Genomic DNA, 57,118 nt, shown 5'->3' on the forward strand with positions numbered 1-57,118 from the left:
TGATCGCAGCCGAAAGGCCGGCAGGACCGCCGCCGACAATCACGACGTCGAATTCCATGCTCTCGCGTTCGGGCAGTTCAGTCGCGTCGGTCATCAGATCGCCTTCTGGAACTCCGGCAGGGCATCGAAAAGATCAGCGACGAGGCCGTAGTCGGCGACCTGGAAGATCGGAGCCTCCTCGTCCTTGTTGATGGCGACGATGACCTTGCTATCCTTCATGCCGGCCAGATGCTGGATCGCGCCCGAAATGCCGCAGGCGATGTAGAGATCGGGCGCGACCACCTTTCCGGTCTGGCCGACCTGCCAGTCGTTCGGCGCGTAGCCGGCATCGACGGCCGCGCGCGAGGCACCCACGGCAGCGCCGAGTTTGTCGGCAACCGGCAAAATGACTTCCTTGAACTTCTCGGACGAACCGAGTGCGCGGCCGCCGGAGATGATGATCTTGGCGGAGGTCAGTTCCGGTCGGTCAGAGGCCGAGATCTCGTTGCTTACGAACATCGAAAGTTGGCCATCGACCGCTGCTGCGACGCTTTCAACAGCAGCGGTCGATCCGCTTCCTTCGGCAGGGGCGAAGGCTGCAGTTCTCACGGTAATAACTCTCTTGGTGTCGATCGACTGCACCGTCTGGATGGCATTGCCGGCATAGATCGGACGCTTGAATGTGTCGCATGACACGACTTCGACAATTTCCGAGATCTGTGCGACGTCGAGCAGGGCGGCTACACGGGGCATGACGTTCTTGCCCGTAACGAGGATGTTGGCGGTATCAGCATTCTCAGTTCATCAGGCGGGGCGGGAGCACTCTTGGCGGACCACGCCGCGGAATTCGATGTTCCAATGGCACGCTTCGGCACGGCGAGATCAATCCCGTATGGACTGCGTGCGATCGCTCGCAACTTGACCAGTTACATAGACAATTCCGTTGTTTACGAGAACGTGACTCAAGCGCTTATCATGCGGCTCGAAGCGTTTGATGGTCATCTTCATCCCTTCTTTTGTTTATCTCGTGCCAATTCTAATGGCTCACCACCGCACCCAAGCAGCCGGCCTCCAACAAAGCGACTTCCTCGGGGGATCGCTTGCGTGCACGATCGTTCCATGGCGGCGGAAAGTGAATGCAAGTTTGCGATCGTCACGTGAGGTCGATGCAGCTTCGGAAGTAGCCAGCATGAAGCCATCATGGGCGGCGGAAAGCGCGGCCGCGGCGGGTTGCTCTGCTCGGTGCGGGCGTCATCGCGATAATGGTGCTCGCGAGCGTCATTGGTCCATGGCTTATCCCCTTCAACCCCTTGCAAATAGATATGCGACACAGATTTGCGGAGCCTCTTTTGGGCGGCCATCTGTTTGGTACCGATCAGTTGGGTCGCGATCTCCTTGTGCGCTTGTTAATGGCAGGCCGCGTCTCGCTGACCATCGGCTTTGCGGCGATGGCCGTTAGTATGGCCTTCGGCACACTGATCGGAGTGGTGGCTGGCTACTATGGCGGAATCGTTCGGGTGGCATTGATGCGATTTGTCGATGCCATGTTGTGCTTTCCGCAGATCTTCCTGCTTCTCGTTCTGGCGGCCTTTACCCAGACGAATGTCGTCATCATCACACTGATCATTGCTGCGGCAAGCTGGATGGAAGTCGCCCGCGTTGTGGAGGGGCAGGTTCGTTCGTTGCGCGAACGTGACTTTATCCAGGCGGCCGAGATGCTTGGCGCGTCGGGGCGCTACGTCATGTTCCGCGAACTACTGCCGAATGCGAACGGGCCGATCATCGTTGCCGCAACACTTACCGTTGCGCGGGCCATTTTGGCAGAAGCTTACGTCAGCTTCCTTGGATATGGCATCCAGCCCCCAAACGCGAGCTGGGGCAACATGCTCAACAATGCGCAGCAGTATCTCGGCTCTGCGCCTTGGCTCGCCATTTTCCCCGGTCTCATGATCACGCTGTCCGTCGCGAGCTTCAATTTCGTCGGCGACGGCTTACGCGATGCGCTCGATGCACGTCTTGAACCCAATTGAGTAGGAGTTAGCGATGCAAGAGACTTTTGCTCCGCTGCGGAGCGCTGGCGCAACGTCGATTAAAGGTAGTGCCGCGGTACCACGCGCCGAAACTGTTCTGGCCGTGGAAAACTTATCTGTCACGTTCGCCACTCAAAACGGTCCGGTCCGGGCCGTGCGCGATGTTTCGTTCAGCTTAGAGGCCGGTGAAACGTTGGCTCTTGTCGGAGAGTCAGGTTCGGGCAAAAGCGTCACCAGCTTGGCACTGATGCAGCTCACCGCGCCGCCGCCAAGGGTTAAGATCGGCGGGAGTGCTCGTTTCACCGGCCGGGACGGGCGTTCGCGAAACTTGCTCGAGCTTGATCCCGAATCGATGCGGAAAGTTCGCGGCAATGAGATCTCTATGGTCTTTCAGGAACCGATGACTTCGCTCAATCCCGTCCACAGGATTGGCGATCAGATTGCCGAAGCTCTGATATTTCACCAGCGGCTAGGCAAGCGGGCCGCACTGGCGCAGGCAGCAGAGCTGCTCAATCAGGTCGGTATTTCGGATGTGCGCAGCCGGCTATCCGCTTATCCTCATCACCTGTCCGGTGGAATGCGGCAGCGAGTGATGATCGCGATGGCGCTCGCCTGCAATCCTCGGGTCCTTATCGCAGACGAACCGACGACGGCACTCGACGTGACCGTCCAGGCGCAGATACTGGAGCTGTTGAAAAGCTTGCAGAAAGCCACTGGCATGGCGGTGATCTTCGTCACGCATAATCTGGGCGTCGTTGCTGAGATCGCGGATCGGGTGATGGTGATGTATGCGGGAGCGATCGTCGAAGAGGGAGATGTGGCTTCGGTTCTGAAGCGACCGCTTATGCCATATACCCGCGGTCTTTTGCGATCCGTACCGACCATCGACCCCGATGCGATGGGCCTTGAACCGCTGGAGGCCATTCCGGGAAGCGTGCCAGATCCTTTGCGGCCGCCGCCAGGCTGTGCCTTCGCCCCTCGCTGTTCGTTCGCGGAGCCGGCTTGTGAGGCCGGTTTCCCGCTCCTCGAAGAGGCTCCCGGCCACCGCCATGTTCGTTGCCGACGCTGGCACATTATCGACGAGGTCTTGTAATGAAGCAGGTATCAACTCCCCCGGCCGGCGAGCGCCCAACTCCTCTGGTCCAAGTGGCAGGGCTGAATCAGTGGTTCCGCACCGGCAGGACACTGTTGCGCAAGGCACAAGTGGTGCATGCCGTCGAAGATGTGTCGTTGTCGATCGAACGCGGCGAAGTCCTGGGGCTGGTCGGCGAATCCGGTTCAGGAAAAAGCACACTTGGTCGGGCCATACTTCGGATGACGGAGCCGACGAACGGACAGATTCTGTTCGACGGCATGGATCTTACCCACCTCGGACGTCGGGCTCTTCGGCCAATGAGGCCTCGAATGCAGCTTGTCTTTCAGGATCCGTTTTCTTCCCTCAATCCGCGAATGACGCTACGCCAAATCGTGGGTGCACCACTTGTGATTCAACGCCCGGACATCGATGCGAAGGAGCGTGAACGTCGGATTCTCGAGGCTTTGCGGACGGTAGGACTTTCTCCCCAACACGCTGACCGGTATCCGCATGAGTTTTCGGGCGGTCAGCGGCAGCGCGTCGGGATTGCGCGGGCATTGATCATGGAGCCAAGCCTACTTGTGGCCGATGAGCCTGTCTCGGCCCTCGACGTTTCGATCCAGGCGCAAATAGTCAATTTGTTGATCGAGGTGAGAAAGAAGCTCGACCTTACCATGCTGTTCATCAGCCATGATCTGGCGGTGGTAGGCCATCTTTGTGATCGCGTTGCGGTGATGTATCTGGGACGCATCGTTGAAATCGCGCCGACGAGGACATTGTATCGCAGCCCACGCCATCCCTACACCGAGGCGCTCTTCTCGGCGGTACCTGGTGTGGATCCCGACGTCCGGCGCGAGCGGATCATTCTACGAGGTGATGTGCCAAGCCCCTTGGCTCCACCTTCCGGCTGTGCATTTCGCGGTCGCTGTCGTTATGCGCTTCCCGAATGCGCAACGGCTGTTCCTCCTTTGCGCGAGATAGGTCACAACCATTCGGTCCGTTGTGTTCGAGACGATCTCGTTCTCAGCCGAGGGGGCTGACAAGGCGGTGCATTGCTCGTCCGGCCACTGCAAATAGATCCAAGCTCAAGGTTATTCGAAGTCGGATCGACCAACCGACGCCAGCCACGCGCAGGCTCGAGGCGGCTGCTTCCCGGTAGCGGCCTCGATTGCTGTTTGAGGCGGCTTCGAGCGGGAGAGTGCTGGAAATCCCGGCTTGATGGCTTTAACTGGCTGATACGAGCTGCTCCAGGCGATTCTGGACGCGATCCGGAACGCCATGGCCGACGAAGACACGCAATCCGATATGCCGACCAGCCGCATGCAAAGCTGGGCGCGAAACTCGACCATCTACCGTCTCGGCCGGCAGATGATGACCGAGAAGCAGCTGGCCGACGCGATCTCGCGCAAGGCCAGACAAAAATTCGAGGACATATCCGAAGCTCAGGTCAAGGCGCTCGCCGATCTCGCGGTCAAGTTCGGCCATGAGCAGGGCGGATTGAACGATGTCGCCTACGCCGAGATCAGCGTGCGATCCGGCGTGCGCAGCGGCCGATCAAAACGGATCATGGCGCAGAAGCTCGCGATCAAGGGTATCGACCGCGAGACCGCCGTCATCGCGCTCGAGGAGAGCGACGACCTCGTGGCCGCGATCAACTTCGCCCGCAAACGCGGCTTCGGCCCCTTCCGGCGCGCGGAGGCCGACGAGAAGCGCTACAACAAGGAAATGTCCGCCTTCGCCCGCAACGGCTTCGGTTTCGAATTGGGACGCTCGGTTCTCGGCATGAGCCGCGATGAAGCCGAGACCGTGCTCGACGAACGGCGGTCTTAGACACAGGCAGTCGGGCTCGAATTTCCGCCGTGTCGCGCCTCACATATGCAGTGCGTGGCCAAGCGCCTTCAGCGCCGCCTCCTGAACCGCCTCGCTGCGTGTCGGATGGGCGTGGATCGTGCCGGCGATATCCTCGAGGCGAACGCACATCTCGATCGCCAGCGCAAACGCCGCCGACAATTCGGAGACACCGCGACCAACTGCCTGCAGGCCGAGCACGAGATTGGTGTCGGCGCGCGCCACCACACGCACGAAGCCATCCTCGGACTGCATGGTCATGGCGCGGCCGTTGGCCGAGAAGGGGAACTGGCCCACCCTGATCTCGTAGCCCTGCGCACGGGCCTCCTCGGGCGACAAGCCGGCGCTGACGATCTCCGGGTCCGTGAAGCAGACGGCGGGAATGCAGCGCTTGTCCCAGCTTCGCGGCCGGCCGGCGATGATCTCGGCGACTATCTCGCCCTGCGCCATCGCCCGGTGCGCGAGCATAGGTTCTCCAGTGATGTCGCCGATGGCGTAAACACCGCGCATCGAGGTGCGGCACCGGTCGTCAATGCGTAGATACGGCCCGGCGCGATCGAGATCGAGCTCCTCCAGTCCCACGCCTGTTGTTCGTGGCCTGCGCCCGACGGTCACGAGTATCCTGTCAGCAGGCAGCTTGATCTCCCGGCCATCGGCCTGCTCGATGATCAAGCTTTCCCCGGCATCCGAAAGCGCCTTTGCCTTGGCCGCCAGATGAAGCTCGATGCCGCGCTCCTTCAGCGCCTTCGCAACAGGCCGGACGAGCTCGGCGTCGTATTGCGGCAGTATCTGGCCCGTCGCCTCGACGATGGTGACCGAAGAGCCAAGCTTGGCGAAGGCCGTCCCGAGTTCCAGGCCAATATAGCCGGCGCCGACGACCACCAGTCTTTCCGGCACGCTCTGCAGCGCCAGCGCTTCCGTGGAGGAGATCACCCGTCCACCGAATGGAAGCCCCGGCAGCTCGACCGGCTCGGAGCCCGTCGCGATCACTATATTCTCCGCGCGGATGAGCTGTGCGCCGGTCTCCGTCTCGACCTCGACTGTCTTCCCATCGCGGAACCGCGCCCGGCCATGGACCTGCTTCACTCTTGCCTTCTGCAACAAGGCAGCAACGCCCCCAGTGAGACGGCCGACAATCCCGTCTTTCCAGGCGATCGTCCTGGCGAGATCGATCGCCACGCCCTCGGCACGAATGCCAAGCGGGTCTCGGCCGCTCGCCATACGGCGCGCGGCGTCGAATTCGTCGGCGGCATGGATGATCGCCTTGGAAGGAATGCAGCCGATATTGAGGCATGTCCCGCCCGGCTTTTCCATTTCGACGATCACGGTGTCGATGCCCAGCTGACCCGCGCGGATTGCGCAGACGTAACCGCCGGGCCCAGCGCCGATGACCAGCAATTTGCAGATGATCTCTTTCATGACCCTCAGCCTTCGATGAAAATCAGCGCCGGCGTTTCAAGCAGCACGCGGATGCGCTGGATGAAGGTCGCCGCATCCCAGCCGTCGATGATGCGATGGTCGAAGCTGGAGGAGAGGTTCATCATCTTGCGCGGCACGAATTGAGCGCCATCCCAAGCGGGGCGGGTGGCGATCTTGTTGACGCCGATGATCGTGACTTCAGGATGGTTGATGACGGGCGTCGAGACGATCCCCCCAAGCCCGCCCAGCGAGCTGATGGTGATGGTCGAGCCCGTCAGTTCGTCACGCGTCGCGGTCCCACTGCGTGCCGCCTCCGCCAAGCGCGCCATCTCGCCGGCGCAGTCCCAGATCGTGCGGGCCTCGGCGTGGCGAACGACCGGCACGACGAGGCCCGCCTGCGTCTGGGCCGCGATACCAATGTGGACGCCACCGGAGCGGGTGAGGATGCCGGCATCGTCGTTGAAGGTGGCGTTTATATCCGGCTGGTCGGCGACGGCCTTGACGATCGCCCGCATCAGGAAGGGAAGGATCGTCAGCTTCGGATGCTCCGGCTTGCGGTCCCGGTTCATCGTCGCCCGCAGATCCTCGAGCGCCGTCATGTCGATTTCCTCGACATAGGTGATATGCGGGATGCGCGAGGTGGACAGCGACATCTTCTCGGCGATCCGCCGCCGCATGCCGGTCAGTTTGACCTCTTCGGTCGTGGTATTCCGGGGGAACGGGGCAGGGGCGGCAAGCGGAGACGCACCGCGCGCGAGATACTGTTCGATATCTTCGCGTAGAATGCGTCCGTCCGGACGGTTTGGTGGCACTTGCCTGAGGTCGACCCCGCTTTCACGAGCGAAGAGGCGGACGGAAGGCGATGCCAGCGGCTTCTCCTGCGGTCCGCTGCTTGTCGGCTGGGACAGCGCTTGCTTGGCTTGCGTTGGTTGCGGCTGAGCAGGCGCTTCGCTTTCGTTGGCTGCGGCGGATGGCTTCTCTGTCGCCAAGGGCGCGGGCCGGGTGGGCGCTGGCGCATGATCCCCGCCCGCTGTCTCAATCCTCACCAGCGGCGCCTTTACGGCCACGGTGTCTCCCACTTCGGCGCCGAGCCAGGTCACCGTGCCGCTCACCGGCGACGGGATCTCGACGGTTGCCTTGTCGGTCATCACAGCCGCGATCACCATGTCCTCGCGAACCGGATCGCCGGCCTTCACATGCCACTCCACCAGCTCTGCCTCGGCCACGCCTTCTCCGACATCAGGCATCTTGATCGTGAACTCTCCCATCGTCACGCCTCCATGACTTCGGCAAGCGCCCGTCCAACGCGCGCGGGGCCGGGGAAATAGTCCCACTCCTGCGCATGCGGATAGGGCGTATCCCAGCCCGCGACCCGCACGATCGGCGCCTCCAGATAGTAGAAGCAATGTTCCTGGATCAGCGCCACGATCTCGGCCCCGAAGCCCGACGTCAGCGTTGCCTCATGAACCACGGCGCAGCGGCCGGTCTTCGACACGGATTGCACGATGGTATCGAGGTCGAGCGGCAGCAGGCTGCGCAGATCGATCACTTCGGCATCGACGCCGGTATCCTCGACGGCTGCGAGCGCCACATGCACCATTGTTCCATAGGCAATGACCGTGACCCCGCTTCCGGCGCGGCGGATTTCAGCCTTGCCGATCGGGATCGCATAGTGGTCTTCGGGCACTTCGCCGAGTTCGTGTTTCGACCATGGCGTGACCGGACGCTCGTGGTGGCCATCGAATGGGCCGTTGTAGAGCCGCTTGGGTTCGAGAAACATCACCGGATCAGGATCCTCGATCGCGGCGATGAGCAGCCCCTTGGCGTCATAGGGGTTGGAGGGAACGACCACCTTGAGGCCGCAGACGTGGGTGAACAGCGCTTCCGGGCTTTGACTATGCGTCTGCCCGCCGAATATCCCACCACCCGTCGGCATCCTGAGCACGATCGGGCATGTGAAATCGCCATTCGAGCGATAGCGAATGCGCGCCGCCTCCTGGGTGATCTGGTCATAGGCCGGATACATGTAATCGGCGAACTGGATCTCGACGCAGGGTTTCAGCCCATAGGCCGCCATGCCGATCGCCGTGCCGACGATACCGGATTCGCTGATCGGCGTGTCGAAACAGCGGGTCTTGCCGTATTTCGACTGAAGCCCCTGCGTGCAGCGGAACACGCCGCCGAAATAGCCGACATCCTCGCCGAACACGACGACGTCCTCGTCCCGAGCCATCGAGATATCCATGGCGCTGCGCACCGCCTCGATCATGGTCATGCGCGCCATATCAATACCCCGCTTTCTGCCGCTGACGGCGGATGTGCGGCGGCATCTCGGCGTAGACGCCCTCGAAAATATCGCGCACCGAAGGCTTGCCGCCGGCATGCAGCGTTCCGTGTTCCTCGGCGCGCTTTTGCGCATCGATGACCTCGTCGAGGATCTCGGCCTCGGCCTGCACGTGGCGCTCCTCGGACCAGACACCCTTGAGGATCAGATGCTTCTTCAGCCGCAGCACGGGATCTCCGAGCGGCCATGCGTCGGATTCGGTTTTCGGCCGATAGGCGCTCGGATCGTCGGAGGTCGAGTGGGCGCCGACGCGATAGGTGACATATTCGATCAGCGTCGGCCCAAGATTGCGCCGCGCCCGTTCCGCTGCCCAGCGCGCCACCGCGTAGACCGCCAGATAGTCGTTGCCATCGACGCGCAGCGCCGGGATTCCGAAGCCTAGCCCGCGAGCGGCAAACGTGCCGGAACCGCCGCGTGCAATGCCCTGGAAGGTGGAGATCGCCCACTGATTGTTGACGATGTTCAAGATCACCGGCGCCCTGTAGGTCGAGGCAAAGACGAGGGCCGAGTGAAAATCGGATTCGGCGGTCGAACCGTCGCCGATCCAGGCGGCGGCGATACGTGTATCGTTCTTGATCGCTGACGCCATCGCCCAGCCGACGGCCTGGACATACTGGGTGGCGAGGTTGCCCGAGATAGTGAAGAAGCCGTGCTCCTTCGAGGAATACATGATCGGCAACTGCCGCCCGCGCAGCGGATCGTTCTCGTTGGAGAAGATCTGGTTCATCATCTCGACCATCGGATAGTCGTCGGCGATCAGGAGGCCGGCCTGCCGATAGGTCGGGAAATTCATGTCCCCCTTGTTCAGCGCCTTGCGCACGGCGCAACTGACCGCCTCTTCGCCAAGATGCTGCATGTAAAAGGATGTCTTGCCCTGGCGCTGCGCCATCAGCATGCGTGCATCGAAGGCGCGCAGCTTCATCATGTTTCGCAGCCCGGTTAGAAGCGCCTCGTCCGAGAGCAAACCCGCCCAGGGTCCGACGGCCTCGCCCTCCTGGTTCAGCACGCGGATGATCGAGTAAGCGAGATCGCGGATGTCTTCGGACGCGACATCCACCGCCGGGCGCGGCACGGCGCCGGCCTTGGCGATCTTGACGTTGGAGAAATCGGGTAAACCGCCAGGGCGGACGGCGGGTTCGGGGACGTAGAGGCTCAGTCGTTGACTGTCTGGCATTTCCTGTGTTCCTCCTCCGCTCGCATCGACCCTCTCCTCAGGATCGACGCGGCGTATTCCCTATAGATTGCGGGCGATCACCATGCGCTGCACGTCACTCGTTCCCTCGTAGATCTGGCAGATACGGACATCCCGATAGATGCGCTCGACGGGATAATCGCTCATGTAGCCGTAGCCGCCGTGGATCTGGATCGCATCGGAACAGACGCGCTCGGCCATTTCCGAGGAAAAGAGCTTGGCCATCGACGCCTCGGAAAGGCATGGCAGACCCGCCTCGCGCAGGCTTGCCGCATGAAACACCAGCTGCCGCGCCGCCTCGATCTGCGTAGCCATGTCGGCGAGCCGGAAGGCGACCGCCTGATGCTCGATGATCGGCTTGCCGAAAGCCGTTCGCTCGCGGGCGTAGTCGCGCGCTGCCTCATAAGCCGCGCGCGCCATGCCGACCGCCTGCGCCGCGATCCCGATCCGGCCGCCTTCCAGATTGGCAAGCGCGATCCTGTAGCCATCGCCTTCCTCGCCGAGGCGAAGATCCGCGGCAACGCGCATGTCGTTAAAGGCGATCTGGCAAGTGTCGGAGGCATGCAGGCCCAACTTGTGCTCGACGCGAATGACTTCGTATCCCGGCGTGTCCGTCGGCACGATGAAGGCGGTTATGCCCTTCTTGCCGGCCGTCGCGTCTGTTACCGCGAAGACGATGATCACCTGTCCGTTCTTGCCCGAGGTGATGAACTGCTTGGCGCCATCAAGCACGTAGTGATCGCCGTCACGTCGCGCACGGGTGCGCAGATTGGATGCATCGGAGCCCGCCTGCGGCTCCGTCAGCGCAAAGCCGCCGATCCATTCGCCGGTGGCGAGCATCGGCAGAAAACGCTGTTTCTGCTCCTCGTTTCCAAATTTGAGGATGGGCACGCAGCCGACGGAGCTATGGACGCTCATGATCGTCGAGCAGGGGCCATCCCCGGCGGCGATCTCTTCGAGTGCCGCAGCGTAAGCGACCGTCCCCGTGTCGGAGCCGCCATAGGCCTCCGGCACTAGCATACCGAGAAGGCCGAGTTCGCCCATTTCCTTCAGTTCGTCGCGTGGGAAGCTGTGGGCGCGGTCCCGCTCGGCGGCGCCCGGCGCCAGTCGTTCGCGTGCGAAATCTCGCGCGAGGTCCCGGATTTGCTGCTGCGTGTCGGACAAGATCATCAGCGCGCCTCCTTTTCCGCTCACTGCCGCTCGATGGCGATGGCGGTCGCTTCGCCGCCACCGATACAGAGCGCTGCCATCCCGCGCTTCAGCCCGTATCGCTCCAGCGCCGCCAGCAGCGTGACGATGACACGGGCACCGGACGCACCGATCGGATGGCCGAGCGCGCAAGCGCCGCCGTGGACGTTGACCTTGTCGTGGGGGATATCGAGGTCGCGCATGGCGGCCATCGGCACGACGGCGAAGGCTTCGTTGATTTCAAACAGGTCAACGCTCGATAGCGGCCATCCCGTGCGCTCGGAGAGCTTTCTCAAGGCGCCAATCGGCGCCGTCGCGAATTCGTTGGGTGTCTGCGAATGCGTGGCATGCCCGACAATTGTCGCGCGGGGTGCCACATCGTGTTGGTCGGCCCGCGAGCGTCGCATCAGCACCAGCGCGGCGGCTCCGTCGGAAATCGAGCTCGCATTGGCGGCCGTCACGGTGCCGCCTTCGCGGAATGCCGGCTTCAGCCTGGGGATCTTGTCGATGCTGGCCTTGCCGGGCTGCTCGTCCTCACGGATGGTCGCTTCGCTTTTGCCTGATATCACCGATACCGGCACGATCTCACGATCGAAATAGCCAGCTTCTATCGTCTTCTGAGCTCGGGTGAGGGATGTGATGGCATAGGCGTCCTGCGCCTCGCGCGTGAATTGGTAGGCTTCGGCACAGTCTTCCGCGAATGTCCCCATCAAGCGCCCCTTGTCATAGGCATCCTCGAGGCCATCGAGGAACATATGATCGACCACGCGCCCATGGCCGAGCCGGTAGCCGCCGCGAGCACGATCAAGCAGATAGGGCGCATTCGTCATGCTTTCCATGCCGCCCGCGATCACCACCGAGGCGCTGCCGGCGGCGAGCAGATCATGGCCGATCATGACGGCCTTCATGCCGGAGCCACACATCTTGTTGACGGTGCTGGCGGCGGCAGAGAAGGGGAGGCCAGCGCCAATCGCGGCCTGTCGGGCCGGAGCTTGACCCTGGCCGGCGGCGAGCACGCAGCCCATGATGGCCTCGTCGACACTCTCAGCTGGGACGTCACTTTGCGAGAGCGCCGCTGCTATCGCCGATGCGCCTAGTTGCGGTGCGGGCAGGGACGAGAAAGCTCCCTGAAAGCCACCGATCGGCGTGCGGGCAGCGCCTGTGATCACAATCAGATCCTGCATCGTCATCGCGACCTCCTCCTCGAAGCCGGCATCGGGATCTACCGTAGGGCATGACAAACTTTCCCCTCCCGCGACCGGGAAGAACAAACATCGTCAAGCTGCACGGTTCTCCTCCCATGCATCATCTCGTGGATTGCACTTCGCCGCATCAACCTCCAGCGGCACTTTAGGCAATCAAGACAATGCAAAGTCTATGCGCGCTCTTCGTTGAAAGCGATGGCAAATTGTTGCGATGTTTATCGGCAGCGGGCAACGAAGTTGCCGCACGCATGGCCGCTTCAGACCAATCGTTGCGGCGCGGCTCAACCGCGGTGCTGGACCCGGGTTGCTACCCGGACCCAGCATTATCGTCCGGCGATTCCGCCCTCTATCGGCCGTAGCGGGCGAGCGACAGGTCGCTGACGTCGATATCCGCCTTTCGGCCACTAACAACATCTGTCAGCACCCGTGCGGAGCCAGTGCTCATGGTCCAGCCGAGTGTGCCGTGGCCGGTGTTGAGGAAGAGATTGCGGATGTTGGTCGCACCGATGACGGGAGTGCCATCCGGCGTCATTGGCCGCAGCCCCGACCAATAATTGGCCGCCTTCAGATCGCCACCGGGGAAGAGATCGCTGACCGAATGCTCCAGGGTTCTGCGGCGCGCGGGGCCGAGGTCGTTCGTGTAGCCGGAAATCTCCGCCATGCCGCCGACGCGGATACGGTCGCCGAGGCGCGTGATGGCGATTTTGTAGGTCTCGTCCATGACCGTGGACTCAGGTGCGCGCGACGCATCGGTGATCGGGATGGTCAGCGAATAGCCCTTTACCGGGTAAACCGGCAGCTTGATGCCTGACGGTTTCAACAGCAGCGGCGAATAGCTGCCGAGCGCGACGACGACGGCATCGGACACAACCTTGCCGGTGTCGGTGACGACGCCCTTGGCCTGTCCAGCCTCGATCACAAGCCCCTTGATCTGGCGTCCGTAGTCGAATGTCACGCCCATCGACGCGCATTTGGCGGCGAGCGCATTGGTGAACTTGAAGCAATCGCCGGTCTCGTCTTTGGGCGTCAGCAGGCCGCCTACGATCTTGTCGCCGACGTGGCGCAACGCCGGCTCCATGCGGATGCAGCCCTCGCGGTCCAGCACTTCGTAAGGAATGCCGTCAGCCGCCAGCGCCTTCACATCCTTGGCCGATGCGTCGAGTTGCGCCTGCGTGCGGAAGAGCTGCAGCGTGCCCTGCATGCGCTCGTCATAGGCGATATCGGTCTCGGCGCGCAGCTCGGCCAGCGACAGGCGGCTGTAATCGGCAAGACGCAGCATGCGCGACTTGTTGATCGCGTAGCGCTCGGAGGTGCAGTTGGAGAGCATCCTGATCATCCAGGAGATCATCGCGTAGTCCACCTTCGGACGGAGGACGAGCGGCGCATGCTCCATGAACAGCCACTTCAGCGCCTTCTGCGGAATACCCGGCGCTGCCCACGGAGAGCAATATCCGAAAGACACCTCGCCGGCATTGGCGAAGCTGGTTTCGAGAGCCGGACCGGACTGGCGGTCGATAACGGTGACCTCGTGTCCCGCCTTGGCCAGATAGTAGGCGCTTGTGACACCGATGACACCGGCGCCGAGAACTGTGACTTTCATGCTTGCCCCTCTTGTGTATGCTTTTTTATCAGATGTATTGGCGATGATAGCGCTGGCCGAGGCCCGTGAGTATCTCATACGAAATGGTGTCTGCATCGCGTGCGATGTCCTCAAGGCTCTGATCGGCGCCGATCAGTTCCACGAGGCTGCCAAGACCGAGCGCATCGGCCGGAAGGGATGAAATATCGATCGTCATGCTATCCATGGACACGCGGCCAACGATCGGCAGGCGCTGGCCGCCGAAATAGGCGGCGCCACGCCCGCTGAGGCTTCTCGGCAAGCCATCGGCATAGCCAGCGGCAAGCGTCGCAAGCCGCATCTCCGACGGGGCCCGGTAAGTACCGGCATAACCCACAAGTGCGCCTTCAGGCACGGTGTGCGTCTGGACAACGCGGACACTGAGTTGCACAACCGATTTCATCGGATTGGCGATGCGATCGCTTGCCGCGCCGCCATAAAGCGCGATCCCCGGGCGCACCATGTCGCCATGAAAGTCAGAGCTGAGGAGAATGCCGCCCGAATTGGCGAAGCACAGCTTGGCCTGCGGAAAGGAGGCCGCGAGATCCTGCATGACGGCAAGCTGCGCTGTGTTCTGCGGGCTGTCGCTCTCATCCGCGCTGGCCAGGTGGCTCATGATGAATTGCACGTCGATATCTCGTAGCAGCGTAGGATCTTCCGCGAGAACAGATGCGTCCGCCGCGCTCAGGCCAAGGCGCGACATGCCGGTATCGAACTGAAGAACGGCCGGAAGAGGTACGCCGCGCCGCTCCGCGGCGAGAGACCAGTTATGAAGCTGCGCCATCGAATTGAGAACCGGGATGATCCCGTTGGCGGCCGCAAACTCCTCACCACCGGGCATTAAGCCGTTCAGAACAAAGAGCTTGGCATCCGTTGGCAAATATCGCTTGAGGTTTCTGGCTTCGATGAGGTGTGCCACGAAAAAGTGGCGACAGCCCTCGGCGGCCAGAGCAGCGGCGACGCGATCGGCACCCAGGCCATAAGCATCTGCCTTGACGACAGCGCCGCAAATCGATGGCGCGACGTGATTTGCGAGGAGCCGGTAATTCGCCCGGAGCGCGCCGAGATCGATGGTAAGCACGCCTGACAACGCGTCATCACTGAGAGTATTTGCGACGGCAGCGTCCATCATGATCCCCTTTTATTGTTGTCATGAAGATAGCGAAACAATCGAGCAATTTCCTGGTAATCAGCATTGCAATATTGCAATCGGTCAATGATTGCGAAATTATCGAGCGTCAAAAGAGGAATTATTGCGCATGATCCTGGATGCGATCGATCGTAACATTGTCCGGCAACTCAGATTGAATGCGCGCATCGCCAACACGGCACTCGCAGCGGAAGTCGGCCTTTCGCCGTCGGCCTGTCTTCGACGCATAGCGAGGCTCGAAAAATCCGGCCATATCAGGGGCTACACGGCCTTGATCGGCACCTCGGATAGCGATGATGCGCTGGCAGTCATCGTCAACATCACGCTCGATCGGCAGACTGAGGAGCATCTGAACAGGTTCGAGGCCGCCATCCGCCGATATCCCGAGATCCAGGAATGTTTTCTCATGACCGGCGGATCGGATTACATTCTCAAGGTCGAGGTCGAAAGCGCGCGCGATTTCGAGCGAATCCACAAGGATATCCTGTCGACCTTGCCTGGCGTCGCACGCATCCATTCGAGCTTCTCGATCAGGGACGTGCTGAAGCGGGGACCACGTAAAGGCTGACCTGGATGGTGCCCCTAGGTTGCAACGCTAGTTTGGCGCGAACGTCTCGGATTGATAGGTCGGAGGAAGCGATGACAGTTGAGGACAATCGCTACTCCGCAGTGTGGCTGCAGGCGAAAACAACTGTCGCGGATACGGAAAGATTGCTGGATTGCCATCTTTCGGCGAGACGCCATTCAGTGTGTTTGCGGGCGCTGGCTGACGTTTGAGCCACTCTCCCGGTGAAAACGCTTTGCGCGCTTGGGTAGTTCTTGCACGCGCCTCGCATACATATTAATGGCTGTCGCGGTTGGCTAAGACGTGTGTCCAGCGAAGAAACCTGTAGCAATTTGGCGCCCGATGGATGCCCCAGGAGACCACAGTGCGTGAACGCCAGCAGACAGAGAGCGCGGCCGAAATCGGCAATGCGCGCCGATCTGGAACGGGCGAGACCCTGTCTCGGCGGGAAATCGTATCCTACGTCATCAACCTCGACCGCTCCATAGACCGCTGGCACCATATCAATAGCCAGGCCGAGGAGTTCGGCCTTGATGTCCAGCGCATCCCTGGCGTCGAGATTGATGCTGCGAACGCTGCGCAATGGCCGGGTTATGATCGCGCAGCCTTCATGCGCGGCAGCAGTCGCCCGATGCTGCCGCAGGAATACGGCTGCTATCTCGCCCATGTCAAAGCGCTCAACGCGTTTCTGGAGAGCGAGGCCGAGTGCGCCGTCATCATGGAGGACGACGTCAATCTCAGCGCCGACCTCGTCTCGCGCGCTCACAGCGCGCACCGGGCTGCGCCATTCGCGGAAGTCATCAAGCTTCTGAACCACCGCGTCGTCTGGTTCCGGCCAATCGCGCGGTCGGTGGATGGCGATGTGATCGGAAAGTGTCTGTTCGGGCCGCAGGGGTCGGCTGCCTGCTACCTCGTCACCCGCGCCGGCGCGCGCAAGCTTGTTGACGCCCTCAGGGTGATCACATGCCCTTACGACGTTGCGCTCGAGCGTGGTTGGGCGACCGGCGTCAAGGTCTATACGCTGAAGGACGATCTGATCACCTTGTCGGTTCGCTCGAAAGAGAGCCAGATCGCCGATCGCGCGCGGTATCGCTTGATCAAGCTGCGCGGCATCCGTAAAATTCCAACCCATATCTGGCGCATGCTGGAACTCTTTCGCCGGGTGGGATACGCAGTCTTATGAGCCATCCGTTCAGAGCCATTTTTTGCCATAGCATCGCGTGTCGGCCGCTATCGCTAAAACCGTCACGATCGAGCCAGCGCCATGTTTGATAACTACGTTCAGCACGTTCTTGCCTTGCCGCGGCCAGCGAAGCGGGTCATCGCGCTGCTCTTCGATGCCTGCTTGTGCATCATCACGGTCTGGATCGCGTTCTGCTTTCGCTTCAACGACTGGTACCTGATGACGGGTGTGCAGTTCTGGACCATTCCGGTTTCGCTCGTCATCGCGCTGCCGCTGTTCATCACGTTCGGCCTCTACCGCGCCATCTTCCGCTTCATGGGCTGGGCCGCCTTTTCCACGGTCATCAAGTGCGTGCTGATCTACGGCGCCGTCTACATGGTGATCTTCACGGTTATCAGCGTTCCGACCGTCCCCCGAACGGTCGGTATCCTGCAGCCGATGCTGCTCCTGCTGGCCGTAGGCCTGTCGCGCTTCGTGGCGCGCTATTTCCTCTACGATGCCTATAGCGAAATTCTGGGCGAGGCGGCACCGATCCGCACCCTGGTCTATGGTGCTGGCACGCAGGGACGGCAGCTTGTCAGTGCATTGGGGCACTCGGCCGAGTTCAAGGTCGTCGGCTTTCTCGATGACGATCGCGGCCTGAAGGGTATGTCGCTGAACGGCGTGAAGATCTATAGCCCTCTCAACATCGAGAAGGTTTGCGCGGATCTGGAGGTCAAGACCGTTCTCCTCGCTCTTCCGCAGATCGATCGCGGCCGACGCAATGAGATTATCGAGCGCTTGCGTTCCGCCAAGGTCGCCGTTCGCACGGTTCCCGATATCAGCGCAATCGCAACCGGCCAAGCACAGTTGACCGACCTTCAGGATCTCGATGTCGAGGATCTTTTGGGTCGGACTGCTGTCTTGCCGAACAAGGCGTTGCTGGAGCAGAACGTTCGCGATCGCATCGTCCTGGTGACCGGCGCCGCCGGCTCGATCGGAAGCCAGTTGTGTCGCGAAATCGCGAAGCTTGGCCCCAAGGCACTGCTGCTTCTGGACCAGAATGAGTTCGGCATTTATTCGCTCCAGGGCGAATTGGCCGGCGATACCGAGGAACCGCCGTTTCCGATCGTCCCGCTGCTTGCAGATGTCTGCGACGAATATCGCATCAGCACGATCCTTCAGACCTGGAAACCAGCGACCGTCTATCACGCCGCCGCCTACAAGCATGTGCCGCTCGTTGAGCAAAATCCGGCCGAAGGCGTCAAGACGAACGTCTTCGGAACGCTGACGGTCTCCAAGGCTGCCTTGGCGGCGGGTGTCGAGCGCATGATTCTCGTCAGCACCGACAAGGCTGTCCGGCCGACCAATGTCATGGGTGCCACGAAGCGGCTGGCCGAAATGATCCTGCAGGCGCTCGCTGAGGAGCGCAGGAACACGACCTTCTCGATGGTCCGCTTCGGTAACGTACTTGGCTCATCCGGCTCGGTCGTTCCGCTCTTTCGCCAGCAGATCAGCCGCGGCGGTCCGATCACGCTGACACATGAGGATATCACGCGCTTCTTCATGACCGTGCCGGAAGCAGCCCAGCTCGTCATCCAGGCAGGCGCTATGGCGACCGGTGGCGATGTCTACCTGCTCGACATGGGCGAGCCGGTGAAGATCATCGACCTCGCGCGCCGCATGGTCGAACTGTCGGGTCTGACTATCCAGGACGAGCAGAACCCGAGCGGCGATATCAGCATCGTGACAACCGGATTGCGGCCGGGAGAAAAGCTCTACGAAGAGCTGCTGATCAACGACAATCCCGAGGTCACCGACCATCCGAAGATCAGGCGCGCGCGCGAGCAATTCCTTGGCTGGCCGCAATTGTCGGCCAAGCTCGACCAACTTGCTGATCTCGCGCGCGATGGCGATGCAAGGCGCCTGAAGGCGGCGTTGAGCGATCTTGTGCCGGGATACAGCCCCATGGAGGGCGTCGTGGATCTCGTCGCGCTCAGGCAGGAAGTATCGCAATGACGATATCCTTCGCACAAGAAGCCGCCTTCAAGCGGAGCCTCACATGTTTCTCGTAACCGGCGCCTCGGGCTTCGTCGGACGGGGTCTCATGCAGACCTTGCGGCAACGCGGCATGCCGTTTCGGGCAACGAGCAGACAGGGCGGCGGCGAGCTCTTTGCCGTCGGTGATATCGACGGGCGCACGGATTGGTCGGCCGCTCTTGCCGGCGTCGACACTGTCGTCCATCTGGCGGCGGTCAATCAGAACGTCGTCGAGGGTTCCCCGGCCGTTCTCGCGGAATATCGCTCGGTGAACGTCGAGGGGACGATCAATCTGGCAAAGCAGGCCGCAATTGCCGGCGTCAAGCGGTTCGTGTTCATCAGTTCCATCAAGGTGAACGGCGAAGCGACGGCAAAGGGTAGGCCCTTCACGGCCACGGACGTGCCTGCCCCGGAAACCGATTATGGCCGGACGAAGCTGGAGGCCGAGCAGGGGCTGCGCGCGCTTTCCGAAAGCACGACAATGGAAGTCGTCATTGTCAGGTCGCCGCTCGTTTACGGTCCCGGTATGAAGGGGAGTTTCCAGGCCTTGGTGCGGCTCGCCCAGCGCGGCTTGCCGCTGCCCTTCGCCTCGATCAAAAATCGCCGCTCTATGGTCTATCTTGAGAACCTGACCGATCTGATCGTGACCGCCGCAACCCATCCGGATGCCGCAGGCGGCACGTTCATGGCTGCGGACCGCAAGAGCCCATCGACGCCGGAGCTGGTGCGCATGATTGCCGCTGCGACCGGCTCGTCGGCGTCGCTGCTGCCGTTTCCACCCGCGCTCCTGGAGCTTGCCGGCGCGATCACCAGAAAGCGGGAACTCGTCAATCGCCTGACGCGCTCACTTGAGGTGGACATCTCCGAGACCAGCCGCCGCCTTGGCTGGGTTCCACCATTCGACATGAGCGACGGTCTGTCGCGCACGCTCGCCACGACACAACCCGCGAAGGACTGACATGACATCGACGCTGAACCAGGGGATAAAACGGGCCTTCGATTTCTGCGCCGCCTTGGGCGGGCTGGTCGTCCTGTCTCCCGTGTTGCTCGTGCTGACGATCATGGTCCGGCGCTCCTCGCCCGGCGGCGCGTTCTTCCGGCAGCTGCGAGTGGGGCGAAACGAAGTGCCGTTCACCTGCCTGAAGTTCAGGACGATGGCGGCGGGGACGCCGAATGTCGGCTCGCATGACGCCGCCGAAGCCTGGATCACGCCGATCGGCAAGACGCTTCGCGCCTACAAGCTCGATGAGCTGCCGCAGCTTGTGAACGTGCTAAAAGGCGAGATGAGCCTCGTCGGCCCGCGCCCATGTCTGCCGAGCCAACCGGATGTCATCGCTGCCCGCAGGGCCAAGGGTGTGTTCGCTGTGCGGCCTGGCATTACCGGTCTGGCGCAAATCGCGGGTATCGACATGTCGACCCCGGAAAAACTCGCCACGGCCGATGCCGAATACGTGAAAACCGCCAGCCTCTGGAACGACATCGCCATGATCCTCGGCTCCGTCATGGGCAAAGGCAAAGGCGACGCCGCGCGGAAGTAATGCGAGGGGCCAACGCTTGATACGGCTTGAGAACGCGCGAGGCCGCGTTCTCAAATTGCCTAGCGGGCTGCGGCCTGAAGGCCTGGCATTTTGGCCTCAGCGGGCCGCAAGCGCAAATTGCACCAGCAGGCAAACGCCGACGTCACAAGGGCAAGACTTTCACCGATCGCCAATCTGTTGTTCGAGTTGCTGAGAAGCGTAAGCGCGAAGAAGAAAATGCAAACGAGATAGGCGTGCATCGCCGCGCGCGGAATGATGCCTTGGCGATGGGCCTTGCATACGAAAACGATGAAGCTCGCCAGGATAATCGCCATGACGAAGGCCCCGAATAGGCCGAAGCGGACCAATATTTCCAGATACCCGTTGTGCAGCAGCGTATAGGAAACGTTGGCGTAGTGCGTATGCTGCCAACGTTCCAGCCATTCGTTGCCCCAGCCAAAGATCGGCGCGGAGGAGAATAGTTCCCACCCATTCGACCACAATTGAAGACGCTCATCCATTGCGACAGGCGTGTTGCCCGATTGAATGGTCTGCGTGATTGTGTCTGCTCCGTTCGAACTGCCGACAATGCCGCTGAACATCGAAGCGGTCGCTTTGATGGTCGGACCGGCGGTCTGGTCGAGATTGTGGCGAACAGCATAGATCCCAGCGCCAAGCAGTGCGACCGCGCATGCAATCACCAATCCACTGCGAGCGCGCATCTTGATGTATCGCATGCCTATGATGGCGAGAACCGGCAGTGTGAACGCCATCGCGAGCCACACGCCCTTGGACTTCGCGCCATAGATGGCGATCAAACATAGAACCAGAATAAGTGGCGAAACCACATAGGCGAGTCTCGCAAACCGGCGGTCGGCATCGGGGGTTGTCAGATAGTGCAGAAGCCAGAACGTCGACATCACGAAAATGAGGCCGCAGGCCACCGCGCCATGGATCTGGTTGTTCATGATAAGTGGGCGAACAGCAACGCCAGTGGCGATCGCGCCTATCGTCAACGCCACTGTGACGGCGAGCATGACCAGCGCAATGACAAAGAATGCCGCGATGATCTTCTCCATCTCGCCTTCATAGAGGGCGAAGGCGATACCGAGGATCGGGAAGAACAACGGGAATGCAAAGAGCCAGTCGGACCCGCCAATATCGTGATGTTCGGTCGTGAAGTAGATGAAAGCGAAGCGCGCCAGCACATAGATCGCCCAGCCCATGCAGAGCCAGCCCAGCCAATTTGTGCGCGGCCGGGATGGTTCCTTTAAATAGTAGACGAGCGCGATGACGGCGAGAATCGCGCATGCGTAACGATAAGTATCGCTCTCCACCAGCAAAGCCGATGAAGCGAGAATCCACAGAAGACAGCCGAATACTCTGAGGGCAGGGCTCATGGCTGCGCTGGAGGCGCGGAACGAATTGTTCAAGATGTCTACTTCTGTCCGCGCGCGTGTTCCTGCGTCAATGTCGACGGCCGCTCTCATCGAAAACATGACGCGCACCAGCGTTTCTTAGCGAGCGCGGTGCGGTAGCTTACAAAATCGATATTTACGAAAATAGTGTGACCGACAAGACCACTTCGACCACAGTTCACCGCAAAAGTTTTGTCGCAGGGCGAAAGGCTCGTGAAGTCGCTATGGCGACGGCGGCCGTTAGCAGGGGGTGTTTAATGCCGCCGTTGATTTTCGCAGTTTAATGCGTAGCCGTCCGGTTCTGCTTGGAGAGACTGAGGATATAGTCGTCAGCAATGTCAGCGATTGCCATCGCGATTTCAGCCGGCGAAAATTCCATCTGCTTTTCGCCGAAGATCATCTGATGAACGGCTTCCTCGATCTGCTGACGGCAAGCCGACAATCGGTCGGCATGGCTTATTTCAATGGCAGGTATCTGCATGGCGTTTTTCCCCAATGTGCTGCGCCTGAAACGAAGTTCCGTGTCCAGATTGCTCCGGCGCTGACAGCCGCTGACGCGACCATGGCCACACGCATGCCCCGATCTTCGCATCCTAGTATAGAGGGTAAGTTTTGTGGTTCTCGTGAAATCGGTGTGACACCATTTAAAGTGGCTTTTGCATCAAGTGTTCACCCAATGAGGTAGCTGCAATGAAGGTGCGTGAGGCCACACGTTGATGGTTTGTGCAACGTTCGGGACGGCGAATAAAGATTCTTCGTCGTCTCTTTACTTTTAGTTGCATTTTTTCGCAGCGGCTTCATTATGCGTCAACATTCCTAATATTGCAGGCGAGGGACGCCATGAAGGCGAAATCGACGAACGCGATCGACGGCTATGTCGGGGAACGAGTAAGGCTGCGCCGCAAGATGCTCGGCATGAGCCAGGCCAGCCTTGCGGAAGCGTTGGGCATAACGTTTCAGCAGATTCAGAAATACGAGAAAGGCATAAATCGCATCGGCGCCAGCCGGCTGTTGCGAATGGCGGAGATATTCGGCGTAACCGTCGGCTATTTCTTCGAAAACGGCATTGCCAGCGCCGGTGACGACGTCAACCGTCCGGAGACGGATGCTGTCGCCGCGTTCATGGCCTCCAAGGAGGGGCTGGCGCTCGGCAAGGCTTTCATCGCCATCGAGGACCCAAACGTTCGCCAAAAGTTGCTCGCGTTAACGCGCAGCCTTGGCTCATCTGGCATCGTCATAAATGATCGCGACACCGTGGATCAGGCGGAGCTCGAAGGCAACTAGAGGGATGGCGCCATCGAGCTGTTTTTGCGAAATGCTGGTCTGTCTCGCCTATTAGATCGGTGGCCGACACTGACCGCTGATACCGAACCGTCAATCTATTCGGATCGGATCATGCCGGTGTCCGAGACGCTGTCGCGCGTCACGCCGTTTCTCGCACAATTCGGCATAACGCGGGTGGCCCGCCACACGGGCCTCGATCATATTGGCATACCCGTCTGGTGCGCCTATGCACCCAACGCGCCATCCGCTATCGTGGCGCAAGGCAAGGGACTGTCCGACGACGATGCCAAGGTTTCGGCAATCATGGAGGCGATCGAGCGCGCTGTTGCCAGCAGGCCGGCGGTATCCACGTTTCGGGCCACAGTCCGAGAGCTCCAGGGTGCCGGCCATCAACTGACGACGCTTTCTTGTCTGACTGGGTTGCATAAGGCCGATATCGGCCCTGATGAAACCGTCGACTGGATGATCGGTCGCGAACTGATGTCTGGCGTCGCGATCCATGTGCCATTCGACGCTGTGATCTTGAACCGCACGCGAGAGTCGCGCTTCTGGATGTCATCTGATGGCCTGGCATCCGGCAACACCTTCGACGAAGCTGTGTTGCATGGCATGCTCGAACGCATCGAGCGGGACGCTTATGTACTCTGGCAGATAGGCGACGACAATTTCAGGCGTTCCCGATGCATCGATCCCGCGTTGTTCGACGACGATGTGCTCAATCGGCTCGTGGAAAAGATAGAAGCCGCCGGTCTTGTCCTGAAGCTGTTCGATATTACCAGCGATATCGCCATTCCCTGCTTCACCGCCTTAGTGGGGCCGCAGGGCACTCTGTCGGACTCGCCCGTCCGTTTCTTGGAAGTGACGGGTGGAAGTGGCGCGCATCCTTCTCCCGTCCGCGCAGCCAGTCGCGCGATAACGGAAGCCGTGCAATCGCGGCTGACATTCATCAGCGGCGCGCGTGACGATATTGCGCCTAAAACTTTCCAAGCGTTGCTGCCCGCGCAGCTGCGTGACAGTTTCCTGAGCCAGCCCATTGCGCCTGCGGCACCTGCATATACCGGAGGCCGGTCACTGCCGCAGTATCTGGGCCATACGCTGGACAGGCTGCGTGCCGCGGGGATCACCACGGTCGCTACGGTGCAGCTAAGCGACCCCGACCTTCCGTTCAGTGTGGTCAAGGTTCTCATACCGGAGTTGGAAAATCCGGATGGAAAGCGGGCTCGAAGGTTCGGCAACCGAGCTCTTTCAAGAGCTTTCCTCTTTTAGATAAACTATCCCGCTAGCTGCAAACGAGCAGCGTCGCATACCGCCCCAAGTTGTTTCACGCTTTATTCACGGGCGCCCCGCGCGTCACGCGCCTATGTTGCTTCAAGTTGGCGGAGAAGAGACATGAGTGCGATGCCTAAAGACCATGGGGATGATCACGGTGGCAACGAGAGGTCGCCAGAGGATATCAAAGAGCTCGCAGCACTTGCGCGCCTCATCAGTTATGCGCGCTGCGCGGCTGAGGATGTCGAGCTTGTTGGTGCTGTCCACTGGCTCGAGCTCGCCATACAGGCGGTAAACCGGGAGATTCTTGCTTCACCGAATATGGAGATCGTTGCGCCCTACCTCGGGACGACGACTGACAGCCGCAGCACACATTGATGTTGCGAGCCGGCGCGATGGGCGACCTTGAGCTACATGTCTTGCGAGACAGTCGCGCCGAGCATTTTTGAGTAGACACACAAGGCGTTGGAGCGGCTGTAGCCGTTCGTCTTGTAATAGTCCGCGACGCCGCCGATTTGGCGCGACACCAACCACACTTGCGGATAGCCCAGTTGGATCGCCGCGCGCTCGACATCAGAGAGCAGGGCGGTTCCAAACCCCATTCTTTGGTGCGATGGCGAGATCGCGATCTCCGCGACATAAAGGCCGGTGCCGATTGCCGACGTATGCGGTGACGCAAATACGAAGCCGACGAGTTGGCTCTGATAAAAGGCCCCGAGGTTGACAGCGTCCGATGGCGAACATAGCTCGACCAACCGCCTTTTGGCATTCTCCGTTGTCCAAGCCTCCTCCCAAGGGGGCTCGGCGTAGGCTTGAACGAGAATATCAGCGCCGTGCAGCGCCTCTGCCTGATCAATTCGTCTTACGCTGAACGTCATACCGAACCTGCTGCTGACCGATGCTCTTGTTGCGGCGACCGGATCAACTAAGCACAGACGCGCCTTTCGGTGTTGTGACTTCGACGTGACACAGCCATTGCGCGAAGCTGAGATTCGTGTTGGATATTGATCCAATCGCGCGACCTTAAGCAGGCAGGCGCATGCACGCCAATATTGCAAAGACTGCACCATCAGTGATTGCATTTCGATGATTCGGCCGTCGCTCTAGGGTCGACGTGGCAATGGACACGGGCCGAATTGGGCGATCGTCGGCAGCACGATGGATTGAACTTGAGTCTCGGGCTCTGCAATCGCCTTCAGATGTTGACTTTAGCATTCAGCATTCCAAATCCTTAACTTCGACTGTTTCGCGCTGACGTTTGGAGGAAATGCATGGCGGATTTGACAGTTTATATTGGATGGGATTCTCGCGAAGATATTGCCTACCAGGTTGCCAAGGCCACGTTGCTCAAGAACGCATCCATTGATGTCGAGGTTCACCCCATCAAGCTGCAGGAGCTCGTCGACGAGGGTGTCTACACCCGTGAAGTCGATCCTCTGGCATCGACCGAGTTTACCTATTCCCGTTTCTTCACGCCCTGGCTAGCCGGTTACAAGGGCTGGGCGCTGTTTTGCGACTGCGACTTCCTGTTCTTCGGCGATGTCGCCGAACTGCTGCGCTACAAGGACGAAAGCAAGGCCGTCGCCTGTGTTCATCACGATTACACGCCCAAGGAGGGCGTGAAGATGGATGGCAAGGTGCAAACCAATTACCCCCGCAAGAACTGGTCCTCGTTCATGCTGTTCAATTGCGAGCACCCGTCCACCCGCCAGCTCACGCCCGAGCTCGTCAATTCACAGACCGGCGCCTATCTTCACCGTCTTCAGTGGGCGCAGGACAGCGAGATCGGCGAAATCCCCGAAGAATGGAACTGGCTGGAAGGGTGGAGCACCAAGCCGACCCAAGGCCTTCCGAAAGCTGTCCACTACACCAATGGCGGCCCATGGTTCCATGATTGGCAGGACGTCGAATATGCGGATGTCTGGCTTGAAAAGGCACGCGCGCTCGACCCGCATTTCGCACCCGTGTGATCCGTGAACCTCGGCTTTCTGGTCCGCCTCCGCGCCGCCCTGTCGGGCGGAGCGCTGCGCATCGGGCATCGCCCGAACATGCCGTATCTGCCGAAGCTTCGCTATCGGCACGGCAAGATCGAAATCGGTGACCGGCTCTTCACTGAATGTGGTGTGGTCCTCGATGCGCAGAGCGGTAAGATCGAGATCGGAAACAATGTCTCGCTCAACGATTACTCGATCGTGCTGGGACATGGCGGTGTCAGGATCGGCGACAACACCAGGATAGCGGCACATGTCGTCATCGTCTCGTTCGAGCACAGCTACGAGGACGCCACGGTCCTCATCAAAGATCAGCCGATCAAAAAGGGCAGGGTGGAGATCGGCAGGGACGTCTGGATCGCCGCGGGTGCCAAGGTGCTTGCCGGCAGCAACATCGCAGACGGCTGCGTCATCGGTGCGAATAGCGTCGTCAAGGGGGCGACAGAGCCGTTTGGTGTCTATGTGGGCTCGCCCGCGCGCTTGGTCAAAAAGCGCAACTTGCCCGAAACGACAGGGCCCGACACGACAGGGAGGGAACAATGATCGAAAGGGATGGAGACACTGGCTTCAGGACGACCAACCCTGCTGCGGCTGCCGCGGAGGAGTGGAGGTCGCTGCTGGCGGACTATAGCGATGTCGTTTTGGTCGCAAACAGCGATGAAGTGGACATCGAGGAGCTGAAAAGGCGCCTTCCCGACACCACGCTCTTCATCTTCTTCAACAAGGTCTTTAAGGTTCTGAGCGAACCCTTCACTCGCCATTCGATGCTCTTCTCCAGAAGCGGAACGCTAGGCGCAAATCTCGTCAAGAGCGGCAAGGTCGATAAGGTTCTGCCCTATTTTGACACGCGCACCTTCCACGGTGTCGTGAACATCAAGGCCGGGCCCGACGAGCAGCTCAGCCCGGCATCGGATTTTGGCGATGTTCATGTCCGGCACCTCGATCTGACGGATGTCTTCACGCCGTTCTATCCTCGCGCCAGCGTGCCGACGACGGGGTTTGCACTCTGTTTTTGGTTGACGACGCTCAATCTTGGCACCAGGATCACGCTGGCCGGCTTCTCGTCGAAGCGCAGCGAGCGCTACAAGGTTCTCGATGTTCACGACTGGACGTTCGAACAGGTGCTTCTGCGTCTGATGTTCCGCAAGGGGAAGATCAACATTGTCGGGCGCGACGCGTCCAACCCCTATGCGGATCTGTCCGCACACTTTCCCGAATTTACACCCGCCGATATCGAGCTCACCGCCAACGAGATCATCGACGAACGGCTCGGCAACCTGAGCTCGATCGTCGATCGCCTGATGGACGTCACCCGGTTTCTGCGCTTCCTGGATCGGACCTGGAAGAGCTTGAAACCGAAGTCACGCAAGCAGCGCCGGTGGGAAGCGCTGGAGCCGAAAGGCGACGACAAGGGCTGATCCGCCAAGACCGGCGTCGGCAGCGCCAGCGATCACCCGCGATGGCGCATTATGTCCCGATCCTTGCAAACACGATCCATTCGTACAATCCTGCGCCGGCAATCGCTTTATGCTGCGTGGTGGCGGTCGGTGACCCACCGCCTGAATGGAGGCCGCGGCATCCCGGCAACGAGGATGTCCATCGCGACGGAGACGGATGATGATTGCCACGCCCATCGACCCGACTGATCCATGGCTGCGCCAGGCGCAGACATTTCCGGTGCTTTCCGTCGAGATGATCGAGCGCGCGAAGACCTATGGTCGCGAAGAGGTGATGGCGGAGGACACTTTCGTCTTCGAACGCGGCCAGCGCGGGATCGATTTCTTCCTGGTGCTGGAAGGAGAGATCGAACTGTTCATCGATGATGTCAGACGCGGTCGCCGCCTGGTCTTCACCTATCATCCCGGTCAGTTCTCAGGCGAACAGAACATCTTCACCAAGCGGCCGATGCTGCTCTCCGGCTTGGCCAAATCCGGTTCACGCCTGCTGCGGATCACCAATGGCGATTTTCATGCCTTCATCACGGGCGAGCCCGATATCGGCGAGACGATCATCCGCGCCTATATCCTGCGCCGCGCCGGCTTCGTGCGTCACTCCGAAGGCGGCGTCCTGTTGATCGGGGACCGGCATCATGCCGACGTGCTCCGTATCCAGCGCTTCCTGACGCGCAACCTCTATCCTGTTGCCGTGGTCGATCCCGCGACCGAGCCGGCGGCTGTGCCCCTGATGCAGAAACTGGCAGTGACATCAGATATGCTTCCTGTTGTGGTGACGCCCGACAGGAAGGTCTGGTTGCGCCCTTCCAACGCCGCACTTGCCGACCTGCTTGGGATCAACGAGCCGCCGGAGAGGGAGACGGTCTACGATGTTGCCGTCGTCGGTGCCGGCCCGGCGGGCCTCGCCGCATCGGTCTATGGCGCATCCGAGGGTCTGAGCACCATCGTCTTGGAAACGCTCGCCCCGGGCGGGCAGGCGGGAACCTCGTCCAAGATCGAGAACTACCTCGGCTTTCCAACCGGCATTTCCGGACAGGCGCTCGCCGGCCGGGCGCATATCCAGGCGCAGAAGTTCGGCGCGAGGATTTCGGTCTCGCACGAGGTCATGAAGCTCGATTGCTCCTCGCACCCCTATCGCCTCTTTCTCGATGACGAGACGTCGCTGCGTGCGCGCTCGATCGTGATCGCGACAGGGGCGCGCTATCGCAAGCTTGATGTGCTCAACTACGACAAGTTCGAGGGGCAGGGCATCCACTACGCGGCGACGGCCATGGAGGCTCAGGTTTGCGCCGATGAAACCATCGTCGTGGTCGGCGGCGGCAATTCAGCGGGACAGGCCGCCGTCTTCCTGTCTCGAACGGTCAAGCACGTGCATATGCTCATGCGCAGCGGCATCGCCTCGACGATGTCCGACTATCTGGTCCAGCGCATCGAACGGTCGCCGCGTATCAGCCTCTACCAGCAGGCCGAGATCACCGCGCTTCATGGCGACAAGACGCTGAACGGCGTGACCTGGATCGACCACCGGACAGGCGAGAGCCACGAACTTAATGTCACCAGCATCTTCGTCATGATCGGCGCGTCCCCGAACACGGGCTGGCTCGACGGCTGCCTCGATCTCGACCAGCACGGCTTCGTCAAGACCGGCATGACCGCCGTGGGCGTCAGCCCACCTTCGCCCTATGCGACCTCGAAGGACGGCATCTTCGCGGTTGGCGATGTGCGAGCCGGTTCGGTCAAGCGCGTTGCTTCGGCTGTCGGAGAAGGGTCGGTGGTGATCGCCGCGATCCATCAGTTCCTCGAGCGCCAGCGTCACGCCGAACATGACGAACCGGAACTCAACACGACCACCGCGCGATAAGCACGGCGAGCTCGGCTCAAGCGCCGGTTCGCGGATCGCTCAGTCGATATTCTTTTCCAGCTGTTCCGCCGCGATATCGGGCGGCGTCCAGCCGCGTTCGGCTTTTTCGCCGAGCGCGCTGCGGTCGCCCATCATCGCCTGCTCGAGCAGGTCGGCGATTTCCTTGGCTTTGGCGATGTATTCCTTGTTGTCGAACACCGCCACCTCTTCCCGCCAAAGCGGCGCGAGCTTGCGAAGGCCCCGGACGTCCTGGCGGACGAACACGGCCTTGCTCTTTTCGACATCATAAGGATGCATGCCGAGCCCCTTCAGCGCGTATCCGGCGGCACGCACGGAGCTGTCGAACACCTCACGGACGATGTCGTGCGCGCCGGCCTCATAGAGCCGGTAGACGGTGGTGCGATCGAACGCGCGGGCAATGATGTGGATATGTGGGTTCTCCCGGCGCGCGTGCTTGACGATCTCGATCGCCCGCTCCGGATCGTCGATCGCGACAACAAGGACCTTGGCCTCGTGAAGCCCCGCCGAATGCAGCAAATCCGGCCGGCTGGCGTCGCCGAAGAAGGAGCGGACGCCGAACTTGCGCAGACCGTCGATGACATCAGCCTGATGGTCGAGCACGATGGTCTTGTAGCCATTGGCGAGAAGCATGCGGTTGACGATCTGCCCGAAGCGGCCGAGGCCGGCAATGATGACGGAACCGGGTTCGGGGATCTCGTCAGCGTCCTCCTCCTGTCGACGGTCGAAGCGCGGCACGATCAGCCGGTCGAAGATGATGAAAAGCGCCGGCGTGAACAGCATCGAGACCGCGACGACAAGCAACAGGATGGCGGCGAGATCGGGCGGCAGCACGGCGCTCTGGACGGTAAACGAGATCAGCACGAAGCCGAACTCGCCCGCCTGGGCCAGCCCCAGCGCAAAGAGCCAGCGGTCGGTGCCGCGCAGCTTGAACACGAAAGCGAGCGCCAGCAGCACGATCGCTTTCAGCACCATCACGCCCAGCGTAATCCCGAGCACGGACCAGACCTGCGCATAGAGCAGCGAGAAATCGATGCTGGCGCCGACGGTGATGAAGAACAGGCCGAGCAGCAGCCCCTTGAACGGCTCGATATCGCTCTCCAGCTCGTGACGAAATTCGCTGTTGGCGAGAACGACACCTGCCAGAAACGTGCCGAGCGCCGGCGACAGGCCGACCACGGTCATCAGCAGCGCAATGCCGATGATCAGGAGGAGTGCCGCGGCGGTGAAGATTTCGCGCAGCTTGGAGCGGGCGATGAGCCGGAAGATCGGGCGCGACAGATAGTGGCCTGCCGCGATGACGAAGGCGACGGCAACGATTGTCACCAGCGTCACCTGCCAGCCCGGCAATCCCTCGACGAGGCTGAACGAGTGGTGGCCGCCACTCTCGGCATTGCTGCCGAGCGGATGGCGCACAAGCTCAGGCAGCGCCAGCAGCGGGATGAAGGCCAGCATGGGAATGACGGCGATATCCTGGAACAGCAACACCGAGAAGCTCGCCTGCCCGCCGGACGAACGCAGCAGGCCCTTTTCGCCCAGTGTCTGCAGCACGATCGCGGTCGAAGAGAGCGAGAAGATGAAGCCGATCGTCAGCGCGACGCTCCAGACCTGGCCGAGCAGCATGGCGCAGCCCATCACCACGAGCGAGGTGACGATCACCTGCAGCCCGCCGAGCCCGAGCAGCTTGGCACGCATCTCCCACAGCGCACGGGGCTGCAGCTCCAGTCCAACGAGAAACAGCATCATCACCACGCCGAACTCGGCAAAATGCTGCAGATCCTGCGTCTCGTTACCAACCAGATGGAGCGCCGGACCGATGACAATGCCGGCGATGAGGTAGCCGAGCACGGAGCCCAGCCCCAGGCGCTTGGCGATCAGAACGGAGACGACGGCGGCCAAGAGATAGATGAAGGCCTGGAAGATGAAGCTATTCATGGGGCGTGCTCTCACGAAGCGGAAGCGTCTCGGCGCTCAGCAGTTCCATGCCGGCGGCGGCGTCGATGTCGAAGGTTTCATCGCGCAGAGCCTCCAGCAGCCTGCGGTAGCCCTCCAGATGCGGCTCGGCTCGGCCGTCGCCACGTGCATCATGCGCGGCAAACAGCGCGTACGGCGCGACGAAGCGCATCCGGCACAGATTGGCCGTCTGCTCCAGCGGCGACAACAGCGCCCGGAGGCGGAAATGGTTGCTGCCCTGTTCGGTATAGGCATGATCCGGGCCGCCGGCGGTGATGACAGGCAGGAAGAGCTTGCCCGCCAGCTTGTTTCCGGTGTGGCCGTAGGCGAAGCCATACTCCAGCACCAGATCCTGCCACTCCTTCAAGATGGAAGGCGTCGAATACCAGTAGATCGGAAACTGGAAGATGATCACGTCGTGCTTCAGCAGCCGGGCCTGTTCGACGTCGATGTCGATATCGAGCTTGGGATACTCGGCGTAGAGATCGACGAAAGTCACGCCTTCGATGCCGCCGGCGATCTTGGCCATCAGGATATTGACGCGCGAATGGCGCTGTCCGGGGTGGGCGAAGAGCACGAGCACCTTGGCCATGTATGGGCTCCCATCTGAATTCAAAATGCGTGAGATCCAGGGCCGGATCGGTCTGAAGTGCGCGGGATCCGCACGGCCTTGGCAAGACCTAGTAGAAGTGCGGGATCGGCCCTACCTGTTCGGTTTGATCCGGCAAGTCAACCATGATTTCATCCACATAGCACCAGCCCCATCCCTCCGGCGGATCATAACCCTCCATGACGGGATGACCGGTTTCATGGAAATGGCCGGTGGCGTGCCGGCCGATCGATTGATCGCAGCAGCCAACATGGCCGCATTCACGGCACAGCCGCAGATGCACCCAGGCCTGACCGATCGCCAGACACTCTTCACAACCGCGCGTCCTTGGGCGGACATCGCGGACCAGGCGAACATGCTTGCAAGTATGCGACATCGTTCTTCCTCTCGTTAGCTGAATTTATGCGGGCGACTTCGCCTGTTGGCAATCGCTTCCTGCGAGCCCACGATCACGGGCTTCTCGCGCCTGGCACGGGAGGTTCGCAGCGTCCCCACGAGACTTATGCAGTCGTTCCGCGCGCGGGCAACTATACCCAGGTATGCCCTCACAAGACCCAGGTCTATGCAAACTTGATCATAGTAGGATTCCGCCGGCGCGGTCTCGTCACCAGAATGAACCCAGCAAATCACACTTCAACGGTTTCAGGACGGAGATTGACGATGCAGGCGACCGCGATGATTGCGATGGACCACCACGAGCCGAACATCGGCGCCCTTGGCGTCATTCAGCAGGCCTCCTCCGAAGTGTCGCGGCTCCTCGCACGCGCCATCCATTGCGTTGATCAGGACGAGGCGATCGCGGTCGATCTCGTCAAACGCGCCTCGATGCTGCTGAAGCCATCCCCTGCCGTTTCGGCCAATGTGGTATCGCGCGAAAGGGCGGCATCGGGCGGGTTGGCACCGTGGCAGGTGGCGCGGGTCAAGCGGTACGTTGAAGATAACATGTCGCGGACCGTTGCGATCGACGAACTGGCGGGACTGGCACGGCTCAGCACCAGCTATTTCTCGGCGGCCTTCAAGACGAGCTTCGGTCTGTCTCCGCACAGCTACGTTATCGCCCAGCGCGTCGAGCGCGCCAAGCATCTGATGCTTTCCACCGATGCGCCCCTATGCGAGATCGCGCTCGATTGCGGCCTTGCCGATCAGGCGCACCTCTCGCGGATTTTCCGCCGCGCAACCGGCACGACCCCCAGCGCCTGGCGCCGCTTCCGCCTTCGCCCCGCCGCCAGGCGCGAAGCAGTGGAATACGATGTCGCGCTGCCTGCCTGATTGCGGCCCTCGAAAGACGAGCCGGACGGCGACCAATGATGCACTCGACACCAGTGCCACCGGTACCGGGGCATCCGGCAGCTGGATCAGGCGGCCTGTTCGGCAAGCGCCGATCGGATTGCGGAAATGAAGACCCGCACCTTTGGCAGGATGAGCCGGGTCGTCGGGTAAACCGCCCAGATCGCGTTGGTTTCCGGTACGGCGTCCTCAAGCGTGATGCGAACCAGGCGGCCGGCGCGGATGTCGCCTTCGACATTCCAGTCGGACAGCACCGTGATGCCGCCACCGGCCAGACAGGCGGCGTGGCAACCGGCGATGCTGCTCGACGAGAAGCGTGCATTCAATCGCACATGCGCTTCCTCATCGCCTTGCATGCCCCCGCGCATGAATGTCCAGTGCGTGACGCCGGTCATCGGAAGGCAATCGTGCTCAAGCAGATCGTGCGTGTTCATCGGGGCGCCGCGCCTGTCGATGTAAGCGGGTGCGGCGACCAGCGACCGCGTGTTGTCGGCGAGCTTCTGGGCGATCAGGCTGCTATCCTTCAGCCGCGCGATCCGGATCGCAAGATCGGTGCCGGAGGCAACGAGATCCGGCAGGCCGTCATTCATGTCGACCGAGATTCTCAGATCCGGGTTGTCCTCCAGAAGCTTCGGCACGAGCGGCATGACGAGTTTCAGGCCAAAGGCGATGGGGACCGATACGCGCAACAACCCCGCCGCGCCCTTGCCATCCGTGCGCAGGCGGGCCTTGGCCTCATCCTCGTTTTCCACCAGCGCCTGTGCAAACGGCAGGAAGGTCTCGCCCTCCGGCGTCAGCGAAAGGGATCGCGTGGTTCGATGCATCAGCCTTACGTCCAGCACCGCCTCAAGCGCAGCGAGACGGCGGGTCGCCACCATCGGCGCGATCCCAAGGCGCCGCGCGGCCTCCGAGAGACTGCCCGCGGCTGACGCAACGACGAAAACCCTGACGTCCTCGGTATTCATTATATCGACTTTCGATATTCAGGCTGAACATTTCCGATCAGTACTACGATATACGAGAAAATAATAGATAGATCCCATCTTCTGAAGCCAGAAAGGCAAACAGCATGACCACCGTCACCACAATCGAAAGGCCGGGGGCAGCCACATCGGCCGGCATAGGCCAGATCGGCCTTCTCGCCATGGCAGCAGCCAGCGGCATCGCCGTCGCTAACATCTACTACAACCAGCCGATGCTCGGGATCATCGAGGCCGATTTTCCGGGCCAATCCGCCACCGGGCTGATCCCGACCGCCACCCAACTCGGCTACGCGCTCGGGCTGTTTCTGTTGCTTCCGCTTGGCGATCTCGTCCACCGCCGGCGTCTGATCATCGGACAGTTCCTGATACTCGCCGTCGCGCTGGCGCTTGCGGCGATCGCGCCCACGGCCTGGACACTGGTTGCCGCGTCTCTCGTCGTCGGCGCAAGCTCAACCGTCGCCCAGCAGATCGTGCCGTTTGCAGCCTCGCTGGCATCGCCTGAAAAGCGCGGTGCCACGATCGGTACCGTCATGGCGGGCGTGCTCTCGGGCATCCTGTTCAGCCGCACCCTGTCTGGCTTTGTTGGCGAACATGCCGGCTGGCGCGCGATGTTCTGGATCGGCGTTCCGATGGCGCTCGTGGCCGCAGCCATGATGTTTGCCGCCTTGCCGAACCATCGCCCGACCTCGCGCATGCGCTATCACACCGCGATCCGTTCGCTCGCCCATCTGTGGAAGCAGCATCCGGCGCTGCGCACGGCGACCTTCGTGCAGGCAGCGCTCTTCGCCTCGTTCACCAGCTTCTGGACCATCCTGGCGCTCTACCTGCAAGGTCCACGTTTCGGCCTTGGTGCTGATGTCGCGGGTCTGTTCGGTATCGTGGGCGCGGTCGGCGTCTTCGCGGCGCCGGTGGCGGGTCGCATCGCGGACAAACGCGGCCCGCATTTCGTGGTGTGGCTCGGCGCTCTCCTGACGCTCGTCGCCTGGGTCGTCTTCGGCGTGTGGTGGTCGATCGCAGCACTGATCATCGGCGTCATCGTGCTTGATTTCGGCATCCAGAGCGCGCTGGTCTCAAACCAGCATATCATCTACGCGCTGGACCCCGAGGCCCGCAGCCGGCTGAACACGATCTTCATGACCGGCATGTTTCTCGGCGGTGCCGCCGGATCGGCACTTGCGAGCCTTGCATGGGGCTATGGCGCATGGCCGGCCGTGACTGTTCTCGGCGGATTGCTCGCCATCGTGTCGCTCGGCGTCCGGCTGCTCGATCATCGGGCACAGCCAAAGGCGGCGGGACACCGCTAGCCGAGACCTTAATGCGCAAAGAAAAAGCGCCAGCCGTGTTTTCGGCTGGCGCTTTCGATTCAATTAAACGTGAAAATCAGCCTTCGATCTGAAGGTTGGCATCTCGCGCTGCGGCGATCAGCGCCTGCCTCGCGTGCCCGCCGCCACGCTTTCCTTCGAGCACGGCGGCGCAGGCCTTGAGTGCGCGAACAAAGGATTCACCGGTCAAAACCGGCCATTTGTCTGCCAGCAGCCAGGCCGCGTCGCGCGTGCTTTTCACCACGTATTTCACGGAGCCAATTGCGATTGTGAGTGGTCTTTTCCAGAGCTTTTCATCAGTCATGCATCACCTCATCGGCGGCCTAAACGCGGGCCGGTGGATTTGGTTCCGCTGATAATTTCAGATGAGGTGATGCTCATATAGCGACCGGTCGACGACCATCGTGTCGCGCAAAAATCACCGCGCGACGCATTGGGGGCGTTTCATGGCGTTTTTGTTCATCGCACCCGGCGTCGTTTTGGGTGAAGATCGGCCCTTCTCTTGTTTGGTGGTGCAAATCGATGGCTTCGCAGGATCCCCTACTTCAACCATTCCAATTGAAACACCTCACGCTGAAGAACCGGCTGATGTCGACCGCGCACGAGCCGGCCTATTCCGAAGACGGCATGCCGACCGATCGCTACCGGCTCTATCATCTCGAAAAGGCCAAGGGCGGCGTCGCCTTGACCATGACGGCCGGCTCGGCGGTCGTCTCGCCGGATTCACCGCCTGCCTTCGGCAACCTGCACGCCTATCGCGACGAGATCGTGCCATGGCTGAAGCGGCTTTCCGATGACTGTCATGAGCACGGCACGGCGGTGATGATCCAGCTCACCCATCTCGGCCGCCGCACCGGCTGGAACAAGGGCGACTGGCTGCCGGTGCTGGCGCCAAGTTCCATCCGCGAACCGGCCCACCGCGCCTTTCCCAAGGAGGCGGAAGAGTGGGACATCGAGCGGATCGTCGATGATTATGTCTCGGCCGCGCAACGCATGCAGGCCGCTGGCCTCGACGGCATCGAGTTCGAGGCCTACGGCCACCTGATGGACGGCTTCTGGTCGCCGGCCACCAACACCCGCGAGGACGAATTCGGTGGTGGGCTCGAAAACCGCATGCGTTTTTCGACGATGGTCACAGAGGCCGTGCGCAAGGCCGTCGGCCCCGACTTCATCGTCGGCATCCGTCTTGTCGCCGATGAGCAATGGGACAAGGGCCTGTCACGTGAGGAGGGCGTGGAGATCGCCAGACGGCTGGTGGCCGGCGGGGCGATCGATTTTCTGAATGTCATCCGCGGCCATATCGACAGCGACGCGGCGCTCAACAACGTCATCCCCATTCAGGGCATGCCGTCCGCGCCGCATCTGGATTTCGCCGGCGACATCAGGGCCGCCACGAAATTTCCGGTGTTCCATGCCGCCCGCATCTCCGACGTCGCGACCGCGCGCCACGCGATCGCGGAGGGCAAACTCGACATGGTCGGCATGACGCGTCCCCATATCGCCGATCCGCATATCGTCAGAAAGATCGAAGCAGGCGAAGAGGCGCGCATCCGCCCCTGCGTCGGCGCGACCTACTGCCTCGATCGCATCTATGAGGGCGGCGAGGCGCTCTGTATTCACAATGCGGTGACGGGCCGCGAAACGGAACTGTCGCACGAGATTGCGCCTGCTGCGTCGCCGCGACGGGCGGTGGTCGTGGGGGCAGGGCCGGCAGGGCTCGAAGCCGCCCGCGTGCTGGCCGAGCGCGGCCACACGGTCGACATTCTGGAGGCGAGTGGCGAGGCGGGTGGTCAGATCAATCTGCTGGTCCGCAATCCAAGGCGGCGCGAGATGGTCGGGATCATCGACTGGCGTCTGGAGGAGCTCGAACGGCTCGGTGTCACGATCCACTACAACGTCTTTGCTGGCGGTGACGACGTGCTCGCCTTCGAGCCTGATCTGGTGGTGGTGGCGACCGGCGGCATCGCGCAGTCCCCGGCGCTCGATGGCGGCGATGAACTGGTCACCTCGTCATGGGATATCCTGGCCGGCTCGACGAAGCCGGGCGAGACCGTGCTTCTCTTCGACGACAACGGCGCCCATCCCGGCATGTCGGCGGCCGAGGTGATCGCCGGCACAGGCGCCGAGCTGGAACTGGTGTCACCGGAGCGCTTCTTCGCGCCCGAGATCGGCGGCATGAACCATGTGCCCTATGCCAAAATCTTCGCCGAGAAGAACGTCAAGGTCACGATCAACACACGGCTGAAATCCGTGCGCCGTGATGGCAACCAGTTGGTCGCCGTTCTCGGCTCCGATTACGCCGAAGCGACAGCGTGGGAGCGCCGGGTGTCGCAGGTGGTCGTCGAGCACGGCACGATGGCCAATGCCGATCTCTATTTCGAGCTGAAGCCGCTGTCGCGTAATCTGGGGGCGGTCGATTACGGCGCCTTGATCGCGAGACGAGCGCCCTTGCGGCAGCGCAATCCGGAGGGTCGCTTCGATCTCATTCGAATCGGCGACGCGGTGGCGAGCCGCAATATCCACGCCGCGATCTACGAAGCCTTCCGCTTCGCATCACTTCTTTGAGATCAGGTGCGACAAGGATGATCTTATTGCGACTGCCGTACATGAGAACATTGAAAGAAAGCTCCAATGCGCCATTTTTTGACGCAATCGGAATGGCGCATGCCGGGCCAATGACGGCTCAATGGGGAGGCTGGCGGACGCGGTGCTGCCGGCGCCCGGGTTCACGTTGCACCGCGACCAGAGGGAACAAGAAAATGAAAATGCTTTTGGCTTCCACCGTCCTCGCCGCCGGCCTGCTTGGCCTCGGCGGTGCTGCATCCGCCGCCGAATGTGGTGATGTCACCATCGCCAACATGAACTGGCAGTCCGCTGAAGTGGCGGCAAACATCGACAAGCTGATCCTTGAGGCAGGTTACGGCTGCAAGGCCGAACTTGTTGTCGGCGATACCGTTCCGACGCTCACCTCCATGGCAGAAAAGGGCCAGCCCGATATCGCGCCCGAGGCCTGGGTCAGCCTGCAGCCCGAGATCGTCAACCGCGGCCTCACCGACGGCAAGTTCATCAAGGCGGCGAAGATTCTCTCCGATGGCGCCATCCAGGGCTGGTGGATCCCCAAGTATTTCGCCGACGCGCATCCTGATGTGAAGACGATCCCCGACCTGATGAAGCATCCGGAGCTTTTCCCGGCGCCTGAAGACAAGAGCAAGGGCGCCGTTTTCAACGGTCCGCAGGGCTGGGGCGGCACGGTTGTGACCGCGCAGCTCTTCAAGGCCTACGGCGGCGACAAGGCCGGCTTCACGCTCGTCGACACCGGCTCTGCCGCCGGCCTCGACGGCTCGATCGCCAAGGCCTACGAAGCCAAGCAGCCGTGGGTCGGCTACTACTGGGCGCCGACGGCACTTCTCGGCAAGTACGAGATGGTGAAGCTCGGCTACGGCGCCGAATATGACGCCGCTGAATGGAAGCGTTGCACCTCGGTTGCCGATTGCGCCGATCCGAAGGAAAACGCATGGCCTGCGGACAATGTCGAGACGCTGGTCACCAAGACCTTCGCCGACCGCGCCGGCCCCGATGTCGTCGGCTACCTCAACAAGCGCGCCTGGACCAACGACACCGTCAACAAGCTGATTGCCTGGATGTCGGACAACCAGGCCAGCGGCGAAGAAGGTGCGAAGTACTTCCTGAAGAATAACGAAGCGATGTGGACCACCTGGGTTTCGCCCGAGGTTGCCGCCAAGATCAAGGCTTCGCTCTAAGCGCCGCATCGACAGCGGGCGGCCCGGTTACGGGATGGCCGCCCGCTTACACACCGGCGAGACGGCCAACAATAATCAACGCCGCCGCCGATTTTGTCATGGGGAACCGACATGGATTGGCTCTGGAAATTTCCGTCGATGGACGAGGATATGCTGCGCGCCTTGAAAAAGAGCGTGGACGAAGGCTTTCGCGCCTTCACCCGCGGCTATGGCAGCGGCATCGAAAATCTGTTCAGCCCGCTGCAAAGCTTTCTGATCTGGGCTGAACGCCTGATGACGGGCATGCCATGGCCGCTGGTGATCGCGCTCATCGGCGCAATCGCGTGGCTGGCGACGCGCAGCTGGCGGATCGTCGTCGGCTGTGTCGTCACGCTCCTGCTCATCGGCTATTTCGACATGTGGGAAGACACGATGAAGACGGTCTCGATGATCTTCGTCTGTACTGTGCTTTCGATCGCGATCGGCATTCCGATCGGCATCGCCATGTCGCGCTCGGACCGGCTGCAGAAGATCGTCAACCCGATCCTAGACGTCATGCAGACGATGCCGAGCTTCGTCTATCTCATTCCCGTCGTTATGCTGCTCGGTATCGGGCGTGTGCCCGGCGTGATCGCCGTTGTCATCTATGCACTTCCGCCGATGATTAGACTGACCAATCTGGGCATCCGCATGGTCGACCGCGATGTGCTCGAAGCAGCCGATGCCTTCGGGTCGTCGAGCTGGCAGAAGCTGCGTAACGTCCAGCTGCCGCTGGCACTGCCAACGATCATGGCCGGCATCAACCAGACGATCATGATGGCGCTCGCCATGGTGGTCATCGCCTCGATGATCGGCGTGCAGGGTCTCGGCCAGCCGGTGTTGAAGGCCATCGCCAATCAGTATTTCACGCTCGGCGTCTTCAATGGCCTCGCCATCGTCGGCATCGCCATCATCTTCGACCGCATCAGCCAGGCTTACGGTCTGCGCCTGCAGAAGCACCGGGAGGTCGTTCATGGCTAGCCAGTCGATCGATATTCGCAGCCTTTACAAGATCTTCGGCCCACGCGCTCGCGATTTCGTCGAGCCCGTGATGCGCGGGATGTCGAAAACCGAGCTCAACCGGGAGCACGGTCATGTCCTCGGCCTGAAGGACATCAACATCACCATCCCAGGCGGCGGCATCACCGTCATCATGGGGTTGTCGGGCTCCGGCAAATCCACGCTGATCCGCCACATCAACCGCCTGATCGATCCGACTTCGGGCGAGGTTCGCTATGGCGATGTCGATGTCTGTCGCATGGACAAAGAGCAGCTGCGCCAGTTCCGCCAGAAGAAGACCGCGATGGTCTTCCAGAAGTTCGGCCTGCTGCCGCATCGAAACGTGTTGCAGAACGCCGTCTACGGCCTTGAAATCCAAGGCGTGGGGAAGGGCGAGCGCGAGGAGCGCGCGCAGCATTGGATCAAGCGCGTCGGTCTTGACGGCTTCTCCAACCACTACCCCAATCAGCTCTCGGGCGGCATGCAGCAGCGCGTCGGTCTTGCCCGCGCGCTGACCAACGATGCCGAAATCCTGCTGATGGATGAGGCCTATTCGGCGCTCGATCCATTGATCCGCGTCGACATGCAGACGGTGCTGCTCGACCTGCAGAAGGAGCTGAAGAAGACCGTGGTCTTCATCACCCACGACCTCGACGAAGCATTGCGGCTCGGCGACCGCATCGCCATCCTCAGGGACGGTGAGGTGATCCAGCAGGGCACTTCGGCTGATATCGTTCTCAGGCCCGCCGACGAGTACATCACCGCCTTCGTCAAGGAGGTGAACCGCGCCAGGGTGATCCATGTCGACGCCGTCATGTCCCCGACATCAGCGTCTGCCAAGTCCGGCGTTCGCATTCCCACTGGCACGAGCGTCGAGGAAGCCCTGCGGCAGCTGTCGGCCGCCAACGCGTCATCAGCCGCTATCGTGTCTGGAGATGGTCCGGAGATCGGCAGCGTCAGCATGGGCGAGCTGATCCGCTGTCTCGTCGGTCAGGAGCCGGGCACATCGCAAACGGCGTCGCCTGCGGCCGTGGCCGAGGCGATGTCGGCGATCCCGTGATCGGCGGGCAAATAGCGTTGCATTGAGCTTGAAGCATGCGCGGTCGGACAAAGTGTCGGCCGCGCATTTCTCTTTCAGGGCAAGTGGTTACGCCTTCGCGATCCAGTCCTGATCGAAGTCTGCGAAGGAGGCGGCGGGAAGCGGGCCGGCGGTCATCAGCGTGAAGTCGAAAGCGGAGCGCAGATCGGAGCCCAGCACGTATTGCCGATGCACGCGCAGGAAATCGCGGCGGATCTTACGATAGTGTTCGCCTGTCAGCATATGGCGCATGCGGATCGTGGCGATCGAGGCCTGCGGCGCGTCCACATGTCCGCAGAGCGCCACGACGCGCGACTTGTAGAAATGGATCACGTCGGTCAGACAGTGGATCTCTAGCCAGAAGATCTGGCGTGTGCGTGCGATCGCGCCAACCCGGGCCCGCAGGCTCTTGGCTGGTCGCAGCAGGGCGCATTGCAGAATGGCGCCGCCGAGCGTGACGAAGACCACCTGCTTATTGGCGAAAAGCCCGGGCTCTTCCTCGACCAGCATGCCGATAACATGGCTGGCGACGCTCGAACCCATGCTGTGCGAGGTGATCAGATATTCGTCCGCATCCTCGCGCAACGCGTCGCGCACCCGCGCCTTGCACTTGTCGAGCCACTGCACGATGGCGGGGTCGTCGAGCTTCGCCAGCGCCACGGCCAGATCCCAGTCCGCGAAGAGATGCAGCGTGTGGAACCTTGCGGCGAAGGGCAGGAAGACGAAGCGGAAGAACATCACGCCAAGCAGTACGCTCCAGAGGAAATTCCAGCGCTGAAGGCCGAGAAGATAGGGAGCGCCCGCGATCGTGGCGCTGAGGAGAAGGGCCAGCAGAACCAGCGCGAAGGGAAACACGAAGAACAGGCCGAACCGCCAGGCATGCCGAAAATAGCCGACAAAACCGCCCTGGAAGATGACGCTAACGGCGCTGGCATAGCCGGAGACGAGACGCTGTAGAAGGCTCTTGTCGCTATATTTGCGCACGAGTTCGTTGTGATCGAAGACGAAAACGCGGCTCGACGTTCTCTCCCCCTGCGAGCCACAGCTGACGTCGAACGAACGGCCCTCCTTGAAGGCGCCGACATCGAGGTCGAGGTTCCAGGCCTTGGCGCTCAGCTTGGCGGACCGTGCATAGCGCGCATGGTGGGCCTTTGAATCAAGCGGCTCGAAACCGGGGAAATGCAGAACGACGCGTTTTTCCACGAGCGGGTTGGCCACGGGGTTGATGGCAGCTCTTTGCTTCAATGTTTATGACCCTGGCAGAAAATCGGAATGCGACGACCGGCCCTTGTCGATGGGCCATGTCGTTCTTTACGGACGATGGTGGACGGTAGACCACTGACATTCTCGGGGTGCGCACCAGTCCAGTCGCAAAGACTGAAACAGAAAACCCTTAAAAAATGAGTGGTCGTTTCGGAGGCTCATTTATGAGCCGACTATGGAAACAACAAGGCCTCTCACATTTCTTTTCGTCAAAAGCGGCGACTTGCCGCGCTTTGCTCGACATTTTTCGGGCGTCGGGTGGCATATCGATGGCGGCTTTCTTGCTGCGCATCGAAAATTGCGCGATATTTCAACGGACTGGATTGCGCGAATAGGGGAGGCTGTTGGTGACCTGCGCCAAGAACATGGTTCAAGGATATCGCGGTTGAAGACGGCGCGGCGGCTTTCAGTTTCCGGCTCTCCAAGGGCGCGCGATCCGTCGGACGCACGTCCCGGCATCAGCCCCGTGGATATCGCCGATCACAACTCAAGAACGACGCTCGGCCTTCTGCGCCGCTTCGGCCCGCTGACCCGGCAGGAATTGTCACGGCGCCTTGGGCTGACAGAACCGGCGATCGCAGGCATCGTGCAGCGCCTGGCGACTTCAGGACTGGTCACCGGGCGCAAGCGAGCCAGCACCACACGCTATGCGGCGCTGGAGTTCGCGCTCTGTCCCGACGCGGCCTTCTCGCTCGGAATCTCCATTGCTCCCGAGGGAGGCGAGATCGTCGTCATCGACCTTTCCTGTGCGATCCGCGCGAGGAAGGGCTTCACTCATATCGACGAGGTCGGCGAGGCTCTCGGGAGCATCCAGCATATGGCGTCGGGCAAGCTTGTCGGCTGCGGCGTCGCCATCGCGCCAGGAGCGTCCATCGACCGCATTAACCTTGAGGAGTGCATCGGCGAGCGGGTAGGGCCGCTTTACGTGCTCGACGACAGCGAAGCCGCGATCGGAGCGGAGCGCGCACTCGGGATCGGCGATCCGGAAGGCGGGCTGGTCACGATCCTGATCGACGATACTGTACGTGCCGGACTTCTCATCGGCGGCCGGCCGTTTCGCGGCATTCATGGGCTTGCCGGCCAGATCGGTGACATGCGATCGGGCGTGGATGGCGCGACGCTCAACGAGGTTGCGACATTGCCCTCGCTTGAGTGTCACATGGCGGCCGGGCACGTTTCAGCGGATGCGTGGATCACGGTTGCCGCCCGCCACCTTCACGAAGCGGTTCTGGCGATCTCGGGCTTCATCGCGCCGGGCGCGATCCTTATTGGCGGATCGTTGCCCGATGACATTCTAGCCTCGGTGATATCGAGCATGGCGCGGGAGCGGGAAGAGAAAATCCGCGATCTGGTGATCGCCCCCTGGATACCGGTGGTGCAACCGGCGACCCATCCGAAAGACGGCGTGGTGCTGGGCGCTGCCCTTCGGCCTTTCAACGAGACGCTGTTTCCCGCCTGAGAGCGTCAGCCGGCCAAGACTGCGGCCATCTCTCCAGACTGTTCGCGAGACCACCGATCGGATTGCGGAACCGCTGCGCCGGTTCGGCCGATGGCAGCCCAAGACGATGCGCCAGCGGAATGGCAGCCGCGCCGAGTGCCGCCGCATCCTCGGAGCCGGCCGCACGATGCAGCGACGGCGCCTTGGCGCCCAGGCGGCCGATCTCCTCGTGAACATAGAGCAGCAGTTCATCGATGATGCGGACGGGAAAACGACCGCCGATGAGAACACCCTCGGGATCGACGATCATGCCGATATGAACGATCGCCTGGGCGATCTTGACGCTGACCTTGCGCAGCCATGCGCTGACGATCGCCCGCCCCGCCGCATCGAGCGTCAGCAGGTCGGCGGGCGTGGATGCCTCGACGCCATTGCGTTTCAGGTGGTCGAGCAGAATGAAGAGCGAGAACATCTCGCCGAGCGGCTGGGTGCTGCCGGCAAACGGGCCGTCGTCGAACAGTACCGGCAGCCAGCCGATTTCGCCGCCGATTCCGCTGGCGCCCTTGTGGCGGATGCCATCGATCACAAGACTGCCGCCCAGGCAGGCATTCGCCAGGATATAAAAGAAGCTGCCGATCTCGGTGCCGAGACCGTATTCGATCTCACCCAAAGCCGCCGCATTGGCGTCATTGTCGATGAAAACAGGGTGATCGGAGATCGCCTCCAGCGCGCCGCGCACGTCATAGCCGCTCCAGCGCCGGTATTCCGGCGGAAAGCCGATGACGGGCACCTCGCCAAGCCAATCCGGGATAGCGAGTCCGATCCCGGCCAGCCGGCTTTCCTCGATGACCTTGCGCCTTCGGAACGAAGAGAGTGCATCGGCCATCAGCGCCACGAAATCATCCGGCAGCAGAAAGCGCGCCTCGTGATGAATGCGGCCGCGCACGGTACCAACCGCGTCGACAGCGACGATGGTGAGGTGATCGCGGTCGATGTTTGCGCCGATTGAAAACACGCCTTCCGGATCGATCTCCAGCTCGATCGCCGGCTGCCCGCGCAGTCCGTGCCGGCGGCGCGCCTCCATGACGAGACCCTCGTCGAGTAGTCGCTCGACGATCCGTGTCACGGCCTGCTTGGTCAGCCGCGATCGCGCCGCCAGTTCGGTGCGCGAAATCGGCCCGCCGCGATGGATCGCGCTCAGGATCATGGCCCGATTGGCCGCCGCCGCCTGTTCAGGATTGGAGCCCGAAACCTGCAACTTCCGTCTTCTCCCCTTAGGTGCCGCACATGTTGAACCGCCACAAGACCTATCGAGTCTAAGTCATTGTGTCGTAAACGGAAAGAGCCCAGCCGCTCGGTGGCTGGGCTCCGACCATCCGTTGACGTCGACTTAGGGCGAAATACGCCAACTCTTCACCTGGAACGGCATTAATCCCTCGACCGGCACATCGCGCATCGGTTCTTCGAGGATGCTCACCGTTCCCTCGTTGCGCCACCCCTGCGGCAGCGTCAGGCCGAAGGCGCCGCGGCGGCCGGCGGGCTCGTAGACGCGCAGGATCAGGCCATCTCCATCCTCGCACGGCTTGACCGCCGAGAGAGCCGCGTCGATACCCTCAGCCTTGATCGGCTGCCATGCCCCGACGGCGCGGTCGGAGACGGCCATCGCCAGCAGCGGCTGGTTGAGGTCGTCGGCCTCCTCGCGCACGCCGCCCTCGTACCACGACCCCTCATGCGGCATCAGCGAGTAGGTGAAGCTCTGCAGCCCCTCATCGGCCAGCGGGTCGGGATAGATGGGCGAGCGCAGCAGCGAGAGGCCGAGCACGTTGCCTCGGATGCTGTGCCCATACTTCGCGTCGTTCAGGATCGCGACGCCGAAGCCCGGTTCCGAGAGATCGGCGAAGCGATGCGCCGGGGCCTCGAACATGGCCGCGTCCCAGGATGTATTGGCGTGGGTGGGCCGCTCGACAACGCCATAGGCGCATTCGCAGGTGGCGCGCGCATTGCGCACGGCAACATCAGTCAGCGTTCTGAGGAAGGCGCGGCGGTCGTGCCAGTCGAGCTCGGTCTGGATATCCAGCCGGCGGGCATTGGCGCCGAGCGACAGGATCTGCGTGATGCGCGAGTGGCGCCAAGTGCGCACGATCCTGATCGCGGCGCGGTGTGCCGTGTTTTCGATCAGCTCGATGCTATCAAGCGCGGTGATCTCCTCGCCACGCGCGGCATAGTCCTCCTCGACGTCCCATGCGTCCCAGTTGCGCGGCTTGTCCGCCGGGTAGACGAACAGCCGGTTGCCGGCGCCTTCCAGCGACTCGCGGCCGCTTGGCTTGTGCAGGATGCTCGCAATCGAGCCGTCCTTGGCCAACGTCACCTTCAGCGTTTCGTTCTCAAGGTGGCTGTTGCTCGCCGAAAGGCCCGGCTGCGCCTTCAGCGAGGCAATGTCGATGACCGCGATGGCGAGCGGGGCGATGCTGTCGCGTGACGAGACGTGGCTGCCATCGGCCAGCGTCAGCCGCACGGGGCGTTCGTCAAGCGATGGGTTGACCACCAGCACATTGCTGCCGCTTCCCGATGGCAACTGTTTGGCGATCGCCTCCAATGCGCTCGCCTGCGCAGCCTGGCCATCGGCGATCACGGCGTCGAGTTCTTCAGCGCTGTCGGCATAGACCTCGGCGATCGAGGAGCCCGGCAGAATGTCGTGGAACTCGTTCTTGAGGACAACGCGCCATTCGTTCTCCAGCGAGGCCGGCTTCTCGCCGCCCATGAGATGCGCCAGTCCGGCGAGGGTTTCCGCCGTGATCAGGCTGCGCTCGGCCTTGCGGTGCAGGCGCTTGACGACGCTCTGGCTGGTCAGCGTCGCGCGGTGCAGCTCGAGATAGATCTCGCCCTGCCACGTCGTGAGCTCCTTTTCGGTGGCACTCTTGTGCGCGCCCTCGAAGAAGTCGTGCACCTTGGTCCAGCGTGCAGCGGGCAGTGCCGGGAAGGCGCGCAGCTGCTCTTCGCGGGCGATCATCTCCGGCGTCACGCCGCCGCCACCGTCACCATAGCCGACGGCCAGAAGCGTCGTTTCGTGCTTGTCCTTCTGCTGGAAGTTCCGCCAAGTGGGCACGAAGCAATCCGGCTGCACAAAGCCGTTATAGCCGTGCATCGGGTTATCGAAGGTGTGGGTCAGCACCCGGCTGCCGTCGAGGCCTTCCCACCAGAAGAGGTCGGCCGGGAATTTGTTGGTCTCCGACCAGTTCACCTTGATCGTGAAGAAGCTCTTCATCCCGCCTTGGCGCAGCAGCTGGGGCAGGGCGCCGGAGAAGCCGAAGCAATCCGGCAGCCAGCAGACGGTGTGGCGAACGCCGAAGGTCTTTTCGAAGTAGCGCTGGCCGTAGAGGATTTGCCGGCTGAGGCTCTCGCCCGTCGGCATGTTGGTGTCGGGCTCGACCCACATGCCGCCGAGCGTTTCCCATTGCCCTTCCTTCACGCGCTCGACGATGCGCTTCAAAAGTTCGGGATCGTCCTCGGCGATCTGGTTGTAATAATGCGCCGTCGACTGGTTGAAGCGGAAGTCGGACGACTGCTCCATCAGCGAGAGCGCCGTGTGGAAGGTGCGGCGCATCTTGCGGCGGGTCTCGCGGTAGGGCCACAGCCAGGCAAGGTCGATATGGGCGTGACCGGTCAGCGCGATCTCGCCCTGCGGCGGGAAGCGTTCGCGCAGCTGCTTCAGCTCCTTGATCAGCGTGTCGTAAGCCGCGACCACGCTCGCGCGTTGCCCTTGGTTTAGACCCTCGGGAGCCGTTTCGAGTTCCGGCAGCTGCCAGATCTTCTGCTGGCCGACCGATGGCGACATGCGCGCGATATAGGCTGCGGTCGATGACGGCCAGTCGAGCCCGCGCATGGCGGCTTCGGCGATATCGATCAGATGCGGAATGACCTCATGTCCCTCCAGCGTGTCGACCGCCTCCGAGATCTGCCGCAGGAGCAGCCACAACCGGTCGACCGGCCCATCCAGCCACAAGAGGTTTGCCCGATCGAGCCGGGGCGCTCGGACCGGCTCGCCGAACGGCAGGCGTGCGACCGTCTCCGAGGAGATCTTGATCCGGCGCGACGTCAGGCGAAATTCCTGGTGATAGGGGTCGAGGCCAAGGCGCGTTTCGTTGCCGGCCTCGTCGGTGATGGTGATCAGGCTTTCTCCGCCAAGATTGAGGCTGAGGCGGGCTTCCTCGACCGGCCAATGCTCCGGCACGCGCGCCGAGGCGGCGAAGCTCACCGTGCCATCCTTGCGTGGCCATGCGGCGCCGATCGCGATCGGCTCGCCGTCGAAGGTCCAATCGCTGATCTGGACGGTTTCACGGGCGCGCCAGTGTTCGAGTTCCGACATGCGGACGCGGATGCGGTCGAGGCGTTGGGCAAGCGTAAGCGACATGATCATATCCTGAGGTTTGAAAAGACATCAGCCCTTGACGGCACCGGCCGTCATGGCGCCGAGAATGAGGCGTTGGAGCGAAAGAAATGCGACGATGGCGGGCACGACAGACACGAGGCAGGCGGCCGCCAACAGCTGGATGGAACTATCGTTTTGGGTTCCTGCATATTGGAAGATACCGACGCCGATCGGCATCAGCGCTTCCTTGCTGATCAGCAGGAAGGGCACGAGGAATTGCGACCAGCCGGCGATGACGGAGATGATGAAGGCGGACGCAATCCCCGGTGTCGAGAGCGGCAGAATGATCCGCCAGAAAACGCCGAAGTGGCTGCATCCGTCGATCAGCGCCGCCTCGTCGAGGCTGCGCGGGATGCCGTCGATGAAGCCCTTGAGTATCCACGTTACCATCGGCACGGCAAGCGCGATGTAGACCATCGTCGCGCCGAAATGGCTGTCTGTGAGGCCGATCTTGGCCATGTAGCGGTAGAGCGGCACCATGATGACGAGCGGCGAGATCATCTGGAACGCGAGCAGCACCATCATCCACGGGCCCTTGCCACGAAACGGGAAGCGCGAGAAGGCATAGGCCGCCGGCAATGCCACGATCAGGCAGCCGATCGCGCTCGAGGCTGAAAGTATGAGCGCGTTCCAGAGATAGCCCGCGAATTTGTCGGAGGAGAGGATCGCGATGAAATTGTCGAGCGTCGGCGACTTGGGGATCAGCCTTGAGACGCCAAGAAACACTTCCTTGCGGGTGCGCAGCGCCAGCGAGAGCAGCCAGACCAGCGGCCAGGCGAAGAAGAGGAAGGTGATCAGCATGAAGAGATAGCTGAAGAGATCGCCGATGCGTTCCTGTCTCGAATTGATCATTGGGGTTCTCCCTTCGGCAGGAAGCGGGCATAGACGAGCGCCAGACTGAGGCTGATGACGAGCATGAGGATAGACAGAACCGCGCCGGCCGCCAGATCATAATTCCGGAAGACCACGTTGAACGTGTAGAGCGACAGAACCTCCGTCGCCCGGCCCGGGCCGCCACCGGTCAGCGAGATGATCGCGTCGAAGGTGTTCAGCGTCTGGATGGTGATCAGGATCATGTTGACGAGGATCGCCGCGCGCAACTGTGGAAGGGTAATGTAGATCATCCGCTGCCAGGGATTGGCGCCGTCCATCTCGGCGGCTTCGTAGAGCTCCGGATCGATCGCCTTGATGGCGGCGTACATGACGACCATCGAAAAGGCCGTTCCGCGCCAGACGTTGGAAATCACGACCGACCACATGACCATGTTCGGATCGGACAACCATTGAACGGGCGAGGCGCCGAGCATCCTGAGCAGGCTGTTGAGGCCGCCGAAGGGCGCCTCGTTGAACAGCATCTTCCAGATGATGCCGCCGGCGATTCCAGGCACCACCCAGGCGACCAGTGCAGTGGTGCGCACGATTGTCGAACCGAACAGGCCGCGTTTTTCGCTACGCACGACAACCTGGGCTATGAACAGGCCGAGCACCTGCTGAGCAACGACGCTGGACCCGGTGAAGACGAGCGTCACCCAGAGGATCTGCAGCAATTCGGGCTTCGAAAGCGTGTTGGCGATCGTCCGCAGTGTGTATTCCTCGTCGTTACCGACGAGCGAAATGTTGGTGAAGGCGAAGCGGAAGACGTCGATCAGCGGATAGAGATAGAAGACCCCGAGAACGAGGATCAGCGGCATTAGCCAGGGCGCGGGCGAGGGATAGAACTTTCGCGCGGCAAGCCTGCTTCCGGTAGGCGCAGTCTCGGCCGCAATGCTGAGATTGGTCATCGATCCGTCCGGTCATGTGTCATTGAGATCAGGCAGTCGGCATCGGTGGCGCGGGTGAGGTTGCCCCGCGCCACCGATCATCGGCTCAGCTCCGTTTGAAGGCGCTGAGCGAGGCGGTGAAGGCCTCGTCGACGGCGGCTTCCGTCGCCTGCGTGCCTGTCAGCACCTTGCCCATCATGATCTGGATCTGGTTGGATATCTCCGGATACACCGCAGCTCCCGGCCGCGCCTGGCCGACCTTCAGGGCTTCGGCGAAGGTCTTATTCGCCGGCGTCGAGAAGACCTCGTACTTGTCGTAGAGGTCGGCGCGGGTCGGCAGCTGTTCCTGTAGAGCGTTGGCCGGCCCCATGTAGACTTCGCGGGCAAGGTCGGCGCAGACCTTCACCTTGGCGGCATCCTTGCTGAAGGCGGCAACGGTCCAGCCGCCGGTGCCGGTTGAGCGCTCATTGGCGGTCGGGCCGGGAAGGGGAGAGAAGGTCCACTTGGCGAACTCGTCCTCGTCGAGCGCGGTCTTCAGCTGCGCATACTGCCAGTTGCCGCCAACGAAGAGCGCCGTCGTTCCGGCCGCTGCGGCGGCATTGAAATCGTCATAGCTGCCGAGCGTCGCGACGCGCTTGGGAGCCGCACCCGATTCGACCAGATCACGATAATAGTTCACGGCCTTGATGAACTTCGCGCGGTTGTCGCCCTCGCCGAAGATCGGCTTGCCCTGATCGTCAACCAGTTTGCCGCCCTGACCCCAGAAGTTGGCGAGCCAGTCGAAGGTCGTGCCCTCGTAGCGGCTGCCGTTGAAGAGAATGCCTTCCATGCCTTCGTCGACGGAATGCAGCGCGGCCTTTTTCAGGTCATCCCAGGTCTGGGGCGCGTCAGGCACGATCTCCTTGTTGCGGTAGAGGACGCGCAGGTCGGTCGACCACCACCAGGCATAGATGTTGCCGTCGTCACCGGTGATGCCCTCGCGGATGAAGGGAAACAGCTGGCCGATCTCTTCCTTGCTGAAATAGGGCGAGAAGGATTGCAGCACGCCGGATTTCTTGAAGAGCGGCAGCACGAAGGAATCGACCGCAGCGCAATCGGGCGCCGAACCCGACTTCGCCTGCTCGAGCATGCGCGCCTGCTCCTGGCCGATATCACCAGACATCATCTGCAGCTCGATCTGCCAGTCGGGGCGTTTGGCGATGAAGTCGTTGAAGAGCTTGCTGTAACCCTCTGCATAAACAGGCTCGTTGTTGCGCGGCCCGTCTGTCGTCATGCGGAAAATGAGCTTGTTGGGCGCATCGGCCTTGCCGACGATGTCGCCCGTGATCAGATCCTGAGCCGCCGCGATAACAGGCGCGGCCAGGAACGAACCCGCCAGAAGGGCGAGCATGATTGCCTTGTTCTTCACCAGTATTTCCTCCCGATTCAGGATCCCATTCCGAGCCGCTGCCTCCACAACAACGGGCATCCTCCGATCCGTCGACTAGATTAAGTCACTTTTCTTTTGTGTCAAGCAGGTCGAAATGTGGACGGGTTACACGCATCGCCGCAAAGCTGAGACAAGCGCGGCTTGGAGGACGGGGGCGGAGACCTATCTCGGCCTTGTATCTCCTGTGTCAGCGGAGCATTTTTGGATAGAGGCAAGCCATCGGGGGAAGTTTAATGGTCGCAGTTCAAAGGCTCGTATCTGCCGGGATACTGATATTTCTGGCCGCGCTCACGTCCGCATGCACGACAGGCCCGAACCATAATCCGGCCGACAACTACTATAATCCTCGAACGTCAACGAACCCGGCTTGCAACGACGGATTTAGGCCAACCAACAATTGGACGTGCAGCTACTGACGTTCACGCCAAGCTGCGGGGATCAGACGGATATCGCTATCCGCCAATCAATCATGCGATGCCGCGAGCGCGATCGAATCCGCGACCTCGATGCAGCGATCGGACAGTGTGGCGGTCGCCACGCGCAAGTAGTTTCCTGGTAGCAGCGAGAACTTCGCGCCCGGATGCACGGCAATCCCGCGTGCGGCGAGCGTCACCATCGCGAATGGTTCGGAAGAGACCGGCACCCAAGCCGAAAGCCCTGAGCCATGCGCGGCGTTTATGTTTCGGTCGCGCAGTGCCTGTACGAGGTCGTGGCGGCGCTGCGCGTAGATCGCGCGCGCCTGGCGCACTAACTCTTGCGTCTCCTGATCGCGGATGAGCCACGCGCCCGCCGCCTGTAGGATGCGGCTCGTCCAGCCGGCGCTGAAGCTGCGAAACGACTGGATCTGCTCGACGATTGCCCGAGAACTGGAGAGAGCGGCCAAACGCAGATCGGGGCCGTGGGTCTTCGAGAAGGAAAATATGTGGATTACTCGATCGGGGAAAATGTCTCCCATCGATTGCCTCGGCGCATCGGATATATCGCCGACACCGTCATCCTCCACGATCAGAGTATCGGCATCGCGCAGGATGTCGGCAAGGTTTTGCATCCGCGCTGCCGTGACGGTCTGGCCGGTGACCGAATGGATGCGCGGCTGAAAGACGAAGGCGACCGGGCGATACGCCATGGCCTCGCGCAGGGACGAGGGCAGGGGGCCGTCACGGTCACACTCGACCGGGATGATACGGGCGCCGCGATCCTCAAGAATATCGAGCAGGCGCATCGCCGTGGGGTTTTCGATCGCGACCGCCGCACCGGGCATGACAAGCGCGTTCATCAGTGTATAGACGGCATTGTAGCCGCCATTGGTGGCGAGAAACGCCTCGGCCTCATAGGGCCAAGTTTCTCTCACCGCCGCCTCGAGCTCGGGTAGAATACGGTTGCGCTCGTAGCTGTTCAGGTTCTCGGCGGATGCGCCGTAAACCATTGCCTTCTCAAGCTTAGGCAGAAGCGTGATGTCGGGAACTGCGGACGTCAGGTTCAGCACATCCTCGCCGTAGTTGCCGGAACTTGCCAGTCGCTCAGGCTTGGCGACGAAGCGATCGCCGCTCACCCATGTCCCATTGCGCCCACGGCCGCTGATGATTTTTTGGCGCCGCAGTTCGCTCCACGCCTCGGAGATCGTAGCCGGGCTGATGCCCAGAGCAAAGGCCAGATCGCGAATGGCCGGCAGCTTGGTGCCAACAGGCAGCGCACCGCCGCGGATCAGGGCGCTGGTCTCGAGCGCAATCCCGCGAATTGTTCGATCGGTTATTTTTTGGGCAAACCAGGCTGCATCTCGACTGTCGCTCATTTTCGCACCATATTTAATGTTCAATAACGTAATATCATTTGATCGGCATCATTTGAACATTTAACGATGCGCCAGACAAGAAATTTTGAGAGTGAATGCAAATGCCGATCACACTTCGCCTTGCCCTTCGCGACTGGGACTATATGACTCCTCTCATCCTCGGCGACGTTTCGTCGTCGAAGCTTGACGTCAAGGTCGAGCGCATCGGCACCCTAGTCTCGCATGTCGGCAAGAGCGACACCTGTGACGCAGCCGAAATGTCCTTCAGCCGCTACACCCAGCTGCGCTACGACGGTGATCACAGCGTCGTCGGCATTCCGAACTTCATCATGCGCGGCTTCCGCCATCGCTGCGTCATCACCATGAAGGACAGCCCGATCACCGAGCTGTCGCAGCTTGCAGGCAAGCGCATCGGCGTCACCGGCTGGCGCGACTCGGGCAACACATGGACGCGCGCCGCCGTGCGCCGCGAAGGCGTTCAGGTCGAGAACGCGATGTGGTATGCTGGCCGCCTGACGGAAGCGCATCCTGTTGTCGATCGGCTTGACGGCTTCGGCCGCCCCGGCCTGATCGAAGCCGCCCCCGGCGAACGACCGATGGTCGACCTGCTGCGCGAAGGCCAGCTCGACGCGATCTTCACGCCATTCATGCCGGATGGCTATTTTGCCAATGGTTCACCTTTCCGGCAGGTTCTTTCCGATTTCCGTGGCGCCGAGCGTCGATATTTCGACGAGGTGGGATATGTACCCGGCATGCACCTCATCGGCATCAAGGCTGAGATCGTGGAAGAGAACCCCTGGATCATTGCCGAGCTCAGCCAGTTGATCGAGGAATCGCAGCGCATGTGGCTGAACAAGCGCCGCAAATATGCAGATACGTCGCCGTGGATGTTCGACGAGCTCCTGAAGACCTCCCTCGAACTCCCTGCGAACTGGGATGAAAACGGCCTTGCCGCCAACGAGAAGATGATCGCCGATTTCTCGGCCGAGCTGCACGCCCAGGGCATTCTCGCCCGAAAGATGACGCCGCTGGAACTCTTCCCGTTCGATACCGACGGCAGCCGCACGGGTACCACCGCTTAACCGCATGCAACCACGACAGCATTAATAAGGGGAATGAACATGTTGCTGAAGAAGATGACCTACCTCGTCCTGGCAAGCGCCGTGGCCACCAGTGCCGCGATGGCAGAGGACGCGGCCTTGCCGAAGCCGGCGCTCAACGCCGCGCTGCATGACAAGCTGCCTGATGCCATCAAGACCTCGGGCAAGATGATCTCCGTCAACAACGGTTCGTTCCCTCCCTACGAAATCGTCACCGGCACCGTCATGACCGGCGCCAGCGCCGATCTGACGGAAGCGCTGGGCGCCGTCCTCGGCGTCAAGATCGAGCATGAGACGGTCGGCGGTTTGCCGGCACTGCTCGCCGGCGTCAACTCCGGCCGCTACCAGTTCGCCTTCGGCCCCGTTGGCGACTACAAGGACCGTGAAGCGTCCAACGACTTCGTCGACTGGGTTCAGGAATTCGTCGTCTTCGCGACCGTGAAGGGCAACCCGAAGGGCATCACCTCGCTCGACACGGCCTGTGGCCAGCGCATCTCGGTCATGGCCGGCGGCTCCGCCGAGCGCGTGATCAAGACCCAGTCGGACAAGTGCAAGGCCGACGGCAAGAGCGGCGTCGAAGTGCAGTCCTACACCGACCAGCCAAGCTCGATCCTCGCCGTGCGCTCCAAGCGCGCCGACGCCTTCTTCTCCTCGCAGGCGCCGCTGACCTATTTCGTCAGCCAGGCAAACGGCCAGCTCGAACTGACTGGCGTCGGCCAGAAGAACGGCTTCGAGGATATCTTCCAGGGCGCTGTCGTTCCCAAGGGTTCGCCGCTCGGCCCTATCCTGATCGACGCCATCAAGGTACTGATGGCCGACGGCAGCTATGCCGCGATCATGAAAAAGTGGGGCCTTGAGAACAACATGATCAAGGAACCCGGCCTCAACCTCGGCGGACAGCTTCCCAAATGAGCACCAACACCACGACCAATGCACCGCCTTCGGGCGGTGCTGACTTCCGCGACGTCGTTACCGCGCATACGCCTTTCAGAACGGGACGCCTCGTTCTCTGGGCGGTCATCGCCATCGTCGTCATCGATTTCTTCTGGATCGTCGCCAACAACGAGAATTTCGGTTGGCCGGTCGTTGCCCAATATTTCTTCGACCCAACCGTCATCAGCGGCCTCTATGTCAGCCTTGGCCTGACTGTCATCGCGATGATCCTCGGCGTCGCGCTTGGCCTGATCATCGCGATCATGCGCATGTCGAACGACCGGCTGGCGAAAGGCTTTGCCTCGCTGTTCATCTGGTTCTTCCGCGGCACGCCGCTGCTGGTACAGCTGATCTTCTGGTACAACATGTCGACGCTGTTTCCGCAGCTGTCGATATCAGTTCCCTTCGGCCCATCGCTCATCAGCTGGGACACCAATGCGGTGATCACGCCGATGACGGCTGCCATCGTGGGCCTCGCGCTGAACGAAGCGGCCTACATGGCCGAGATCATTCGCGGCGGCCTTCTGTCGGTCGATCGCGGCCAGGCGGAAACCGCCGAAGCTTTCGGCATGACCAAGGGCAGGGCGCTGTGGCGGATCATCATTCCGCAGGCGATGCGCTCGATCGTTCCGCCGACGGGCAACCAGCTGATCAGCATGATCAAGGCGACCTCGCTCGTCAGCGTCATCGCCATGGCCGATCTGCTCTACTCCGTGCAGTCGATCTATAACCGCACCTTCGAGATCGTCCCGATGCTGCTGGTCGCTGTCATCTGGTACCTGCTCATCACCTCGGTGCTCAACATCGGCCAGAGCTACATCGAAGCCTATTACGGCCGTAGCGAACGCCGCAATGGCGCAACCGCCAAGCCGGCCACTGTTGCCGCTGCAGAGGAGGCAAGCCATTGACCGCCGTCTCCAATACCAAGCCGCTGGTTCAGGCGCGCAATGTCCACAAGTCCTTCGATCATCTCGAAGTGCTGAAGGGCATAGACCTCGACATCATGCCGGGCGAAGTCGTCGTCGTTCTCGGCCCGTCGGGATCGGGCAAGTCGACCTTCCTGCGCTGTATCAACCACCTCGAGTCCATCCAAAAGGGATACATCGAGGTGGATGGCGAGCAGATCGGCTATCGGGTGCGCAAGGACCGGCTGGAGCGGCTCTCGCCCAACGGCATCGCCCGCCAGCGCCGCAAGATCGGCATGGTGTTCCAGCAGTTCAATCTCTATCCGCACATGACGGTGCTGCAGAACATCATCGAGGCGCCGGTCGGCGTCCACGGTGAGAACCGCAAGGACGCCATCGAAAACGCCAAGCAGCTCCTGCAGCGTGTCGGC

At 61.6% G+C, this 57,118-nt stretch carries 49 protein-coding genes and 2 pseudogenes (1 of these 51 cut by a window edge); 27 read left to right on the forward strand and 24 right to left on the reverse strand.

What is annotated here, in order from left to right:
* Window positions 1-93: 93 nt before the first annotated feature.
* Window positions 94-744: pseudogene (locus ACIQUB_RS28205) on the reverse strand (electron transfer flavoprotein subunit alpha/FixB family protein); the annotation flags it as partial.
* 461 nt (window positions 745-1,205) lie between these two features.
* Between ACIQUB_RS28205 and ACIQUB_RS28210 the strand changes: the two are divergent.
* From ACIQUB_RS28210 to recX, 4 genes and pseudogenes are all read left to right on the forward strand, one after another.
* Window positions 1,206-2,009: pseudogene (locus tag ACIQUB_RS28210) on the forward strand (ABC transporter permease); the annotation flags it as partial.
* A 13-nt stretch (window positions 2,010-2,022) separates the two neighbouring features.
* A complete protein-coding gene (locus tag ACIQUB_RS28215; RefSeq protein ID WP_402934364.1) occupies window positions 2,023-3,102 on the forward strand; it encodes an ABC transporter ATP-binding protein in 1,080 nt (359 codons plus the stop codon).
* Window positions 3,102-4,124, forward strand: a complete 1,023-nt coding sequence (locus ACIQUB_RS28220; protein ID WP_402934366.1) for an ABC transporter ATP-binding protein — start codon at window positions 3,102-3,104, stop codon at window positions 4,122-4,124. The genes ACIQUB_RS28215 and ACIQUB_RS28220 overlap by 1 nt, the downstream gene beginning before the upstream one ends.
* A 238-nt stretch (window positions 4,125-4,362) precedes the next feature.
* Window positions 4,363-4,914 (forward strand): recombination regulator RecX, encoded by a 552-nt coding sequence (recX, locus tag ACIQUB_RS28225; RefSeq protein WP_402934369.1) that lies wholly within the window; start codon window positions 4,363-4,365, stop codon window positions 4,912-4,914.
* A 39-nt stretch (window positions 4,915-4,953) separates the two neighbouring features.
* Here recX and lpdA read toward each other — a convergent pair whose 3' ends face one another.
* From lpdA to alr, 8 genes are all read right to left on the reverse strand, one after another.
* Window positions 4,954-6,351 carry a dihydrolipoyl dehydrogenase gene (gene lpdA, locus ACIQUB_RS28230; RefSeq protein ID WP_402934372.1) on the reverse strand — a complete coding sequence of 466 codons (1,398 nt, stop codon included), beginning with the start codon at window positions 6,349-6,351 and terminating at the stop codon, window positions 4,954-4,956.
* A gap of 5 nt (window positions 6,352-6,356) precedes the next feature.
* Complete coding sequence (locus ACIQUB_RS28235) at window positions 6,357-7,619, reverse strand: dihydrolipoamide acetyltransferase family protein (protein ID WP_402934375.1); 1,263 nt, start codon at window positions 7,617-7,619, stop codon at window positions 6,357-6,359.
* Window positions 7,620-7,621: 2 nt separating this feature from the next.
* Window positions 7,622-8,635, reverse strand: coding sequence for an alpha-ketoacid dehydrogenase subunit beta (locus ACIQUB_RS28240; RefSeq protein ID WP_402934378.1), 1,014 nt, complete (start codon window positions 8,633-8,635; stop codon window positions 7,622-7,624).
* Between the two features lies 1 nt (window position 8,636).
* A complete protein-coding gene (locus tag ACIQUB_RS28245) occupies window positions 8,637-9,869 on the reverse strand; it encodes a thiamine pyrophosphate-dependent enzyme (protein WP_402934381.1) in 1,233 nt (410 codons plus the stop codon).
* 60 nt (window positions 9,870-9,929) lie between these two features.
* Window positions 9,930-11,057, reverse strand: coding sequence for an acyl-CoA dehydrogenase family protein (locus ACIQUB_RS28250; protein ID WP_402934384.1), 1,128 nt, complete (start codon window positions 11,055-11,057; stop codon window positions 9,930-9,932).
* A 20-nt stretch (window positions 11,058-11,077) separates the two neighbouring features.
* Window positions 11,078-12,265 (reverse strand): acetyl-CoA C-acyltransferase, encoded by a 1,188-nt coding sequence (locus tag ACIQUB_RS28255; protein ID WP_402934387.1) that lies wholly within the window; start codon window positions 12,263-12,265, stop codon window positions 11,078-11,080.
* Between the two features lie 361 nt (window positions 12,266-12,626).
* Window positions 12,627-13,976, reverse strand: coding sequence for a D-amino acid dehydrogenase (locus ACIQUB_RS28260; RefSeq protein WP_402934390.1), 1,350 nt, complete (start codon window positions 13,974-13,976; stop codon window positions 12,627-12,629).
* A complete protein-coding gene (gene alr / locus ACIQUB_RS28265; protein ID WP_402934393.1) occupies window positions 13,909-15,027 on the reverse strand; it encodes an alanine racemase in 1,119 nt (372 codons plus the stop codon). The genes ACIQUB_RS28260 and alr overlap by 68 nt, the downstream gene beginning before the upstream one ends.
* 130 nt (window positions 15,028-15,157) lie before the next feature.
* On the opposite strand from alr, the gene ACIQUB_RS28270 reads away from it, so the two are divergent.
* From ACIQUB_RS28270 to ACIQUB_RS28290, 5 genes are all read left to right on the forward strand, one after another.
* Window positions 15,158-15,616 (forward strand): Lrp/AsnC family transcriptional regulator, encoded by a 459-nt coding sequence (locus ACIQUB_RS28270; protein ID WP_018901300.1) that lies wholly within the window; start codon window positions 15,158-15,160, stop codon window positions 15,614-15,616.
* 361 nt (window positions 15,617-15,977) lie between these two features.
* Window positions 15,978-16,796 (forward strand): glycosyltransferase family 25 protein, encoded by an 819-nt coding sequence (locus tag ACIQUB_RS28275; protein ID WP_402934397.1) that lies wholly within the window; start codon window positions 15,978-15,980, stop codon window positions 16,794-16,796.
* A gap of 81 nt (window positions 16,797-16,877) precedes the next feature.
* The gene (locus tag ACIQUB_RS28280) at window positions 16,878-18,794 is read left to right on the forward strand and encodes a polysaccharide biosynthesis protein (RefSeq protein ID WP_402934400.1); all 1,917 of its coding nucleotides are present in this window, start codon (window positions 16,878-16,880) and stop codon (window positions 18,792-18,794) included.
* A 43-nt stretch (window positions 18,795-18,837) separates the two neighbouring features.
* Window positions 18,838-19,773 carry an NAD-dependent epimerase/dehydratase family protein gene (locus ACIQUB_RS28285; RefSeq protein WP_402934403.1) on the forward strand — a complete coding sequence of 312 codons (936 nt, stop codon included), beginning with the start codon at window positions 18,838-18,840 and terminating at the stop codon, window positions 19,771-19,773.
* Between the two features lies 1 nt (window position 19,774).
* Window positions 19,775-20,353, forward strand: a complete 579-nt coding sequence (locus ACIQUB_RS28290) for a sugar transferase (protein WP_402934406.1) — start codon at window positions 19,775-19,777, stop codon at window positions 20,351-20,353.
* Between the two features lie 59 nt (window positions 20,354-20,412).
* Here the strand turns inward: ACIQUB_RS28290 and ACIQUB_RS28295 are convergent, their stop codons facing one another.
* Window positions 20,413-21,831, reverse strand: coding sequence for an O-antigen ligase family protein (locus ACIQUB_RS28295; protein ID WP_402934409.1), 1,419 nt, complete (start codon window positions 21,829-21,831; stop codon window positions 20,413-20,415).
* A gap of 199 nt (window positions 21,832-22,030) precedes the next feature.
* The gene (locus tag ACIQUB_RS28300; protein ID WP_047503895.1) at window positions 22,031-22,231 is read right to left on the reverse strand and encodes a hypothetical protein; all 201 of its coding nucleotides are present in this window, start codon (window positions 22,229-22,231) and stop codon (window positions 22,031-22,033) included.
* Between the two features lie 359 nt (window positions 22,232-22,590).
* On the opposite strand from ACIQUB_RS28300, the gene ACIQUB_RS28305 reads away from it, so the two are divergent.
* The 3 genes from ACIQUB_RS28305 (at window position 22,591) to ACIQUB_RS28315 (ending at window position 24,681) form a co-directional block, all read left to right on the forward strand.
* A complete protein-coding gene (locus ACIQUB_RS28305; protein ID WP_402934412.1) occupies window positions 22,591-23,034 on the forward strand; it encodes a helix-turn-helix domain-containing protein in 444 nt (147 codons plus the stop codon).
* A gap of 111 nt (window positions 23,035-23,145) precedes the next feature.
* Window positions 23,146-24,300 (forward strand): YcaO-like family protein, encoded by a 1,155-nt coding sequence (locus ACIQUB_RS28310; protein ID WP_402934415.1) that lies wholly within the window; start codon window positions 23,146-23,148, stop codon window positions 24,298-24,300.
* A gap of 123 nt (window positions 24,301-24,423) precedes the next feature.
* Window positions 24,424-24,681 carry a hypothetical protein gene (locus tag ACIQUB_RS28315; RefSeq protein WP_402934418.1) on the forward strand — a complete coding sequence of 86 codons (258 nt, stop codon included), beginning with the start codon at window positions 24,424-24,426 and terminating at the stop codon, window positions 24,679-24,681.
* Window positions 24,682-24,713: 32 nt separating this feature from the next.
* Here the strand turns inward: ACIQUB_RS28315 and ACIQUB_RS28320 are convergent, their stop codons facing one another.
* Entirely contained in the window at window positions 24,714-25,181 is a 468-nt protein-coding gene (locus ACIQUB_RS28320; RefSeq protein WP_402934420.1) for a GNAT family N-acetyltransferase, read from the reverse strand.
* Window positions 25,182-25,574: 393 nt separating this feature from the next.
* Between ACIQUB_RS28320 and ACIQUB_RS28325 the strand changes: the two genes are divergently transcribed.
* The 4 genes from ACIQUB_RS28325 to ACIQUB_RS28340 all read left to right on the forward strand — a co-directional run bounded on the left by ACIQUB_RS28325 (window position 25,575) and on the right by ACIQUB_RS28340 (window position 29,609).
* Complete coding sequence (locus tag ACIQUB_RS28325) at window positions 25,575-26,273, forward strand: glycosyltransferase (RefSeq protein ID WP_402934423.1); 699 nt, start codon at window positions 25,575-25,577, stop codon at window positions 26,271-26,273.
* A 3-nt stretch (window positions 26,274-26,276) separates the two neighbouring features.
* Complete coding sequence (locus ACIQUB_RS28330) at window positions 26,277-26,837, forward strand: acyltransferase (RefSeq protein WP_402934426.1); 561 nt, start codon at window positions 26,277-26,279, stop codon at window positions 26,835-26,837.
* Window positions 26,834-27,712 carry a 3-deoxy-manno-octulosonate cytidylyltransferase gene (locus ACIQUB_RS28335; protein WP_402934429.1) on the forward strand — a complete coding sequence of 293 codons (879 nt, stop codon included), beginning with the start codon at window positions 26,834-26,836 and terminating at the stop codon, window positions 27,710-27,712. Before ACIQUB_RS28330 ends, ACIQUB_RS28335 begins: the two co-directional genes overlap by 4 nt.
* A 199-nt stretch (window positions 27,713-27,911) precedes the next feature.
* The gene (locus tag ACIQUB_RS28340) at window positions 27,912-29,609 is read left to right on the forward strand and encodes an FAD-dependent oxidoreductase (protein ID WP_402934432.1); all 1,698 of its coding nucleotides are present in this window, start codon (window positions 27,912-27,914) and stop codon (window positions 29,607-29,609) included.
* A 39-nt stretch (window positions 29,610-29,648) separates the two neighbouring features.
* Here the strand turns inward: ACIQUB_RS28340 and ACIQUB_RS28345 are convergent, their stop codons facing one another.
* From ACIQUB_RS28345 to ACIQUB_RS28355, 3 genes are all read right to left on the reverse strand, one after another.
* Window positions 29,649-31,562, reverse strand: coding sequence for a monovalent cation:proton antiporter-2 (CPA2) family protein (locus ACIQUB_RS28345; protein WP_402934435.1), 1,914 nt, complete (start codon window positions 31,560-31,562; stop codon window positions 29,649-29,651).
* A complete protein-coding gene (locus tag ACIQUB_RS28350) occupies window positions 31,555-32,172 on the reverse strand; it encodes an NAD(P)H-dependent oxidoreductase (protein WP_402934437.1) in 618 nt (205 codons plus the stop codon). Before ACIQUB_RS28350 ends, ACIQUB_RS28345 begins: the two co-directional genes overlap by 8 nt.
* A gap of 88 nt (window positions 32,173-32,260) precedes the next feature.
* The gene (locus ACIQUB_RS28355; RefSeq protein WP_018901601.1) at window positions 32,261-32,566 is read right to left on the reverse strand and encodes a UBP-type zinc finger domain-containing protein; all 306 of its coding nucleotides are present in this window, start codon (window positions 32,564-32,566) and stop codon (window positions 32,261-32,263) included.
* Between the two features lie 284 nt (window positions 32,567-32,850).
* On the opposite strand from ACIQUB_RS28355, the gene ACIQUB_RS28360 reads away from it, so the two are divergent.
* Complete coding sequence (locus ACIQUB_RS28360; protein WP_402934441.1) at window positions 32,851-33,459, forward strand: helix-turn-helix domain-containing protein; 609 nt, start codon at window positions 32,851-32,853, stop codon at window positions 33,457-33,459.
* Between the two features lie 86 nt (window positions 33,460-33,545).
* Here the strand turns inward: ACIQUB_RS28360 and ACIQUB_RS28365 are convergent, their stop codons facing one another.
* Window positions 33,546-34,442: a LysR family transcriptional regulator gene (locus ACIQUB_RS28365; RefSeq protein WP_402934443.1), complete on the reverse strand. Its 897-nt coding sequence runs from the start codon at window positions 34,440-34,442 to the stop codon at window positions 33,546-33,548.
* A 104-nt stretch (window positions 34,443-34,546) separates the two neighbouring features.
* Between ACIQUB_RS28365 and ACIQUB_RS28370 the strand changes: the two genes are divergently transcribed.
* The gene (locus tag ACIQUB_RS28370; RefSeq protein WP_402934446.1) at window positions 34,547-35,764 is read left to right on the forward strand and encodes an MFS transporter; all 1,218 of its coding nucleotides are present in this window, start codon (window positions 34,547-34,549) and stop codon (window positions 35,762-35,764) included.
* A gap of 76 nt (window positions 35,765-35,840) precedes the next feature.
* On the opposite strand, the gene ACIQUB_RS28375 is transcribed toward ACIQUB_RS28370, so the two are convergent.
* Window positions 35,841-36,086, reverse strand: a complete 246-nt coding sequence (locus ACIQUB_RS28375; RefSeq protein ID WP_111560414.1) for a DUF982 domain-containing protein — start codon at window positions 36,084-36,086, stop codon at window positions 35,841-35,843.
* A gap of 218 nt (window positions 36,087-36,304) precedes the next feature.
* On the opposite strand from ACIQUB_RS28375, the gene ACIQUB_RS28380 reads away from it, so the two are divergent.
* The 4 genes from ACIQUB_RS28380 (at window position 36,305) to ACIQUB_RS28395 (ending at window position 41,620) form a co-directional block, all read left to right on the forward strand.
* Window positions 36,305-38,347 (forward strand): FAD-dependent oxidoreductase, encoded by a 2,043-nt coding sequence (locus tag ACIQUB_RS28380; RefSeq protein WP_402934450.1) that lies wholly within the window; start codon window positions 36,305-36,307, stop codon window positions 38,345-38,347.
* A gap of 194 nt (window positions 38,348-38,541) precedes the next feature.
* Window positions 38,542-39,543 (forward strand): ABC transporter substrate-binding protein, encoded by a 1,002-nt coding sequence (locus tag ACIQUB_RS28385; RefSeq protein ID WP_209192897.1) that lies wholly within the window; start codon window positions 38,542-38,544, stop codon window positions 39,541-39,543.
* Window positions 39,544-39,654: 111 nt separating this feature from the next.
* Window positions 39,655-40,542 (forward strand): ABC transporter permease, encoded by an 888-nt coding sequence (locus ACIQUB_RS28390; RefSeq protein WP_402934454.1) that lies wholly within the window; start codon window positions 39,655-39,657, stop codon window positions 40,540-40,542.
* Window positions 40,535-41,620, forward strand: a complete 1,086-nt coding sequence (locus tag ACIQUB_RS28395) for a glycine betaine/L-proline ABC transporter ATP-binding protein (RefSeq protein WP_402934457.1) — start codon at window positions 40,535-40,537, stop codon at window positions 41,618-41,620. Before ACIQUB_RS28390 ends, ACIQUB_RS28395 begins: the two co-directional genes overlap by 8 nt.
* Window positions 41,621-41,707: 87 nt before the next feature.
* Here ACIQUB_RS28395 and ACIQUB_RS28400 read toward each other — a convergent pair whose 3' ends face one another.
* A complete protein-coding gene (locus ACIQUB_RS28400; protein WP_402934460.1) occupies window positions 41,708-42,883 on the reverse strand; it encodes a hypothetical protein in 1,176 nt (391 codons plus the stop codon).
* Window positions 42,884-43,286: 403 nt separating this feature from the next.
* Between ACIQUB_RS28400 and ACIQUB_RS28405 the strand changes: the two genes are divergently transcribed.
* Complete coding sequence (locus ACIQUB_RS28405) at window positions 43,287-44,360, forward strand: ROK family transcriptional regulator (protein ID WP_402934463.1); 1,074 nt, start codon at window positions 43,287-43,289, stop codon at window positions 44,358-44,360.
* Here ACIQUB_RS28405 and ACIQUB_RS28410 read toward each other — a convergent pair.
* From ACIQUB_RS28410 to ACIQUB_RS28435, 6 genes are all read right to left on the reverse strand, one after another.
* On the reverse strand, window positions 44,335-45,597 hold the full coding sequence (locus ACIQUB_RS28410; protein ID WP_402934466.1) for an ROK family transcriptional regulator: 1,263 nt from the start codon (window positions 45,595-45,597) through the stop codon (window positions 44,335-44,337). The genes ACIQUB_RS28405 and ACIQUB_RS28410 overlap by 26 nt on opposite strands.
* A gap of 132 nt (window positions 45,598-45,729) precedes the next feature.
* Window positions 45,730-48,750: an alpha-mannosidase gene (locus ACIQUB_RS28415; protein WP_402934469.1), complete on the reverse strand. Its 3,021-nt coding sequence runs from the start codon at window positions 48,748-48,750 to the stop codon at window positions 45,730-45,732.
* 27 nt (window positions 48,751-48,777) lie between these two features.
* A complete protein-coding gene (locus tag ACIQUB_RS28420) occupies window positions 48,778-49,620 on the reverse strand; it encodes a carbohydrate ABC transporter permease (protein WP_047503834.1) in 843 nt (280 codons plus the stop codon).
* Window positions 49,617-50,549: a carbohydrate ABC transporter permease gene (locus ACIQUB_RS28425; RefSeq protein ID WP_402934472.1), complete on the reverse strand. Its 933-nt coding sequence runs from the start codon at window positions 50,547-50,549 to the stop codon at window positions 49,617-49,619. The genes ACIQUB_RS28420 and ACIQUB_RS28425 overlap by 4 nt, the downstream gene beginning before the upstream one ends.
* An 85-nt stretch (window positions 50,550-50,634) precedes the next feature.
* Window positions 50,635-51,918, reverse strand: a complete 1,284-nt coding sequence (locus ACIQUB_RS28430; RefSeq protein ID WP_402934638.1) for an extracellular solute-binding protein — start codon at window positions 51,916-51,918, stop codon at window positions 50,635-50,637.
* A gap of 502 nt (window positions 51,919-52,420) precedes the next feature.
* Window positions 52,421-53,749, reverse strand: a complete 1,329-nt coding sequence (locus ACIQUB_RS28435; RefSeq protein WP_402934475.1) for a PLP-dependent aminotransferase family protein — start codon at window positions 53,747-53,749, stop codon at window positions 52,421-52,423.
* A gap of 101 nt (window positions 53,750-53,850) precedes the next feature.
* Here ACIQUB_RS28435 and ACIQUB_RS28440 point away from each other — a divergent pair, with 101 nt between their 5' ends.
* The 4 genes in view from ACIQUB_RS28440 to ACIQUB_RS28455 are tightly spaced (at most 39 nt apart) and all read left to right on the forward strand, a layout consistent with a single transcriptional unit that may run on beyond the window.
* Window positions 53,851-54,831, forward strand: a complete 981-nt coding sequence (locus ACIQUB_RS28440; protein ID WP_402934478.1) for a nitrate ABC transporter substrate-binding protein — start codon at window positions 53,851-53,853, stop codon at window positions 54,829-54,831.
* Between the two features lie 39 nt (window positions 54,832-54,870).
* Complete coding sequence (locus ACIQUB_RS28445) at window positions 54,871-55,761, forward strand: ABC transporter substrate-binding protein (protein ID WP_026283574.1); 891 nt, start codon at window positions 54,871-54,873, stop codon at window positions 55,759-55,761.
* Window positions 55,758-56,690: an amino acid ABC transporter permease gene (locus tag ACIQUB_RS28450; protein WP_402934481.1), complete on the forward strand. Its 933-nt coding sequence runs from the start codon at window positions 55,758-55,760 to the stop codon at window positions 56,688-56,690. The genes ACIQUB_RS28445 and ACIQUB_RS28450 overlap by 4 nt, the downstream gene beginning before the upstream one ends.
* Window positions 56,687-57,118: the 5' portion of an amino acid ABC transporter ATP-binding protein gene (locus ACIQUB_RS28455; protein WP_112435666.1), read on the forward strand. It continues 348 nt past the right edge of the window; the window shows 432 of its 780 coding nt (coding positions 1-432); the start codon lies at window positions 56,687-56,689; the stop codon falls past the right edge of the window. The genes ACIQUB_RS28450 and ACIQUB_RS28455 overlap by 4 nt, the downstream gene beginning before the upstream one ends.

The organism is Rhizobium sp. NPDC090275 (assembly GCF_044772225.1).
In the GTDB taxonomy this organism is placed as follows: Bacteria; Pseudomonadota; Alphaproteobacteria; order Rhizobiales; family Rhizobiaceae; genus Rhizobium.

Bases quoted from the DNA above. Each gene is read 5' to 3' on its own strand.
- ACIQUB_RS28215 (WP_402934364.1), top strand. From the start codon at position 2,023: ATGCAAGAGACTTTTGCTCCGCTGCGGAGCGCTGGCGCAACGTCGATT.
- ACIQUB_RS28220 (WP_402934366.1), top strand. From the start codon at position 3,102: ATGAAGCAGGTATCAACTCCCCCGGCCGGCGAGCGCCCAACTCCTCTG.
- recX (WP_402934369.1), top strand. From the start codon at position 4,363: ATGGCCGACGAAGACACGCAATCCGATATGCCGACCAGCCGCATGCAA.
- lpdA (WP_402934372.1), bottom strand. From the start codon at position 6,351: ATGAAAGAGATCATCTGCAAATTGCTGGTCATCGGCGCTGGGCCCGGC.
- ACIQUB_RS28235 (WP_402934375.1), bottom strand. From the start codon at position 7,619: ATGGGAGAGTTCACGATCAAGATGCCTGATGTCGGAGAAGGCGTGGCC.
- ACIQUB_RS28240 (WP_402934378.1), bottom strand. From the start codon at position 8,635: ATGGCGCGCATGACCATGATCGAGGCGGTGCGCAGCGCCATGGATATC.
- ACIQUB_RS28245 (WP_402934381.1), bottom strand. From the start codon at position 9,869: ATGCCAGACAGTCAACGACTGAGCCTCTACGTCCCCGAACCCGCCGTC.
- ACIQUB_RS28250 (WP_402934384.1), bottom strand. From the start codon at position 11,057: ATGATCTTGTCCGACACGCAGCAGCAAATCCGGGACCTCGCGCGAGAT.
- ACIQUB_RS28255 (WP_402934387.1), bottom strand. From the start codon at position 12,265: ATGACGATGCAGGATCTGATTGTGATCACAGGCGCTGCCCGCACGCCG.
- ACIQUB_RS28260 (WP_402934390.1), bottom strand. From the start codon at position 13,976: ATGCAGACACCATTTCGTATGAGATACTCACGGGCCTCGGCCAGCGCT.
- alr (WP_402934393.1), bottom strand. From the start codon at position 15,027: ATGGACGCTGCCGTCGCAAATACTCTCAGTGATGACGCGTTGTCAGGC.
- ACIQUB_RS28270 (WP_018901300.1), top strand. From the start codon at position 15,158: ATGATCCTGGATGCGATCGATCGTAACATTGTCCGGCAACTCAGATTG.
- ACIQUB_RS28280 (WP_402934400.1), top strand. From the start codon at position 16,878: ATGTTTGATAACTACGTTCAGCACGTTCTTGCCTTGCCGCGGCCAGCG.
- ACIQUB_RS28285 (WP_402934403.1), top strand. From the start codon at position 18,838: ATGTTTCTCGTAACCGGCGCCTCGGGCTTCGTCGGACGGGGTCTCATG.
- ACIQUB_RS28290 (WP_402934406.1), top strand. From the start codon at position 19,775: ATGACATCGACGCTGAACCAGGGGATAAAACGGGCCTTCGATTTCTGC.
- ACIQUB_RS28295 (WP_402934409.1), bottom strand. From the start codon at position 21,831: ATGTTTTCGATGAGAGCGGCCGTCGACATTGACGCAGGAACACGCGCG.
- ACIQUB_RS28300 (WP_047503895.1), bottom strand. From the start codon at position 22,231: ATGCAGATACCTGCCATTGAAATAAGCCATGCCGACCGATTGTCGGCT.
- ACIQUB_RS28305 (WP_402934412.1), top strand. From the start codon at position 22,591: ATGAAGGCGAAATCGACGAACGCGATCGACGGCTATGTCGGGGAACGA.
- ACIQUB_RS28310 (WP_402934415.1), top strand. From the start codon at position 23,146: ATGCCGGTGTCCGAGACGCTGTCGCGCGTCACGCCGTTTCTCGCACAA.
- ACIQUB_RS28315 (WP_402934418.1), top strand. From the start codon at position 24,424: ATGAGTGCGATGCCTAAAGACCATGGGGATGATCACGGTGGCAACGAG.
- ACIQUB_RS28320 (WP_402934420.1), bottom strand. From the start codon at position 25,181: ATGACGTTCAGCGTAAGACGAATTGATCAGGCAGAGGCGCTGCACGGC.
- ACIQUB_RS28325 (WP_402934423.1), top strand. From the start codon at position 25,575: ATGGCGGATTTGACAGTTTATATTGGATGGGATTCTCGCGAAGATATT.
- ACIQUB_RS28335 (WP_402934429.1), top strand. From the start codon at position 26,834: ATGATCGAAAGGGATGGAGACACTGGCTTCAGGACGACCAACCCTGCT.
- ACIQUB_RS28340 (WP_402934432.1), top strand. From the start codon at position 27,912: ATGATTGCCACGCCCATCGACCCGACTGATCCATGGCTGCGCCAGGCG.
- ACIQUB_RS28345 (WP_402934435.1), bottom strand. From the start codon at position 31,562: ATGAATAGCTTCATCTTCCAGGCCTTCATCTATCTCTTGGCCGCCGTC.
- ACIQUB_RS28350 (WP_402934437.1), bottom strand. From the start codon at position 32,172: ATGGCCAAGGTGCTCGTGCTCTTCGCCCACCCCGGACAGCGCCATTCG.
- ACIQUB_RS28355 (WP_018901601.1), bottom strand. From the start codon at position 32,566: ATGTCGCATACTTGCAAGCATGTTCGCCTGGTCCGCGATGTCCGCCCA.
- ACIQUB_RS28360 (WP_402934441.1), top strand. From the start codon at position 32,851: ATGCAGGCGACCGCGATGATTGCGATGGACCACCACGAGCCGAACATC.
- ACIQUB_RS28365 (WP_402934443.1), bottom strand. From the start codon at position 34,442: ATGAATACCGAGGACGTCAGGGTTTTCGTCGTTGCGTCAGCCGCGGGC.
- ACIQUB_RS28370 (WP_402934446.1), top strand. From the start codon at position 34,547: ATGACCACCGTCACCACAATCGAAAGGCCGGGGGCAGCCACATCGGCC.
- ACIQUB_RS28375 (WP_111560414.1), bottom strand. From the start codon at position 36,086: ATGACTGATGAAAAGCTCTGGAAAAGACCACTCACAATCGCAATTGGC.
- ACIQUB_RS28380 (WP_402934450.1), top strand. From the start codon at position 36,305: ATGGCTTCGCAGGATCCCCTACTTCAACCATTCCAATTGAAACACCTC.
- ACIQUB_RS28385 (WP_209192897.1), top strand. From the start codon at position 38,542: ATGAAAATGCTTTTGGCTTCCACCGTCCTCGCCGCCGGCCTGCTTGGC.
- ACIQUB_RS28390 (WP_402934454.1), top strand. From the start codon at position 39,655: ATGGATTGGCTCTGGAAATTTCCGTCGATGGACGAGGATATGCTGCGC.
- ACIQUB_RS28395 (WP_402934457.1), top strand. From the start codon at position 40,535: ATGGCTAGCCAGTCGATCGATATTCGCAGCCTTTACAAGATCTTCGGC.
- ACIQUB_RS28415 (WP_402934469.1), bottom strand. From the start codon at position 48,750: ATGTCGCTTACGCTTGCCCAACGCCTCGACCGCATCCGCGTCCGCATG.
- ACIQUB_RS28420 (WP_047503834.1), bottom strand. From the start codon at position 49,620: ATGATCAATTCGAGACAGGAACGCATCGGCGATCTCTTCAGCTATCTC.
- ACIQUB_RS28425 (WP_402934472.1), bottom strand. From the start codon at position 50,549: ATGACCAATCTCAGCATTGCGGCCGAGACTGCGCCTACCGGAAGCAGG.
- ACIQUB_RS28430 (WP_402934638.1), bottom strand. From the start codon at position 51,918: ATGCTCGCCCTTCTGGCGGGTTCGTTCCTGGCCGCGCCTGTTATCGCG.
- ACIQUB_RS28435 (WP_402934475.1), bottom strand. From the start codon at position 53,749: ATGAGCGACAGTCGAGATGCAGCCTGGTTTGCCCAAAAAATAACCGAT.
- ACIQUB_RS28440 (WP_402934478.1), top strand. From the start codon at position 53,851: ATGCCGATCACACTTCGCCTTGCCCTTCGCGACTGGGACTATATGACT.
- ACIQUB_RS28445 (WP_026283574.1), top strand. From the start codon at position 54,871: ATGTTGCTGAAGAAGATGACCTACCTCGTCCTGGCAAGCGCCGTGGCC.
- ACIQUB_RS28450 (WP_402934481.1), top strand. From the start codon at position 55,758: ATGAGCACCAACACCACGACCAATGCACCGCCTTCGGGCGGTGCTGAC.